The following is a 52,482-nucleotide window of genomic DNA, read 5'->3' as shown; positions in this document are numbered from 1 at the left end:
ACGTATCACCTCCGTCGGCGGCACCACCCGCCGGAACAACACCCACAACTCATCCGGCACAAGCCGCTCAACCAGATCCGTCATACACGGTTCAACGAACGATCACGCCATAAGAAACGACGTCTAAATACCCCGCCCCCCTCGCAATTCGCTACCACGCATACGCCTGACACCTCGCGTCGCCCGTGGGCGTCATCCACTCCGACTACGCACTCGCCGTCTGCCTCGACGCCCCGTCGCAGACCAGCGCAACAGGTCTCGGCGGCACCCCACAGCCTTGTACTCAAACACCCCAGCAGTAATGGGTGTCTCCATACCTGGTGCACCACCTCTGTCCCATGACGATGCCAAGCCGCGGCTTTACGGTTGGTAGGGCGCGACTGCGGCGAAAGCGTAGGAATGGCCAGCAGCTCGCCGAGTACGCAGCTCACGAGGTCGTTCATCCTGGGACGCTGACGCGGTTCGGGATGACCTGCAGCAGTACGTGGCTGAGTGGCTCGGCAGCCCGGAGGTGTCCTCGTCGTCGATGGCGTCGGCGTTTTGCAGAGGGCATGCATGGCCGGTGTGCAGCGGCGGTACGCCGGCGACGTGCTGCTGTGGTCAGACCATGGTCAAAGTCGCGTAGTCGAGCGTCCGAGGCCGCCCGGTACTGCGCGGCCGGGGACGCCCGCACCGCCTGCGCTCACAGGAGCCCGGCAATCTCGCGTCCGCGTCCCGGGCCGGGCGGCCCACGCCGATGAGGGTCGCGGAGGCCGGACCGGTCCAGTCGCCGTACCCAAGCAGAGGCAGCCGCGGCTCCCCGAGGGCGCGCGTGCCGTCGGTGGGGATGTGCCCCCGCGCGGGCCGCGCAGGTTCAGCGGGGCGAGATGGGCCAGGGCCGGGCGGAAGCCGGTGCACCAGATGACCGCGTCCGCGTCGGATTGGCGGCCGTCGGCCCACTGGACACCGTCGGCGCTGAGGACCGGCCGACCCCAGCACCACCGAGATGATCTCCGGCTACGAAATTCTTGCCAGAGCCCCTTGCTCAGTACGTCGACAGCTACGGCCGAGGGCTGCGTGCCCGGAAGAGTACCTGGGCCACGATCCGCGGATGTGCTATCGCGGCCGGGGAGGTGATCATGTGGAAGACGCGCAGAAACGTGTGCATGACCCGCGCATCTGGGGAGTGCACCACTAGGTACAGCAGACGCTGCTTGTACCAGGACGCCGCGCGTAGCCACAGCGGGAGGCGCTTGCTGTGCTTGGCGTGCGACCACACCAAGTCTTCCGAGACGGCCAGCATCCACGGGCCCCGGGCGCGCTGGGCGACATTGCGCTGCACCGTCTGCGCCAGCCCATTCAAGGACTGACGCCGTGCCAGTGCTACGCCCAGGCCGACAGCTTCGCAGACGGCTACCGTCATGCCCTGCCCGAAGACCGGGTTGAACGCGTGGGCTGAGTCGCCCAGCGCGACAAGCCGGTCCGGCCAGCGGTGCAGCGCGGCATACTCACGGCGTCGGTTGCAGGTCTCTTTGAACTGGTGCACCACCCCCGATACCAGCGTTCCGGCGTCCAGGAGCCGGTCCAGCCCGGGATTGCGCAACCCCGCGGCGAACGCGCGCCATCCGTCCTCATCCAGCAGCGGGTGGTGCCCTCCCGCGCCGAACAAGGTCACCATCCAGATGCCCCTGCCGATGTCGGTCGCGTAGACCCCGCCAGGTCGGGTGGGCGCCTGGTTCATCTGCTGGATCGCGTGCACGCCCCCCTCAGGGGGCTCGGCCTCGACCAGCGCCGTGGCGTAGGCGAGATCTGCGTCGATCACTGTCTCGTGCGGCCGGTCGTACCCGGCATCCTCCAGCCACTGCGGTAACCGGGAGAACCGGCCAGTCGCGTCCACCACCCATTCCGCGTCAGCGACCCGTTGCTGCTTGATCTCGTCCGCCCCGCGGAGTCGCACGCCGGTGACCCGCCCACCCACCTTGTCCACATGGAGCCCGTCGACTGGAGTGCCATCGAGGATGGTGACGTTCTCCAGCGACCGGACCCGGCGCCGCAGCGCCCCTTCCAAGGTGTCTCGGTGGAAGGTCTGCACCTCGATGCCGACGGCCCTCGGCGGCAGGGTCCCGGCCCATACTTGGGTGCGGGCTCCGCTGCCGTGGTCGAAGACAGGCGCCTCCGCGGTCTTCAACTCCGCTCGCAACTCAGGAAAGAGTCGCTCCAGGTGCCGTGCCCCGAGTGAGAGCAGACCGTGGACGTGTCGAGCCTGCGGAGTGCCGGACCGGTGCGTATCTTCCTCAGGAAGGGGGTCACGCTCCACCAGCACGACCTCGCGGAAGTGCTCGGAGAGCACGCGCGCCGTAGCCAGTCCGCAGATGCCACCGCCGATGACGACGGCACGGCCGTGCTGTTGATGAGGCATACTCATCACTAATCCTCATTCCTTCTTTGGTGATGACACCGGGCAAAGGCTGTGCCAAGCGAGCCGCGGACGGACTCCACCTGCTGGACCGGATCGCTCAGCCCACGCGGCGCGGCAGGCCGTGGCGAGGACGGCCATGCCGATCGTGATGGCGTTGCACATGCCCGCGAACGCGCCACCGGCGGGAAGTGGCATCAGCTGTTCCCTCCCTCTCCGGACAGGGCCGGGTGTGCGGTCGGTGGCAGCGGCCACTGCCACGTTCCCAGCGGTTGTCGTCGGCCGGAATGTCGCGCACAGCAGTTACCGCCGCACGTCACGGCGCTGCACCTGGGTGAGCAGGATGTCCCAGCCGCCGACCTGCTCGTCCAATGCGAGGCCGCCCTCGCACGTGCACCATGCCTCTGCGGCTCCTGCAGGCTTGGCGGTGGCGGGTAAACCTGTCGTGGCTCTCTGCCACCAGCGACACGTTGTTGCTGCCGTCGCCAGCCTGGGCCTCTTCGTCGGCGGAGACCAGGCCCTTGGTGGCGGTGCTGATCTCTGCCAGGTAGTCGAGGATCTCGGCGAACAGCGGCGCATGCCGAACCCTGCACCTCGAAGTTGCTCCGGTCATGTCGAAAATCGGGTACGCCCACTTGATCACCCGACTGCAGCAGAGTGCTGACCTGCCCGTGAACCCGGTGACCGATCTCGGCGGTCTACGCCGCGATGCACCCCTGCCAGTGCACCCTCGCCCGCTACGCCCACTGCGACGTGCAGCCCAGGCGGCAGCTGTGCCACCACTGGTCGGTGAAAGCGCGGACATTGGGCGGCGCGCCAGCGGGCACGGATGCGTCGACGACGGCCGCGAGCGCCTGGCAGAGTCGGCGGACAGATGCAGCCGTTCCGTAGACCTTTCGTCTTTCCTTGCCAGTGACCACCAGGCGTACTGGTCGGCCTTCAAGCGCGTGACGCCGACCAGGCCGAACGACTCCATCCAGGTGACGGCCCCCCATACACCTCCTCCGGGTGTGGGTTGACCACGAACTGGCCACGGACGGCCAAACTCGGCGGCTAGATGAGAGCGCGCATGCCACTCTCCCCGTTCGGCGAGCACCATGTCCCGGCTGTCGAACAACCGGCCAACACGTACACCCTGTGCTGCCGACATACCCGGCACAGCTCCCTTCCCAGCCGGAAGAGCCTCACGGCGTGCAATCCCTCTCCCCGCCTACTTACTGTCATACCGCAGTAGTCCGTCCGCGCATAGAAGAGCCGCACAAGGAGTGCGTGAATCACAAAGGGGCGACAGGTACCGCTGGTTCGCTGACGATCCCCCCCCGCTCGTGTGGATGCGTGCTGTTGTTCGGGCTCGGCGCATCGGTGCTTTCTGGCATTTGCCGGGGGAAGCGCAGAAAAAGCGCCGGGCTGCCGTCAAGCGGGCTCTGACAGGCAGCCTGGAGCTCCTGCGGCCTGGCGGCCGGTTCGTGGAACTGGGCAAGCAGGACATCTACGACCACAACACCCTGCCGCTGTGACCAGTCGCCGACAGCATCGCCCTCTTCGGCGTGGACCTCACCAAACTCGTCCACCGCCCCGAGGCGCTCCAGGAGCTCGCCGACGACGCCCTCGCCACCGGCGCCTGCGGCCCGTGCCGCACAGCGTGCACCCCGCGGCCCGCGTCGAGGAGGCCTTCGGCCGCCTCCAGCCCTCCCGGCACATCGGCAAGGTCGTCCTCGCCTTCGACCTGCTGGACGAAGCCCCCCTCGTGGAGCGCCGCCCGGCCCCCGCTGCGGCTCGACCCGGACGGCACCTACCTGGTCACCGGCGGCACCGGCGGCTTCAGTGCCGCGGCGGCCGTCGCCCCGCTGGCCCCGCCGCGGCCCGGACGCCCCCGCGCTGCACGCCGGCGGGGTCACCGCCGCCCCTGCCAGGCTCAGGCTGCTGGTGTGGCTGAGGACCGCGTGCTCGCACAGATGCCACCACACCCGGTGAACACTGCGGGTGGCGACCCGGGGCAGGTAGGACAGCGGAGCAAGGAGCGTTTCATCGCCGCCCTAGCCGTTGAGGTGGGCGCCGCTTCCCCGTTCCGCCAGTACCCGCAGGGTGTGGCGGAAGCGAGTCGCCGAGGCGGCGAACGAGGTGGGCTCTGCCAGCGCGAACTGCGAGCCGTGAAGGTCCTGGAAGATCCGCAGATAGCAGACGGGGCCCAGACCCAGGTGGTCCACCCCCGCAAGCAGCCCGACTGTGCGGCGGGGCCACCGTTCAACAGGGTTGTCCGCTGCCCGCGAACCCACGGTGACCAGCACGGTGGCGGCCGCCGGGCAGGCGCGGGCGGCCCTGGCCGCCCGCGCCGCCGAGTCCAGCCCGCCCGACAGGTGCACGCTCGCCACCGGCGGCGAGGCCTCCGGGCGGCGACCGCCCTGGCCAGCGCCTCTCGCAACCGCTCATCCCCGGCATCGAGCGGCAGAACGGGCTCGGGCGGTGACCAGGTACAGCCGCGGAGACAGCAGCAAGCCCTGAGGCCACGGCACGTACCGGGGCCAGAACCCCAACGGCTGGCCTCGCTCGCCGAGCTCGTCGTGCGCGAGCACGAGGCACCGTCAGCCATGGCGTGACGGTACTCTCCGGTGCGAGGTGGAACCCAAGGTGGATGGCGCCTGCGATCAACAACGGATGAGCCAGCTCGTAGTAAACTATGGGACATTTGCCGAGAGTTCGACTCGGGGCACTCCACGCCCCGTTCTCGCCAGCGACGGCGGGGACGACGCCATGGAACATCTCTGGCGAGCAGAACTTGAGGGTGACGTCGATGAGCAGAGAGACGTGAAACAGCCGTAGTGCTGCTCTGACTCCAGTCCGTGTGGACCGGCCCAGCCCGAAGCCGTAGTTGATCGACCCGCTGACTCCATAATTAGCCGCCATCGACGTGTCACGAACACGAAGGCATTCAACACTTTCACGCAGTGGGGGCCGATGAGAGGTTGCGGCATGACACCCCCTCAGCGCCTACTGAGAAGACTGCGGCACGGCTTCACGTGAAGCTCAGCCGATGCATGGGTACCCGAAAGAGCCCCTTCAGTTCGGAACCTGCCACGCCCACACACAGGCAGAGTCCTGCGCCTCAGAGGGAAGCAGTGCGCACTTTCTAAAAGAGTCGCTGCCCTGGAGCAAAGTGAGTTAAGTTTTTTGTGCAACGTCAGCAGTCCAACCAGCTTGTACGTCCATACTCGAGGCACTTACTGGCACTTCCGTTGTGGTCCATGACGTCAATGGTTGTTGGCCTTTCAGCCCGGCTGCATACAGGAGGGGTCCTCGGGTCATGTGCCGGAGCCGCATCGACACAAGGAGAACGCAATGACTGATCCGCGAATATTTAGGCTGCCGTATCCTGTTCGGCCCGCGAGCGTGCATACGGCCTGGGCGCGACAGGAGAGCTTCGAGTGGTTCACGAAGCAGGGGATGCTCACGAACGACGCGGACAAGGCTGCGTTTCAGAGCTGGGACTTGACCAGCTTGATGGGGATGAGCGCACGGGGAGCATCGGCGAACGGGGTGCTGATGGCCGCGAACTGTCTGAACTTCTGCGGTGTGGTGGATGATGTGTACGACGGTCCGAGGTGGAAGGACGCGACAGCCGCTCGGCGAGGAGCTGAGCGGCTGTGCGGAGTTTTCGAGGGCGAACAGGATGACTGGGTCCTGGCACGCGGATTCGCTGGTGTCTGGTCTCAGTTGAGCGCGGGGCGTTCACCGCAGTGGTGCGCACGGGCAGCGGAGCATTGGCGCTGGTATTTCGAATGCTTCGAAGCGGAGTCACTTCTGGGACAGCAGGAGTTGCAGATTTCGCAGCAGGATTACCTGGATCTTCGCTTGCGGTCGGGCTTCACATTGGCGATCTTCGACTGGTTGGAGGCGGCTTTCGACTTCGAGACGTCAGAACGCGTACAGCGGGTCCCTGAAGTGCGGCGGATGCTGGAGTTGGGGGCGCTGGTCGTGAGTGTCACCAATGACGTCCACTCCGTGGAGAAGGAAGCTATTCACGGCGGGACCCCGAACATGGTTCTTCTCATTGAGCGTGACGAAGAGTGCTCGCGTGAGGAGGCACTCGAGCGCACCTGCGCGTGGATGCGTCAGCAGTGTGCAGAGATCATAAAGTTGGATTCGCGGCTGGCAGACGCTTGTTTGGCAGCCGGCGTGCCACTGGTAGAGATCGAGGGAGCGGAACGGGTGGTCCGGGCGATGGAGGACCTGATTTCGGCCGGCGTGCCGTGGGGCGAAGCGACCGGGCGTTATCGGCGGCTGAACAAGTGGCAAGACCCGCTGCTGGATGGGGAATGACAGTCTTGCCGGGCGCTCATTTCCGGCGGACGGTGGGCGTATGGAGCCTGGGTTGTCCGGTGAGGGCCAGGTTGTGGATCCGGGTGTCGGCGTACACGTGAACGTGGCTCTGGCAAGAATTTCGTAGCCGGAAATCATCTCGGTGGTGCTGGGGTCGGCCGGTCCGCGTAGCGGCGGCGGAGGTGGGCGATCAGTATGACGCGGTGGCGGAGGAGCGGGACGCCTGCGCGGCCTGCCATCAGGCGTTTCTGGAGTTTGACGTCGGTAATGCGGCCTTCATTGGCGCCGGAGTTGTGGGTGGTGGTGATCCCCTGGACGACGGCGTGCCGGTCTTCGCGCCAGGCTCCGGCGGCACCGGCAAGCGGAGCGAGTCCCGCTGTCGGAGAGTTCGTCGAGCCAAGATGTCAGAGCGGTGACGTCGCGGTTGTCGAGCATGGCGGCCAACCGGCGGACCAGGTCGTGGGTGTGCCGCAGTTCCGGGCAGTGGCCGAGGAGCCGGTGCAGGCGGTCGGTGGCATGGAGGCTCGTCTGTCCGGGCCTGTCGTGATCCAGCGGGCGGTCTCGCGTGGGGACGGTGGTCGCTCGCGGGGCTGGTCCAGGGCAGCCCGCGCCGCAGGGGTGCGACGGCCATCTTCACACGCTGGTAGTGCCCCAGATAGCCCTTGCCGCGGAGTTCCTCGTGCAGGACCATCGCGTTGTGTTCGCCCTCGTCCCAGCGTCGTTGCAGGTAGTCGCGGTAGGGGTCCAGGGTGGAGGGCTTGCGGGGCGGGCGCCGTATCACTTCCTGCCAGGTGCGGGCGCGGGGGTACTTGCGCACCGTGCGGCGGTCCAGGCCGAGCTCCCGCGCCACGGCGTTGTAGCTGCGGCTGGTGTCGGCCAGGACGTGCACGGCCTCGAACAGCCTCCTGGCATGCCGCCCGGCCCGGGTGTCCGCGGCTATGTCCTCGGCGGTCTCCTCGGCCGGTGCCGGCTCGGCCTCTTCAGCCGGCGGGACGGCTTGGGACAGGCAGCCGCGGTGAGCGGCGGCGACGTCTTGGACGCGGCGGGGCAGGCCCTGCCACAGAGTACTGGTGGGCCGTCGGCGAGGTGCCTGCTGAGCAGGGTCCTTTTCCCACGGCCCCCAGCCAAAACGACGCATGCGAATTTCACCGCATGTCGCTTTCCAGTGACTACTCCGTGAGCGCCGGGACGGGCTTCTTGCCGTGGATGCCCGCATGACAAGTTCCGCAGACCACAAGGGCCTTGCGATGTTGTGAGGCCATGAGATCTGCCCACGGCGGCCGGGTTCCTGGTCGTCCGAGGTCGGCGAGCTTGGCGACGTGGTGGACTTCCACCTCGTCGGTTCGCCCGCATGCCTCGCACCGCCCGGCGAGGAGCCGGGTGACCAACTCCTTGCGTTTGGTATTGACCGGGGCCAGCCGACGGTCGTTGATGACCGTCTTCTTGTCTCGTCGCAGCGGGATCCCCCCGAACCGTCCGACCAGCGGTTTCCTGCCGGTGCGTTCGACGCGGGCCTCAAAACACTTGCGCACTCCGTGCGGTGTTTCGATGGTGGCCGCGTACGTGCGGGCCATCTTCGACACCGACGAGCGGTGCTTGTTGGCGAGCGTCTAACACGAACCTCAGGCAAAAGAAACGACGTCTTACACGCCGATGTCGCGGCCGTCCTTGCGGTACACGGCGACGACCGACGGGCGGACGATCTTCCCCGGCCCGTCCGGCCAGCTGGAGGCGGGCTTCTCGACGGACGCCCCGTCGACCTCCCCCGGGTGCTGTACGGCGACCAGGACGCGCCGCTCCTGGATGATCGGGCCGCAGGTCTCGGCGCCGGCCGGCACGGTCAGGAACTGCTTCAGCTCACCGCGCCGCTCGCCGTGGGTGGCGACGCCGAACAGGCCGTCGTGCGAGCCGAGCTGGTTGCCGTCCGTGGAGATCCACAGGTTCCCGTACGGGTCGAAGGCCACGTTGTCGGGGCAGGAGATGGGGCTGACCTTCTCCTTGGGGTAGCCCGCGAAGTACGTGGCCGGGTCGTCCGGGTCGCCCGCGACGAGGAACAGTCGCCAGGCGAAGCCGTCCGACGCCGGGTCGTCCCAGTGCTCGGCCAGCTCCAGGACCTGGCCGTGCTTGTTGTTGTTGCGCGGGTTGGCCTCGTCGGCGCCCGCCTTGCCGGCCGCGCCGCGGTCCTTGTTGTTGGTGAGGGCGACGTACACGCGGCCCGTGCGCGGGGACGGCTCCACGTCCTCGGGGCGGTCCATCTTCGTCGCGCCCACCTTGTCGGCGGCGAGGCGGGTGAAGACGTACACCTCGTCGGCGCTCATGCCGGGTACGTGGGAGACGTCGCCCGTGGCGAGCGGAATCCACTGGCCGCTGCCGTCGAACTCGCCGTCGCTGGGCAGCTTGCCGGTGCCGTCGATCTGGCCGGGGGAGTCGCCGGTCAGCTTGGCGACGTACAGCGTGCCCTCGTCCAGCAGCGTCAGGTTGTGCTCGCGGGCGGCGCGGCTGCCGCCCTTCTTCATCCGCTTGGACGACACGAACTTGTAGAAGTAGTCGAAGCGCTCGTCGTCGCCCATGTAGACGACCGGCCGTCCGTCCGCGGTCAGGCGCGGCTGGGCGGCCTCGTGCTTGAAGCGGCCGAGCGCGGTGCGCTTGCGGGGCGTGGAGTCCGGGTCGTACGGGTCCAGCTCCACCACCCAGCCGAAGCGGTGCGACTCGTTGGGCTCCTGCTTGACGTCGAAGCGCTTGTCGAACCGCTCCCACTTGCGCTCGGTGGCGCCGGAGCCGATGCCGTACCGCTTGTCGGTGGCGGAGGAGCCGTTGGCGAAGTACTGGTTGAAGTTCTCCTCGCCGTGGAGCGTGGTCCCCCAGGGCGTGGTGCCACCGGCGCAGTTGTTGAGCGTGCCGTACACCGTGCGGCCGGACGGGTCGGCGCTGGTGCGCAGCAGGGGGCTGCCGGCGGCCGGCCCCGTGAGCTCGAACTCGCTGGTGGCCGTCAGACGGCGGTTGAGGGGGTGGCGGGTGACCGGCGTCAGCCTGCCGGAGCGGTGCTCCTCCTGGACGACGACCACGGACAGGCCGTGTGCGGCCCAGGCGATCTCGGCCTGCTCGCGGGTCGGGTTCTCGGGGTCGTACCCCTTGAACATCAGCATCTCGTCCGTGTACTCGTGGTTCGCCACGAGGACCTGGCGGCCGCGCTCGCCCTTGAGGGGCAGCAGGGACAGGAAGTCGTTGTTGTAACCGAACTGCCCGGCCTGCGCCTTGGCGGTCTGCTTGTCGGGGTCGAACGCGGGCGCGCCGCGGAGTATGGGCTCGCCCCAGCGGATGACGACGCTCTGGGCGTAGCCCTCGGGGACGGTGACCTTGTCGTCCGTGTTGGGCGCGACGGGTGTGAAGCGGAGGCCGCGGGCTCCGCCGCCGCTCTTCGCGGGCGTACGGGGCGTGGCGGCGACCGCCTCCTGTGCGCCGCCCTGGGCGACGACGGCGCCGCCCGCGGTGGCGGCGACGGTCACGGCGGCGGCGGCCCGCATCATGGAGCGGCGCGACAGGGCGCCGGCGATGACGTCGCCGACGTACTCGTTGTCGCTGGTGTTCGGCACGGCGTGGAAGCAGGCGTCACCGCACCGGTAACGGCAGGTGAGGGCGGAACGGCCGCCTCCGTGCGGGTTGGTGCTCAGCAGCGGCAGCAGCTTGCGCACTTCGTCCTCCTCCGGCGCAGCCTGCGCCGACATCGTGTCGGGAATTGGTCCGGCGGCGACGTTAGGCGCGTAGAAGTGCAGGTCGGCGGCGTCAGAGTGAACGGTGGATGAATCCGGTGCATCAGAGGTGGGTTGACGCGAATGCCCCTTGCCTTTTGGCGCCACTCGGGGCGGCTAACCTTACGTGTCCGCCATGGCCAGGGATGATTCCCAGCAGTACGGACATACACGGCACCCAACATGCGAAAGGCCTCGCCCATGGGCATTCGGAGCTTGCTGCGCAAGGTGTTTGGACGCGACCGTGCGGAGCGCAACGAGACGGCAGCCGCCTCCGTGCCGCCCCAGACGGAACGCGCGGTGCCCCAGGAGGAGCCCACGGCGACGGAGTCGTCGGCGGCGCGGGAGCCGGCAACGGTGGAGTCGGCGGCGCGGGAGTCCGCGGCGGTGGAGTCGCAGCCCGCCGAGGCGGCGAAGGCCACGGCGACGGTTCCGTCCCCGGCGTCCCCCTCCCTGGCGGAGGAACTCGTGGCGGCGTCCTTCGACAACCCCCAGCCCCGCCGCGCCTCGGTCCCCGCGGCCCGGGACCCCCAGGCGGAGCCGCCGACCGGGCCGGTGGCTGCTACCTCGACGGACGAGCCCCCCGCAGAGGCCCCCGCCGAGCCGGAACCGGCCACCGAGCCCAAGGCCACCGACACCCCGCCGGAACCGACCCCGGAACCGACCCCGGAACCGACCCCCGAACCGACCGCCGACACCCCCGCCGAGCCCGAGCCCAAGTCGGATCCGGAGCCGGAGCCGGAGCCCCAGCCGGCAGCCACCGCCCCGGCGGAACCGGCTCCCACACCCACCGAACCCAAGGCCGACGCCCCAGCCGAGCCCCAGCCCGAGCCGGCAGCCCCCGCCCTGACCACCCCCACCGAAGCCCCCGCCGACGAGCCGATCGCCGACAAGCCGATCGCCGAGAAGCCCGCCGAGGAGCCCGCTCCCCAGTCGGCAGAGGAGCCAGAGGAGCCGGAGGAGCCCACCCCCACCGAACCGCAGGCCGCCACCCCCGCCCCCAAGCCCGCCCACTCCCTCGCCCGGGTCAAGGCGCGGGCGCCGCAGCTGGCCAAGGCGTACCAGGCGGCGGGAGCCGTGCTCAAGAAGCGCGAGCTCGTCGGGGCGCGGGCGACGGTGTACCTGGTGCTCGACCGGTCCGGGTCGATGCGCCCGTACTACAAGGACGGCAGCGCCCAGCAGCTCGCCGAGCAGGCCCTCGCGCTCGCCGCGCACCTGGACGAGGACGCGGCCGCGACGGTTCGCGTCGTGTTCTTCTCGACCGAGATCGACGGCACAGGGGAAGTGACCCTCGACGACGTCGACGGCAGGATCGATGCCCTGCACAGCAGCCTCGGCCGCATGGGCCGGACCAACTACGACCGGGCCGTCCAGGAAGTGCTGGCCCAGCACGAGAAGTCCGCCGACCCGGACGGCCCCGCGTTCGTCCTGTTCCAGACGGACGGCGCTCCGGAGTCCAAGACGGCCGCCACCCAGGCGCTCGCGGACGCCGCCGCGCGCCACAGCCGCATCCACTGGCAGTTCGTGGCGTTCGGCGAGAAGGACTCCAAGGCGTTCGACTACCTCCGCAAGCTCCAGGCGGAGAACGCGGGCTTCTTCCACGCGGGCCCGGCGCCCCGCGAGGTGCCGCACGCCACCTTCTACCGCGAGATCCTCGCGAACTGGTCGATCTGACCGGTCGATCCCACCAGCTAGGCGAGGACCGGGGCCTGGCCGTCGACGGCGTGCGGCAACCGCACCGTCACGACCAGGCCCCCGCCCGTACCCCCCGGCACCGCCGTCACCGCTCCCCCGTGCGCCACCGCGATCGACCGCACGATGGACAGGCCGAGCCCCGCCCCGGGCCCCATCCGGTCCCGCCCCTCCCCCCGCCGGAACGGCTCGAAGAGCCCCGGTACGTCCGCCTCCGCGACCACCGGCCCGGTATTGGCGACCGTCAGCACGCCCCCCGCCACGCACACGTCCACCGAGCCACCCGGCACGTTGTACGTGACGGCGTTCACGACCAGGTTCCGCACCAGCTGCGCGAGCAGCAGCCGGTTCCCGCGCACCACCCCACCCGCGCCCGAGACCTCCACCCCGTGCCGCGCGCACTCCTCCGCCACGACCTCCCCCAGCCGCACGTCCTCGCGCTCCTCAAGGCCCCGCTCGCTGCGCGCGAGGACCAGCAGGCCCTCGATGAGCCGCTCGCTGCGCCGGTTGCTGTCCAGCAGCACCTGCTTGACCTCGACCGAGTCGTCCAGGCCCACCTGAAGCGCGGTGCGCTGGGTGGCCAGCGGCGTACGCAGCTCGTGCGACGCGTTCGCGATGAACCGCCGCTGGCTCTCGAACGCCGACTCCAGCCGCCCGAGCAGCGCGTCGATCGTGTCGCCCAGCTCCTTGAGCTCGTCGTCGGGCCCGCTCACCGCCAACCGCTCGTGCAGGTTCCGCTCGGAGAGCCGCCGCGCCCGGGCGGTCATCTCGTGTACGGGGCGCAGTACGCGCCCCGCCGTCCACCACCCGACCACCACCGCGCACAGCGCCATGACCAGCAGCGCCCCGCCCGACCAGATCAGCAGCTGCTCGGACGCCGCCCGGCTGACCTCACCCGTGACCTGATGCACCCGGAAAGGGGCGTCGACCCCCGCCCGCGTGGCGATCTGCACCGCCTCGTCCCTCGTCCCCGCGCCGGAGAGCAGATTCACCACCCCGAGCAGGCAGCCGCCCAGCACCACGAAGACCGCCCCGTAGACCAGCGCGATCCGCGTCCGGATGGTCGAGCCCGGTCCGATCACAGCGCGTACCCCACGCCCTGCACCGTACGGATCAGCGCCGGCTCACCGAGCTTGCCGCGCAGCTTGCTCATGCACACCCGCACCGCCCCCGTGAACGGGTCGGCGTGCGCGTCCCACGCCCGCTCCAGCAACTCCTCCGCCGACACGACCGCGCCCTGCGCCTCCAGCAGGATCTGGAGCACGGCGAACTCCTTCGGCGACAGATCCAGCTCCCGCCCCTCCCGCTCCGCGACCCGGCGCACCGTGTCCAGCCGCAGCCCGTGCCGCTCCAGCAGCGGCGGTACGGGCCGGGCGCTGCGCCGCCGAAGGGCCCGTACACGCGACACGAGCTCGGGGAACTCGAACGGCTTGCCCAGGTAGTCGTCCGCCCCCAGGTCCAGCCCGGTCACCCGGTCCTCCATCCCCGAGGCGGCGGTCAGCATCAGGATCCGCGTCCGCGCCCCGTCCGCCACCAGCCGCCGCGCCACCTCGTCGCCGTGCACGCGGGGCAGGTCGCGGTCGAGGACGACGACGTCGTAGTCGTACAGGTCGAGGTACGCGACGGCCGCGTCGCCGCTGTAGACGGTGTCGACGGCGAACCCGGCCCGCCTCAGCCCGGTGGCGACGAGCTCGGCCAGGACCTGCTCATCCTCGGCAACCAATACGCGCATGCCCCCACTCTCCTCCCCCGACGTTTCGCAAACGTCTCCACGCCCCCTCACCCGCTCACCCCTCGCCCCTCCCCTCCCGGCCCGTGAAACGGAGGTGAGGGGATCTTCCGGGGCCGGATAGGATTTCGACCATGGCGGCCACTGGATCCGAGAAGCAGGGGACGAAGGCGTACTACGTCTCGACCCCCATTTACTACGTCAACGACGCTCCTCACCTGGGCCACGCCTATACGACCGTCGCAGGCGACGTGCTCACGCGCTGGCACCGTCAGCGCGGCGAGAAGGTGTGGTACCTCACCGGCACGGACGAGCACGGTCAGAAGATCATGCGCACTGCCGACGCGAACGGGGTCACCCCGCAGGAGTGGTGCGACAAGCTCGTCGAGGAGGCGTGGAAGCCCCTCTGGGAGCACCTGAACATCGCGAACGACGACTTCATCCGCACCACGGAGAAGCGGCACACGGACCGCGTCCAGGAATTCGTGCAGGATCTGTACGACAAGGGCGAGATCTACAAGGGCGGGTACGAGGGCCCGTACTGCGTGGGCTGTGAGGAGTACAAGCTCCCCGGCGACCTCATCGAGGCGGAGGACGGCACGAAGCTGTGCCCGATCCACAAGAAGCCGGTGGAGATCCTCAAGGAGGAGAACTACTTCTTCAAGCTGAGCGAGTACGGCCCGAAGCTGCTCGACTTCTACGAGAAGAACCCGGGCTTCATCCAGCCCGAATCAGCCCGCAACGAGGTCGTCAACTTCGTCCGGCAGGGCCTTCAGGACCTCTCGATCTCGCGCTCGACCTTCGACTGGGGCGTTCCGGTCCCGTGGGACGAGAAGCACGTCATCTACGTGTGGGTCGACGCGCTCCTGAATTACGCGACGGCCGTCGGCTACGGCTCCGACCAGGCGAAGTTCGAGTCGACGTTCCCCGCGAACGTCCACCTGGTCGGCAAGGACATCCTGCGCTTCCACGCGATCATCTGGCCGGCGATGCTGATGGCGCAGGGCCTGCCGGTGCCCGGCAAGGTCGCGGCCAACGGCTGGCTGATGGTCGGCGGCGAGAAGATGTCGAAGTCCAACCTGACGGGCATCAAGCCGCAGGACCTGACCTCGCACTTCGGCGTGGACGCCTACCGCTGGTACTTCCTGCGGGCCATCGCCTTCGGCCAGGACGGCTCGTTCTCGTGGGAGGACTTCACCGCCCGCTACACCTCCGAGCTCGCCAACGACTACGGCAACCTCGCCTCGCGCGTGGCGGCGATGGTCGGCAAGTACTTCGACGGCGCCCTCCCGGCCGCCACGGCCGCCGGCGAGGCCGAAGCGGCCGTCCAGGAAGGCCTGGCCAAGGCGGTCAGGGAGGCCGACCGGAAGATCGGCGAGGAGCTGGACTTCCAGGGCGGCATCCTGGCGATCTTCGACTTCGTGAAGCAGGTCAACGGCTACATCACCGAGCAGGAGCCGTGGAAGGTCGCCAAGGACACGTCCGAGGCCGGCCAGGCCCGCCTGGCGACGATCCTCTACACCGCCGCTGAGTCCCTGCGCGCGGTGGCCGTCCTCCTCAACCCCGTCATGCCGGAGACGTCCCAGAAGCTCTGGGACTCCCTGGGCGCCGAACCCACCCTCGGCCCCCTCTCCGCCCAGCCCATCCAGTCCGCCGCCACCTGGGGCCAACTCCCCACCGGCACCACGGTCACCAAGGGCGCGGTCCTCTTCCCCCGCCTGGAAGACCCGAACAAGCCCTGACCCTTACCCACTCCTGCTGGAAGGGCCCCGGAACCGCATGGTTCCGGGGCCCTTCACATGGGACCTACTTGTCGCCGACCGGCTTGCGGATCGCGATGTGCAGTTCCTTGAGGCGGGACTCGTCCAGTTCCGTCGGGGCGCCCATCATCAGGTCCTGGGCGTTGCCGTTGAGCGGGAAGGCGATCGTCTCGCGGATGTTGGGCTCGTCGGCGAGGAGCATGACGATGCGGTCGACGCCCGGGGCGATGCCGCCGTGCGGGGGGGCGCCGAAGCGGAAGGCGCGGAGCATGCCCGCGAACTCGTGCTCGACCGTGTCGCGGTCGTAGCCCGCGATCTCGAAGGCCTTGAGCATGATGTCGGGCTCGTGGTTGCGGATGGCGCCCGAGGACAGCTCGACGCCGTTGCAGACGATGTCGTACTGCCAGGCCAGGATGTCCAGCGGGTCCTTCTCCTCCAGGTCCTTCATGCCGCCTTGGGGCATGGAGAACGGGTTGTGGGAGAAGTCGATCTTGCCGGTCTCCTCGTCCTTCTCGTACATCGGGAAGTCGACGATCCAGCAGAAGCGGAAGACGTTCTCCTCGAAGTGGCCGGCGCGCTTGGCGGCCTCGACGCGGACCGCGCCCATGATCTTGGAGACCTCGTCGACCTCGCCGGCGCCGAAGAAGACCGCGTGGCCCGGGGCCAGGGACAGGCGCTCGGTGAGGGTCTTGACGTTCTCCTCGGTGAGGAACTTGGCGATCGGGCCGGTGAAGGACATGTCCTCGCCGACGCGGATCCACGCCAGGCCCTTCGCACCCTGCTCGACCGCGTAGTCGCCGAGCGAGTCGAAGAACCGGCGGGGCTGGTCCTGGACGGACGGCACCGGCAGGGCGCGGACGTGCTTGCCCGCGAACGCCTTGAACTCGGAGTCGGCGAACACGTCCGTGATGTCGACCAGCTCCAGCCGGGCGCGCAGGTCCGGCTTGTCGGAGCCGTACTTCAGCATCGCCTCGCGGAACGGGATCCGCGGGAAGGGAGAGGTGACGTGGCGGCCGCCGCCGAACTCCTCGAAGAGCTCGGTCATCAGCTTCTCGATCGGCTGGAAGACGTCCTCCTGCTCGACGAAGCTCATCTCGACGTCGAGCTGGTAGAACTCGCCGGGCGAGCGGTCGGCGCGCGCGTCCTCGTCGCGGAAGCAGGGCGCGATCTGGAAGTACCGGTCGAAGCCGGAGATCATCAGCAGCTGCTTGAACTGCTGCGGGGCCTGCGGCAGCGCGTAGAACTTGCCCGGGTGCAGGCGGGAGGGGACGACGAAGTCACGGGCGCCCTCGGGGGAGGTCGCGGTGAGGATCGGCGTCGCCATCTCGTTGAAGCCGAGGGCGACCATCTTGTGCCGGATGGCGGAGATGACCGCCGTACGCAGCATGATGTTGCGGTGCATGCGCTCGCGGCGCAGGTCGAGGAAGCGGTACTCCAGGCGCCGCTCCTCGTTGACGCCGTCGTCCGTGTTGATGGTGAACGGCAGCGGGTTCGACGCGCCCAGCACCTCGACCTCGGAGACCTCGACCTCGATCTCGCCGGTCGGCAGGTCGGCGTTGATGTTCTCGGCGCCGCGCGAGACGACCTTGCCGTCGACGCGGACGACCGACTCCTTGGTCTGCTTGTCGAGCGCCTCGTACGCGGCGGTGCCGGGTCGGGCGACGAGCTGCGTGATGCCGTAGTGGTCACGCAGATCGATGAAGAGGATGCCGCCCAGGTCGCGCCGATTGTGCAGCCAGCCGCTCAGCCGGACGTCGGTGCCGACGTCAGAGGCGCGGAGCTCGCCGCAGGTGTGGGACCTGTACCGATGCATCGTCGTTCATCCAGTCTTGGGGGAGGGGTATGGCTCGACGCGTCAAGGTTACCGGGCGTCCCGAGATCGCCGTCCGATGCGCCCACACGGTGGCGGCTCATCCGTTCATCTTCTTAAAGTAGGGCAATGCGCACCGAGGACGTCCTGGCCGCCATCGCGACCGGCCTGTGGCGCTGGGACAACGCGTCCGGGATCGTCACGCTCGACGCGGAGGCGGCCCGGCTGCTCGGCCTGCCCGCCGAGCCGGTCGAGCTGTCCGAGGCGGCCGTACGCTCCCGCTTCCACCCGGTCGACTGGAACGAGATCGACGGCATCGTGAACCTCGCCGTCGCCGAGGACACCCTCGCCGAGGCCCGGCTGCGGATCATGGACGAGAACGGGCGGGTGATCCGTACCGTACGCAGCCGCTCCAAGCCCACCCTGGAAGGCACCCACTACCAGTTGGTCGGCACCCTCCAGGAAGTCGCCGAGCCGCAGCCCGGCACCGCCGCCCGCTCGCCCGTCACCGGCGACTGGCGCCGCTCGCGCGAGGCGTTCCTGCTGGACGCGGGGCGGGCGCTGGCCGAGGCGCGGTCCACGGCCGAGGTGCTGCGGGTGGCGGCCTCGCTGTCGATGCCGGGGTTCTCGCCGGACGGGCTCGCCGTCTTCGGCGTCTCGGGCGACCGGCTGACGATCATCGGCCACCACGGGCACAACGCGGGCGACGACGGGCCCTTCACGGACATGCCGCTGGACACGGACTATCCGGCGGCGGAGGTGGTGCGCACCGGGCGGGCGATCTATCTGCCGACGCCGGAGGACTACCGGGTCCGCTTCCCGGCGACCTGGCCGCTGGCGCAGCGGTTCGGCAGGGAGTCGTGGGCGTTCCTGCCGCTGATCGTGGCGGGGCGCACGATGGGCGCCTGGATGGCGGCATTCAAGTACCGCGTGGTGTTCACGCCCGACGAGCGGTCCGTCCTGACGACGGTGGCCCGGATGCTGGCGCAGGCGCTGGCCCGCGCCGGGGTCGCCGAGTCGGAGCGGGAGCTGTCGCTGGGCCTCCAGCGCACGATGATGCCCGTCCTGGGCCCGGCCATCCCCGGCATGGAGGTGGCCGCGCGGTACGTGCCGACCGGCGGCGGGCTCCAGGTGGGCGGCGACTGGTACGACATGATCCAGCTCCCGGCCGGCCGCATCGCGTTCGTCATCGGTGACGTCCAGGGCCACGACGTGCGGGCGGCCGGGCTCATGGGCCAGCTGCGGATCGCCCTGCGCGCCTACGCCTCGGAGGGCCACCGCCCCGACGCGGTGCTCTCGCGCGCCTCCCGCTTCCTGTACGGCATCACCGACGCCGAGGGCGACCACGGGGCGGCGCGCTTCGCGACCTGCCTGTACCTGGAGGTCGACCCGGCGACCGGCACGCTGGACATCGCCCGGGCGGGCCACCCCGACCCGGCGGTCCGGATGGCGGACGGGACGGTGATGCTGCGGCCCACGGCGGGCGGGCTGCCGCTGGGGATCGTCCCGGACACGGACTATCCGACGACCCGGCTCACCCTGGAGCCCGGCGAGACGCTGATGATCTGCACGGACGGTCTCCTGGAGACCGGCGGCCACGACCTGGAGACCGGCTGGGGCCGTATCCGTACGCTGCTGGAGCGGTACGACACCGAGGCCGAGTCGCTGGAAGGGCTCGCCGACAGCCTGGTCCAGGCCGTGCACGGGCCCGGCTCGCACTACACCACCGGTCCGCTCGCCGACCGCCGCGAGGACGACATCGCGCTGCTGCTGCTGTCGCGGACCGGCGCGCCCCCGAAGGCCGCCGCCCGCCGCACGGCGATGACCGTCGCGCAGGCCGAGCCGGAGCGGATCGGGGCCGCCCGCCAGCACCTGCGGGAGCTGCTGTACGACTGGGCGGACCCCGAGCAGGTCGACTCGGCGGTCCTGATGCTCTCCGAGATGGTCACGAATGTGCTCGTCCACACCGATGGCGACGCCCTGCTGGTGGCGGAGGCGACCGGCGACCACGGCAAGCGGCGGCTGCGGGTGGAGGTCGCGGACGCCAGCGACGAGCTGCCGCACCGGCGGCGGCCGGGCGAGATGGCCTCGTCGGGGCGCGGGCTGGTCCTGATGGAGATGCTGGCGCACGCCTGGGGCGTGGACCCGCGCGGCGAGGGCAAATCCATCTGGTTCGAGCTCCACGAGGAGCGCGGGGAAGGCGGGGAGGGCGACCTCAGCCTGTGACCCGCGCCCCCGGGGAGCGGCGGCCTCAGCTTGCGACGGGGCTCGGCCTGTGGCGCGGCTCAGCCTGTACGGGGCTCACCCTGTGACGCGGCTCAGCCTGTGACGCGTGCCTCGGACCGGGTGACGCGCAGCTTGGACTGGCCGTGCGGCAGGCGCTCCCAGTCGTCCATGAAGTGGGCGGTCAGGCCGTGCTTCTGGGCCAGCCGCACCAGCGTCTCCGTACGGTAGTAGAAGTCCTCGCCCAGCACCTGGTGCTCGCGCCCCTCGGTGCGGTCGTAGGTGAAGTCGAAGAAGCCGCCCGGGGCCAGCACCCGTCCGACGTGGGCCAGGCACTCGTCGATGACCTCCAGCGGCGAGTGCGAGAACACGCTGTGCGCGTGCACCACCGTGAACCAGGAGTCGGGCAGGAAGTCCAGCTTCAGGTTGTCGACGGGGGTCAGGTACGGCACCTTCGCCTGGAGTCCGTAGCGCACGAGGGTCTTCTTGGCCTCGATGAGGATGTCGGGCGAGATGTCGATGCCGTAGTAGTGGCCGGGCTCCAGGTGCTCGATGAACCGCCATCCGGCCCGCAGGTTGCCGCAGCCGATCTCCAGCATCCGGTCCTCGGGCCGCAGGCCGTGCTCGACCAGGTAGTCGTACTGCATCTGCCCGATGGCCAGCCAGCGCGCGTGCGACGGCCGGCCGCCGACCGCGGCCTCGGGGCTGCGGGCGGTGTCGGACGCCATCACGGCCCGGTAGTACGCGACGTGGTTGCCGCGGTGCTTGAGGCGCAGCCAGGCGTTCCGGCCCGCCCGGCGCAGGTGGGTCGGCACGCGCGCGGGGTGGCGCAGCGCGTACCGCACCTTGTGCCCGAGACGGGACCGGTTCTTCATCAGGCGTGGGTCGGATGTCTGGTGCATGACGGCCTCCGTGCGTCCGGGACTGCCCCCCTGGTGCGTCCGGGCTGCCCCCCTGCCGCGGATGCTAGCCACGCGGGCCGCGCCGAAGGCGCCCTGAGCGGCCGGTGGCGCCCGCGCCTCCCCCGTCCGGCGGGGGGCGCGTCGGAGGACTAGGCGGCGCCCGCGTACCGTCCGCGCAACTCGCCGATGACCCCGAACGCGGCGGCCGTCAGCGGTACGGCGAGCAGCATCCCCAGGATTCCGGCGACGGAGGCGCCCGCGGTGATGGTCAGCATCACGACGGCCGGGTGCATCTGGACCGTACGGCTCTGGATCACCGGTTGCAGGACGTGGCCCTCGATGAGCTGGACGGCGAGGACGACGCCGACCGCCCAGAGCGCGATGACGACCCCCCGGTCGGCGAGCGCCACGAGGATCGACACGGCGCCGGAGATGAACGCGCCGAGGTACGGGATGTACGCGCCGACGAAGACCAGCGCGCCGAGTCCCACGGCGCCCGGCACGCGCAGCAAAAGCAGCCCGGCCGTGATGAGGAGGGCGTCGATGAGCGCGATGAACGTCGTACCGCGCATGAAGCCCTCGACGGCCTCGAAGGCGCGGCGGGCCATGGCCTCGACGTGGTCGCCGCTCTCGCGCGGCACGAGGGAGCGCATCGCGCCCACGGCCCGGCCCGAGTCGCGGAGGAAGAAGAAGACGAGGAGCAGGGCGAGCACGGCCATCGCGATCATCTGGCCGACGACGCTGAGCCCGCTGATCACGCCGGACGCCGCCGTCCCGCCGAACCGGCCGAGCAGTTCCCTGGCGTTCGCGGCGAGGTCGTCCAGGGACGTGCCCGCGGCGCCGAAGTGCTCGGCGAGGTCGTCGGCGGCCCGCCGGAGCGAGGTGATGATCTGGTCGCCGGTGTCGATGAGCGCGGCGACCACGATGTAGGTGGCGCCGCCGACGACGGCGATCACGGCCGCGCAGGTCAGGGCGGCGGCCACGGACCTGTTGACCCGCAGCGCGACGAGCCGCCGGTACAGCGGCCCGAGCAGCGCGGTCCCCAGCAGGGCGAGCAGGACGGGTGTGACGGCCGTCCGGAACGTCACGCACAGCCATACGCCGACCGCCGCCACGCCCGTGACGAGCAGGATGACCACGCACCAGGCGGCGAGGCGGCGGACGGGCTCGGGGAGGGTGTGCACCGCTCCACGGCACCACGCCCGCGCCGGGCCCGCTCGCGGACGGACCCGGCCGGGTGACGAACCGTCAAACAGCCCCGCCTCGAACGGTCAGAGGCGCTCGCCCATGCCGTGTACGGCGGGGACGCGGCCGAGGCGGCCGGCCTGGAAGTCCTCGAATGCCTTGCGCAGCTCGTCCTGGCTGTTCATGACGAACGGCCCGTAGTGCGCCATGGGCTCGCGGATCGGCCGCCCGCCGAGGAGGACGACCTCCAGGTCGGGGGTGTGGCCGTCCTGCTTGTCGTCCGCGCGGACGGTCAGTGAGTTTCCGTCGCCGAAGACCGCGGTCTGCCCCATGTGGACGGGCCGCCGCTCGCCGCCGACCGAGCCGCGCCCGGCCAGTACGTAGGCGAGTCCGTTGAAGTCCTCGCGCCAGGGCAGCGTGATCCCGGCGCCGGGCCGCAGGGTCGCGTGCACCATCGTGATGGGCGTGTGGGTGATGCCCGGGCCCTCGTGCCCGTCCAGCTCGCCGGCGATCACGCGCAGCAGGGCGCCGCCGTCCGGGGAGGCGAGGAGCTGGACCTGGCCGCCGCGGATGTCCTGGTAGCGGGGGTCCTTCATCTTGTCCTTGGCGGGCAGGTTCACCCACAACTGGAGGCCGTGGAAGAGGCCGCCCGACATGACGAGCTCCTCCGGCGGTGCCTCGATGTGCAGCAGCCCGGACCCGGCGGTCATCCACTGGGTGTCGCCGTTGGTGATGGTGCCGCCACCGCCGTTGGAGTCCTGGTGCACGAAGGTGCCGTCGATGATGTACGTGACGGTCTCGAAGCCGCGGTGCGGGTGCCACGGGGTGCCTTTGGGCTCGCCCGGCGCGTACTCCACCTCACCCATCTGGTCCATCATGATGAACGGGTCGAGGTAGCGGTAGTTGATCCCGGAGAACGCGCGGCGCACCGGGAAGCCCTCCCCCTCGAAGCCGCTGGGCGCGGTGGTCACGGCGAGCACCGGGCGCGGCACGGCACCGGCCGGCGCGCCGACGCGCGGGAGGGTGAGCGGGTTCTCGACGGTTACGGCAGGCATGGCGGGTCCTCCTCGGAGCGGCGTAACCCCACTTTAGTTGAACGCTGAACTTCCTGCCAGTGGAACGCCGCCCCCTGCCCCCGCATTCCCGCGTGTCGGACCCGGGCGCCGGCCACGGTGTCGGTGATGAGCTCCGGCAACGCCGGGCCCCGGTCGGCAGCAGCAGCTCGACCGTCGGCATGGACCGGCGCGGACCGGTTCAGCCGTACATCCGCCGCATGGCGAAGTCGACCATCTGCTCCACGGCCTTCGCGTCGAACACCATCCGGTGGTCGCCCTCCATGTCGAGGACGAAGCCGTACCCGGTCGGGAGCAGGTCGATCACCTCGGCGCCGGTGATCACGAAGTACTTGGACTCCTTGCCCGCGTACCGGCGCAGCTCCTTGAGCGAGGTGAACATCGGGATGACCGGCTGCTGGGTGTTGTGCAGCGCGAGGAAGCCGGGGTTGTCACCGCGCGGGCAGTAGACCTTCGAGGTCGCGAAGATCTGCTGGAAGTCCTCCGCCGACAGCGAACCGGTGGTGAACGCCCGCACGGCATCCGCGAGCGAGGGCGGCGACGGCTCGGGGTACAGCGGCTGCTGCGCGTACCCCTGCTGGGGCGGGGCGTACTGCTGCTGGGCGCCCGGGTTCTGGTCGTAGCCGTACATGCACGCAAGGGTACCGAGCCGCGACCGGCCGCGGTCCCGGACCGCCCACCCCGCCGAACCCCCGGCCCGCGCGCGTAACGCGTCACAGATCGCCTCATAGGGTTGCTCTTATTACCGGCGGGTAGCATCATCGTAGCTACTTGCTGGTACGTGTACGAGGATTCCGCCTCCCCGAGCCTTACGGAGCCGTCGCCATGGGGCACTACAAGTCGAATCTCCGCGACATCGAGTTCAACCTCTTCGAGGTCCTCGGGCGCGACAAGGTCTACGGCACCGGTCCGTTCGAGGAGATGGACGTCGAGACCGCGAAGAGCGTCCTGGAGGAGCTCTGCCGCCTCGCCGAGAACGAGTTCGCCGAGTCGTTCGCGGACGCCGACCGCAACCCGCCGGTCTTCGACCCGGAGACGAACACCGCGCCGGTTCCGGAGACGTTCAAGAAGTCCTACCAGGCGTTCATGGACTCCGAGTACTGGCGGCTCGGCCTGCCCGAGGAGATCGGTGGCACCACCTCGCCGCGCTCGCTGATCTGGGCGTACGCCGAGCTGATCCTGGGCTCGAACCCGGCCGTGTGGATGTACTCCTCCGGCCCGGCCTTCGCCGGCGTCCTCTTCGACGAGGGCAACGAGGCGCAGAAGAAGATCGCCGAGATAGCCGTCGAGAAGCAGTGGGGCTCGACGATGGTGCTGACCGAGCCCGACGCGGGCTCGGACGTCGGTGCCGGGCGCACCAAGGCGGTCCAGCAGGCAGACGGCTCCTGGCACATCGAGGGCGTGAAGCGCTTCATCACGTCCGGTGAGCACGACATGTCGGAGAACATCCTCCACTACGTGCTGGCCCGCCCCGAGGGCCACGGCCCCGGCACCAAGGGCCTGTCCCTCTTCCTCGTGCCGAAGTACCACTTCGACTGGGAGACCGGCGAGCTGGGCGAGCGCAACGGCGTGTACGCGACGAACGTCGAGCACAAGATGGGCCTCAAGGCGTCCAACACATGCGAGATGACCTTCGGCGACAAGCACCCCGCCAAGGGCTGGCTGATCGGCGACAAGCACGACGGCATCCGCCAGATGTTCCGCATCATCGAGTTCGCCCGGATGATGGTCGGTACGAAGGCGATCGCCACCCTGTCGACCGGCTACCTCAACGCGCTGGAGTACGCCAAGGAGCGCGTGCAGGGCCCCGACCTGGCGAACTTCATGGACAAGACCGCGCCGAAGGTCACCATCACGCACCACCCCGACGTGCGCCGCTCGCTGATGACGCAGAAGGCGTACGCCGAGGGCATGCGCGCCCTCGTCATGTACACCGCCGCGCTCCAGGACGAGATCCAGATCAAGGAAGCGGCCGGCGAGGACGCCAAGGCGCTGCACGGCCTGAACGACCTGCTCCTGCCGATCGTCAAGGGCTACGGCTCCGAGAAGTCCTACGAGCAGCTCGCCCAGTCGCTCCAGACCTTCGGCGGCTCCGGGTACCTCCAGGAGTACCCGGTCGAGCAGTACATCCGTGACGCCAAGATCGACACCCTCTACGAGGGCACGACCGCGATCCAGGGCCAGGACTTCTTCTTCCGGAAGATCGTCCGTGACCAGGGCGCCGCGCTGAACACCCTCGCCGAGGAGATCAAGAAGTTCCTCGCGGTCGGCACCGGCGGCGAGGAGCTGGCCCCGGCCCGCGACGCGCTCGCCAAGGCGGCCGTGGACCTGGAGGCGATCGTCGGCACGATGCTGACCGACCTGACCGCCACCGGCGAGGACGTCAAGAACATCTACAAGGTGGGGCTCAACACCACCCGCCTCCTCATGGCCTCCGGTGACGTGGTCGTCGGTTACCTGCTGCTGCGCGGTGCCGCCGTCGCGGCCGAGAAGCTGGAGACGGCCTCCGCGAAGGACCGCGCCTTCTACCAGGGCAAGATCGCGGCCGCGAAGTTCTTCGCCGCCAACGTCCTGCCCGGCGTCTCGACCGAGCGCGCCATCGCCGAGGGCGTCGACAACTCGCTCATGGAGCTGGACGAGGCCGCGTTCTAGTACGCCGCCGATGCGCGCGCGGCCCGCTCCCCGAGGTTCCCCGGGGGGCGGGCCGCCGCCTTTCACCGGGCCGTGCACACCGAGAAGTGGCTCACCCGGCACGTGTCCGCCGGCGCCGCCCCGCGCAGATTGACGGCCGTGCCGTCCCCCGCCACGTACCACCGCCGGCCGGGCGGGACGCTCGCGATCGGGCGCTCGCCCGGCTCCAGCGCCACCCAGCGGCCGTTCACCGTGCGGTGCCAGCCGGCCCGGGCGCCGCACAAGCGACAGGTCATCAGCGCACCGGTGCCGGCCCGCGCGGCGCGGGTATCGAGGCGCGCAGCGTCGCGGCGGTGACGGGCAGGATGTCGCCGAGGCGCACGGGGTCCCGGTCCGGGGTCCCCGTGGCCGCGGTCGTGCAGGCGGCGCACAGGGGCATCCCGAGGGGGGCGCTCCACGTGGCCCCGGGTGCTTCACATGCGGCACAGGCGGGCGCGATCGTCGTTGTCATCGGTGCACCTCCAGGCGCGGTCCGCGGACTGGTCTTCGGTACTCGTTCCACTGCTCGCTTCGCTACTCGTCAGATAGTCGCAGCCACCACTGACAACGGGCCCGGCCACAGCGGTTCACCTGTCCTGACCCGACCGTAAAGTGAGGGCATGAGCAGCAATCCCCCCCGCTTCGACCGCGGCCACACCGATGACCTCATGACCTTCCTGGCTCAGTCGCCCTCGCCGTACCACGCCGTGGCGAACGCCGGGGAACGGCTGGAGAAGGCGGGCTTCCAGCAGCTGGACGAGACCGCCGCCTGGGACGGTACGAGCGGCGGGAAGTACGTCATCCGGGGCGGCGCGATCATCGCCTGGTACGTACCGGAAGGCGCCGGTGCGCACACCCCGTTCCGGATCATCGGCGCCCACACCGACTCCCCCAACCTGCGGGTGAAGCCGCAGCCCGACATGGGGGCGCACGGCTGGCGGCAGGTCGCCGTCGAGACGTACGGCGGGACGCTCCTCAACACCTGGCTCGACCGTGACCTGGGCCTGTCCGGCCGGCTGACGCTGCGCGACGGCAGCCACCGGCTGGTGAGCGCCGACCGGCCGCTGCTGCGCGTGCCGCAGCTCGCGATCCACCTCGACCGGCAGGCCAACGAGGGCCTCAAGCTGGACCGGCAGCGGCACATGCAGCCCATCTGGGGCCTGGGCGACGACGTCCACGAGGGCGACCTGATCCGGTTCGTCGCGGCCGAGGCGGAGCTGGACGCCCAGGACGTGGCCGGCTGGGACCTGATGGTCCACTCCATCGAAGCGCCCGCCTACCTGGGCCGCGACCGCGACCTGCTGGCCGCTCCGCGTATGGACAACCTGCTGTCGGTGCACGCGGGCGTGGCGGCCCTCGCCGCCGTATCGACCACGGGCGCACCCGAGTTCATCCCCGTACTGGCCGCCTTCGACCACGAGGAGAACGGCTCGGAGTCCGACACCGGCGCCCAGGGCCCCCTCCTCGGCACCGTGCTGGAGCGGTCCGTGTTCGCGCGCGGCGGCGGCTACGAGGACCGCGCCCGCGCCTTCGCCGGGACCATCTGCCTCTCCTCGGACACCGGCCACGCCGTGCACCCCAACTACCCGGAGCGCCACGACCCCACGCACCACCCGCGCGCGGGCGGCGGCCCGATCCTCAAGGTGAACGTCAACCAGCGGTACGCCACCGACGGCAGCGGCCGCGCCGTCTTCGCCGCGGCGTGCGAGGAGGCGGGCGTGCCGTGGCAGGCGTTCGTGTCCAACAACGACATGCCGTGCGGCACGACGATCGGCCCGATCACCGCCGCCCGGCACGGCATCCGCACCGTGGACGTCGGCGTGGCCATCCTGTCGATGCACAGCGCCCGCGAACTGTGCGGCGCCGACGACCCGTACCTGCTCGCCAACGCGCTCGCCGCGTTCCTGAAGTAGCCCGCCCCGCGTAGGTGTTGCGGGGCGGGGTACCCGCAACACCTACGCAGACGAGGAGGCGGGAATCATGGGCCTGGGTGGCTGCATCATTCTCATAGCGGTCGGGGCGATCCTCACCTTCGCGACCGACTGGGAAGCACAGGGCATCAATCTCGACCTGGTGGGGCTGATCCTGATGGCGGTCGGCATCATCGGTGTCGCGACGTTCACGAGTATCGCCAGGCGTCGCCGGGCGGTCGTACCGCCGGTGGCCCCCACGGTGGTGGACCCCACGGACGAACGGCGCTACTGAGCCGGTTTTCGCCCGAAACATCGGCGAAAGGCGGTGCCTGACACCGTGTCGGCATGGTTCTGCTCGGACAACAGACGGCTCTCGTACGCCACCGGGGGCCGAGGCGGCGGACGTTGCTCACCGCCGGGGCCGCCGCCGCGGCCATCTGCCTGACCGTCGCCGGGTACGTCATCGACACCTACAGCGAACGGCCCCCGTGGGGCACGGACATCGCGTACGAGGCGGGCTTCCTCCAGGGCCACCGCATCCGCCGCCACGACATGGACGGGGCGCGGGTGCGGGAGCTGCTGGAGGGCGGCTGCGCCCGGATGGAGGCCGAGGGGCTGGGCGGCCAGAAGGCCACCCACAACCCGGCGGAGTGGGTGGCCGGCTGCGTCGACGGGGCGGCCGGCCGGCCGCCCCGCCATCAGGGCCTGGCCTACTGACCCCCGCGAACTGGCCCGGCGCACCGACTTCGCGTACGGGCTCGCGTACGGGCTTCACATGCCGGCTCGCGTGCGGACTCGCGTGCTGGCTTCATGGTGCCGGCCTGCTTACTGGCTAGGCGTCAGGTCCCGCCAGGATGAGGGGAAGGCGCGCGGCCCCCTCGGGAGTGACCTTCACCGGAACGCCCCAGTCCTGCTGGTGGACGTGACAGGCCGGGTACTCGTTCGACGGGTCGTCGTCGCAGGACGCGGCCATCGCCGAGACGTGCAGCACGCCCTCGGTGACGTCCGGATTGAGCGTCAGCTCCCGGGACAGGTCCGTGCCGGTGCCCTCGCCGGAGGCGAGCAGTTCGGGCGGCGTGGCGGAGACCAGGAGCCGGGTGGAGGGGCCGTAGCGATCGTCCAGCTTCTGGCCGGTCGGGGCCTGGAACACCACGTCGAGCGTGAGCATGCCGGGCGCGATCTCGGTCGCCTCGCGCCGCGTACGGTGCGCCACGGCGTCCACCCGGACCGCTTCCTCGGGCAGCCGCAGCCGGGTCAGGCGGTGGCGGGCGGACTCGACCACCACGATGTCGTCGCCGACGAGCACGGCGTCGCTCGGCTCGCGCAGGTCGGTGGCGAGGGTGGTGACCTCACCGGTGGCGGGGTCGTAGCGGCGCAGGGCGTGGTTGTACGTGTCCGATACGGCGACCGACCCATCGGGCAGGGCGGTGACGCCCAGCGGGTGCTGGAGCAGCGCCTGACCGGCCTCGCCGTCGCGGTGGCCGAAGTCGAACAGCCCGGTGCCGACAGCGGTGTGGACGGCGCCCTCGGGGTCGATCCAGCGCAGGGCGCTCGTCTCGGAGTCGGCGACCCACAGGCGGTCGGGGGTGGCGGCGAGCCCGGACGGCTGGGCGAACCAGGCCTCGTCGGCGGGCCCGTCGACCAGCCCCTCGTTGGTGGTCCCGGCCGCCACCCGCACGGTGCCCTTCTCCGGATCGTACGCCCACAGCTGGTGGACGCCCGCCATGGCGACCCACACCTCGCCCCGCCACCAGGCGGCGTCCCACGGCGACGACAGCGCCACCTCGCGGGCGGGCCCCGCGGTGGGGGAGCCCTGCCACCACTGCTTGCCGGTCCCGGCGAGCGTGCCGACCTCCCCCGTGCTCAGGTCGAGCACCCGCAGCGCGTGATTCACCGTGTCGGCGACCACGATCCTCCCGTCCGGGAGGCCGCACAGCCCCTGCGGCTCGTTGAACCGCGCCTCGTCGCCCTTCCCGTCGACGAACCCGCGCTCGCCGCTCCCGTACCGCCGTACGACGCTCTCGCCGTCCGGGCCGAGCTCCACCACCTGGTGGCGGGTGGTGTCCGTGACCAGGAAGGTGCCGCTGTCCAGCCGGATCGCCTTGCCGGGGAAGCGCAGGTGCGTGGCGACCGGCTCCGGCGGTACGTAGGGCCCGTCGCCGCGCCGCAGGGTGCCCTTCGCCCCGTGCTCGGCCTCCAGCTCCTCGACCAGCGTCGCGAGGGCGTTGGCGTGCCCCTCGCCCGCGTGCTGGGCGACGACGTACCCCTCGGGGTCGATGACCACGAGCGTGGGCCAGGCCCGTACGGCGTACTGCTTCCAGGTGGCGAGCTCCGGGTCGTCCAGGACGGGGTGGTGGACCTCGTACCGCTCGACGGCGTCGATGACGGCCTGGTGCTCGGCCTCGTGCACGAACTTCGGCGAGTGGACACCGATGATCACGACGGTGTCCCGGTGCTCCTCCTCCAGCTCACGCAGCTCATCGAGGACGTGCAGGCAGTTGATGCAGCAGAAGGTCCAGAAATCGAGAATGACGATGCGTCCGCGCAGGTCGGCGAGGGTGAGGTCTTTTCCGCCCGTGTTCAGCCAGCCGCCTTTGCCGAGGAGCTCGGGGGCACGGACACGGGCGCGGCGGGGCGCGGAAGCGGCATCGTTCATGTTTCAAGGGTGCCATCCCGGGCTCACCGCGCCGATCAGGGCCCGGGCGGGTACGCATGCCTCATGAGATACCTGGTACGCGACAAGATCTTCGCCATCGGCGACGACTACTGGATCGAGGACGAGCACGGCCGCCACGCCTTCCTCGTCGACGGCAAGGCGCTGCGGCTGCGCGACACGCTGGAGCTGAAGGACCCGGCCGGGCGGGTGCTGGTCACGCTGCGGGCGAAGGTGCTCAGCCTGCGTGGCGCGATGACGATCGAGCGGGACGGTCACACGCTCGCCACCGTCAGCCGCAAGCGGCTGTCGCTGCTGCGCAACCACTACCGCGTGTCCCTGGCGGACGGGTCCGTCCTGGACGTCAGCGGGCGCATCCTGGACCGGGAGTTCGCCGTCGAACGGGACGGCGAGCTGCTGGCGCGCATCTCGCGGAAGTGGCTGCGGGTGCGTGACACGTACGCCGTCGATGTCGTACGGGACGACGCCGACGCCGCGCTGCTGATCGCGGTGGCGGTGTGCGTGATCCGGATGTCGGAGAAGGAGTGACGGCCGCCCCGCGCGCGGGGCCGGCGCACGGCCGGACGGTGACCGGGGGCGCCGGGTGGCCGGTGGCGCCGGGTGGCCGGTGGCGCCGGGTGGCCGCGCCGGGTGGCCGGTGGCGCCGGGTCAGGGCCTGGACATCCCCGGGGCGCGGTCCTTCAGCATCCGGACGTGCCGAGGACGCGGTCCTTCAGGGCCGGGAACTGGTCGCGGGTGGTGGTGACGCGGGCCGGGTCCAGGTCCACCGTCAGGACCTCCTCCGCCTCGCCCGCCTCCGCGAGGACCTCGCCCCACGGGTCGACGACCAGGCTGTGGCCCGCCTGGGCGATGCCCGCGTGGGTGCCGGCCGTGCCGCAGGCGAGGACGTACGCCTGGTTCTCGACCGCGCGGGCGCGGGCCAGCAGGGTCCAGTGCGCGCCGCGGCGCGCGGGCCAGCCGGCCGGGATGGCGAAGGCCAGGGCCCCGGCGTCGACCAGGCCGCGGAAGAGTTCGGGGAAGCGCAGGTCGTAGCAGGTGGCGAGGCCCAGCGGGAGGCCGGGCACCGGGACGGTCACCAGGTCGTCGCCCGCCGCCATGAGCACGGCCTCGCCCTTGTCGAAGCCGAAGCGGTGGATCTTGCGGTACGTGGCGGCGAGGTCGCCGGACGGGGAGAAGACCAGTGAGGTGTTGTAGAGCCGCCCGTCGGGGGCCCGTTCGACGATCGACCCGGCGTGGAGCCAGACGCCCGCGTCCGCCGCCGCCTTGGACATCGCCGCGTGCGTGGGGCCGGACAACTCCTCGGCCTCCGGCGCGAACGACTCGTACGCGAAGGCTCCCACCGGCCACAGCTCGGGGAGGACCACGAGGTCGGCGTCCCGCTGCTCGGCCACCAGGGAAGCGGCCCGCGCGCGGCGCGCGTCGACCGGTTCGTCCCCGTCTACTGCGATCTGGATCAACGAGGCGCGCACACTACCACCGTCCTGGCATCCGAGCCGTCAATACGGGCCTACGATCGTCACACGAAAGCACTGCCGGGGTGCCCGCGTGCAGCGTAACTTAGCTGCCACAGCACCCAGCCCGCGTACGAACCGCCCGAGGGGTCCCGTGACCGTCCATCCCAGCCTCCAGCCCTACGCCGACGCCTGGACCCACTCCATCGAAGCGATATCCGAGCTGGTGCAGCCGCTCGTCGAGGGGGAGTGGAACCGCCCCACGCCGTGCCCCGGCTGGTCGGTGCGTGACATCGTGTCGCATGTCATCGGCATGGAGTGCGAGATGCTCGGCGACCCGCGCCCGATCCACTCGCTGCCGCGCGATCTCTACCACGTACGCAGTGATTTCGCGCGCTACATGGAAGTACCGGTCGATGTGCGCCGGCACCACACCGGGCCGGAGATGACCGCCGAGCTGGAGTACGTCCTCATCCGCCGCGCCCGCCGGCTGCGCAACGAGAACCGCTCCCCCGACACGCTGATCCGCGCACCGCTCGGTGCCGAGCAGTCGCTCGAACTGGCCTACCGGATGCGGGCCTTCGACGTGTGGGTGCATGAGCAGGACCTGCGCTCGGCGCTGGGCAGGCCGGGAAACCTGGACTCACCCGGCGCGTACGTCGCCCGCGACAACTTCCTCGCCGTGCTGCCGAAGGTGGTCGCCAAGGACGCGGGCGCCCCGCCGAACACCGCGGTCGTCTTCGACATCCACGGTCCGGTGGAGTTCCTGCGTACGGTGCGGGTCGACGCCGAGGGCCGCGGCACGGTCGACGGCGCGCCCTCGCTCGGCCCGGCCGTGACGATCGCCATGGACTGGGAGACGTATGTGCGCCTCGCGTGCGGGCGGGTGAGGCCGGCGGCCGTCGCGGACCGGGTCAAGCTGGAGGGTGACGAGGAGCTGGCCGCGGCGATCCTCGCCGCCTTCGCCGTCACTCCCTGAGCCGTGACGCCCTGGCCCGTAAGGCCATCGCCCGTAACGCCATGGCCCCGACGCCCTGCCCCTTACGCGGGGACGTGGACGGCTTCCACCCGGCTCGCCACCAGCCGGTCGCGCTCGCGCCGGGCCGTGCGGGCCCGTAGCCGCAGGATCTGGGCGGTGCCCAGCGCCTGGAGGACGAAGACGGACGAGAACGCGATCCGGTAGTCGTCGCCGGTCGCGTCCAGCAGGACGCCGATCGCCAGCAGGGTCGTCATGGAGGCGGTGAACCCGCCCATGTTGACGATCCCGGAGGCGGTGCCCTGCCGCCGCGGCGGGTTCGCGGGCCGGGCGAAGTCGAAGCCGATCATCGAGGCCGGGCCGCACGCCCCGAGGACCAGGCACAGTGTGGCCAGCATCCATATCGGGGCCCGGTCGCCCGGGTACGCGACGGTGCCCGCCCATACGATCGCCGTGGCCGCGACCGTACCGAGCGCGAGCGGCACGCGCGCCCCATGGTGCCGGGCAATGATCTGGCCGTACGTCAGGCCCACGACCATGTTGGACAGCACGACGAGCGTCAGCAGGTCACCGGCCGTGGACCGGGACAGCCCCTGCGCCTCCACGAGGAACGGCAGGCCCCACAGCAGCAGGAACACCATCGCCGGGAACTGGGTGGTGAAGTGCACCCACATACCGAGCCGGGTGCCGGGCTCCCGCCATGACTCCGCGATCTGGCGGCGGACGAACGCCACGCCCGCGTGGTGCGCGGGCTCCGGTTCGTACCCCTCGGGGTGGTCCTTCAGGAACAGGACCAGCAGCACGAGGACGACCGCCCCGGCCACCGCGCTCCCCGCGAACGTCGCCGTCCACCCCAGCCCGTCCAGCAGCCGCGCGATGACGACGGTCGAGATGAGGTTGCCGATCACTCCGAAGAGTCCCGCGACCTGGGCTATCTGCGGTCCGCGCCGCGCCGGGAACCAGCGTGTGCCCAGCCGGAGCACGGAGATGAACGTCATCGCGTCGCCGCAGCCCAGCAGCGCGCGGGAGGCCAGTGCCATGCCGTACGAGGGGGAGAGCGCGAAGCCCAGCTGCCCGAGGGTGAACAGCACCACGCCGAGGGTGAGGACCTTCTTCGTACCGAGCCGGTCGACCATCAGGCCGACGGGTATCTGCATGCCGGCGTAGACCAGCAGCTGGAGTATGGAGAACGTGGACAGGGCGGAGGCGTTGATGCCGAAGCGGTCGGCGGCGTCGAGGCCGGCCACTCCCAGCGACGTACGGAAGATGACGGCGACGAGGTAGACGCAGACGCCGACGCCCCAGACGAGGGCGGCGCGCCTGCCGCCGGGGGGATCAGTGGGCAGGCCGAGGGGGGAAGAACTCACCGGTCCGCACCCCGGACCAGGACCTTCACCCGGCTGATGTGGCGTTGGACACACTGGGCCGCGCTCTCGGTGTCCCCGGTGCGCAGGGCGTCGAGGATCTCGGCGTGCTCGGCGATGTTCTTGGCGACGCGGTCGGGGTGGGCCTCCATCACGGCGACGCCCATGCGGAGTTGGCGGTCCCGCATCTGGTCGTAGAGCCGGGAGAGGATCTCGTTGCCGGCGTTGCGCACGATCTCGGCGTGGAAGCAGCGGTCGGCGGCCGCGACGGCCGCCAGGTCGCCCTCGTCGGCGTGCCCGCGCTGTTCGTCCAGCAGCTCCTCCAGGCGCTGGACGAGCCGCGCGGGGGCGGGGACGGCCTTGCGTACGGCGAACTCCTCGACCAGCAGCCGGGTCTCCACCACGTCCGCGATCTCCTGCGCGGAGACGGCGATGACCAGGGCGCCCTTCTTGGGATAGAGCTTGAGCAGCCCTTCCATCTCCAGCTTGAGCAGCGCTTCCCGTACCGGGGTGCGCGAAACGCCGACCGCCTCGGCGAGCTCCCCCTCGGTGAGGAGGGTTCCGCCCTCATAACGGCGGTCGAGGACCGCCTGCTTGACATGGGTGTAGACACGGTCGGCTGCGGGAGGGGCGGAAGGCATGCGCACAGGATAGATACAAGACGGGTGCATCAGGGGCCGTATCCACCCTGCGGACGGGTGTGCAATCGGTCACACCGGGCGATCTCATAGGCGCTTGGCGTACATCCCTTCGGGGTGCTGGTGAGTCTTGAGAACGGCACTCGCTTGCCAGCAGGTCCGGTTGAAGCGTTTTTCCCGCATGTCCACGCATTCGTGAACTCGGAGCGTTCCTTTTGATATCCATCAACACGGCCGTCCGCCGCACCGCCACGGTCGCCCTCACGGGCGGTCTGCTGCTGACCGCCTCCCCGCTCGCGGCGCCCGCGCAGGCGGCGACGCCCGTCCCCACCATCAGCGCCAAGGGCGGCTTCATGGTGGACCAGGCGACGGGCAAGGCCCTCTACGGCAAGGCCAACACCACGCGCCGCCAGATGGCCAGCACGACGAAGGTCACCACCGCCATCGTGGTCCTCACCACACCGGGCGTCGACCTCAACCGCAAGGTCACCATCAAGCAGGCGTACCGCGACTACGTCACCAGGACCGGCGCCAGTACCGCCGACCTGAAGACCGGTGACAAGCTGACCGTCCGCCAGCTGCTCTCGGCGCTGATGCTGCCGTCCGGCTGCGACGCCGCGTACGCCCTGGCCGACACCTTCGGCACCGGTACGACCACGGCCGCCCGCACCAAGTCGTTCATCGCCAAGATGAACGCCAAGGCCAAGCAGCTGGGTCTGACGAACACCAACTACGACTCCTTCGACGGCATCTCGGCGACCGGGGCGAACTACACGACCCCGCCCGAGCTCGCCAAGATGGCCCGGCACGCCTTCAGCAGCGCCACGTTCCGCGACGTCGTCAAGGCGACCTCGTACCGGACCACCGCCACCACCAGCACGGGCGCCACGCGCACGTACACCTGGTACAACACCAACAAGCTGCTCGGCTCCTACAGCGGCGCGGTCGGCATCAAGACCGGTACGGGCACCACGGCCGGCCCCTGCCTGGTCTTCGCGGCCACCCGCGGCACCCAGACCTACGTGGGCGTCGTCCTCAACGCCCCGGACCGCTGGAACGACGCGGCCAAGCTGCTGGACTACGGCTTCGGCTCCACGACGGCGAGCACCATGGAGCTGCGCTCCCTGCCGACGGGCGCCCAGCGGGACTGATCCCGGCACGGTGACGCGTGAAGGGCCCGGACGCGCGATACGCGTCCGGGCCCTTTCCGATGTACGAGGGCTCAGGCCCAGGTGATCAGCCGCTTGGGCTGCTCCAGGATCGCGGCGACGTCCGCCAGGACCTTGGAGCCCAGCTCGCCGTCGACCAGCCGGTGGTCGAACGACAGGGCCAGCGTGGTCACCTGACGGGGCTTCACCTTGCCCTTGTGCACCCACGGCTGGAGCTTGATCGCCCCGATCGCGAGGATCGCCGACTCGCCCGGGTTGAGGATGGGCGTACCGGTGTCGACGCCGAAGACACCGACGTTGGTGATGGTCACCGTGCCGCCCTGCATGGCCGCCGGGGTCGTCTTGCCCTCACGGGCCGTGGACACCAGGTCGGACAGGGCCCGCGACAGCTCGGGCAGGGTCATGTCCTGCGCGTCCTTGATGTTCGGCACGATCAGGCCGCGCGGCGTGGCGGCGGCGATGCCCAGGTTCACGTAGTGCTTGACCACGATCTCCTGGGCGGCCTCGTCCCAGGAGGCGTTGATCCCCGGGTTGCGCCTGATCGCCACCAGCAGCGCCTTGGCGATGAGCAGCAGCGGGTTCACCCGGAGCCCCGCCATGTCCTTGTCGGACTTGAGCTCCTCGACCAGCTTCATCGTGCGCGTGACGTCGACCGTGACGAACTCGGTGACGTGCGGCGCCGTGAAGGCCGAGCCGACCATCGCCTGGGCGGTGGCCTTGCGTACGCCCTTGATGGGGATGCGGGTCTCGCGCCGGGCGCCCACGGCGGGCTGCGGCTCCGGCTGTTCCTGTGCCGGTTGTCCGGGTACGGAGGCGGGGGCGGCCACCGAGGCGGGGGCGCCCACCGAGGCGGCGGCGAGCGAGACGGCCGCGTGGACGTCCTCGCGGGTGATGATCCCGTCCGGCCCGGTCGGCGTCACGGTCGCGAGGTCCACGCCCAGGTCCTTGGCGAGCTTCCGCACGGGCGGCTTGGCGAGCGGGCGGGGAGCGGCGGGCGCTTCGGGGGCGGCGGCGGGTGCCGTGGCCTCGGCGTGGCCGTTCAGCTCGCCCTGGACGGCGGCCCGCGCGGCTTCCTGGGGCGCCGCCGGGGTCTTGCGCGGGCGGCGCTTGGTGGACGACTCGGCGACCCCGTACCCGACCAGGACCGGCTGACGGCCGGACGGCTGGGCGGCGGCCTCACCGGCGCCGGCCTCACCGGCGGCGGCCTGACCGGCGGCGGGCTGACCGGCGGCGGGCTCCACGACGGGCTCGGCGACCGGCTCCGGCTCCGGGGCGGACCCCGGCGCGACGTCCACCGAGATGATCACCTGGCCGACGTCGACCGTCGTGCCCTCGGGGTAGCGCAGCTCGTGCACCACCCCGTCGTACGGGATCGGCAGCTCGACGGCCGCCTTCGCGGTCTCCACCTCGCAGACGACCTGCCCGTCCGTGACCGTGTCACCGGGCTGGACGTACCACTTGAGGATCTCGGCCTCGGTCAGGCCCTCACCCACGTCGGGCATCTTGAACTCGCGGTAGCGAGAGGACGCGGTAGTCATGGTCACGGCACTCCTCTAGTACGCGAGCGAGCGGTCGACGGCGTCGAGCACCCGGTCCAGGCCCGGCAGGTATTCCTCTTCCAGCCGTGCCGGCGGATACGGCGCGTGGTAGCCGCCCACCCGCAGGACCGGCGCCTCCAGGTGGTAGAAGCACCGCTCCGTGATGCGCGCGGCGATCTCGGCGCCGGAGCCGTAGAAGACCGGCGCCTCGTGCACGACGACCAGCCGCCGGGTCTTCTCGACCGACGCCTGGATGGTGTCGAAGTCGATCGGCGACATCGAGCGCAGGTCGACGACCTCCACCGACCGGCCCTCCTCGGCGGCGACCGCGGCGGCCTCCAGGCAGAGCTTCACCATCGGGCCGTACGCCGCGAGGGTCAGGTCCGAGCCCTCGCGCACCGTACGGGCCTTGTGCAGCTCGCCCGGGATGGCCTCGGTGTCGACCTCGCCCTTGTCCCAGTAGCGGCGCTTGGGCTCGAAGAAGATCACCGGGTCGTCGCTCTGGATGGCCTGCTGGAGCATCCAGTACGCGTCCGACGAGGTCGAGGGCGAGACCACCTTCAGGCCCGCCACGTGCGCGAACAGCGCCTCGGGCGACTCGCTGTGGTGCTCGACGGCGCCGATGCCGCCGCCGTACGGAATGCGGATGACGACCGGCAGCTTGACCGTGCCGAGCGCGCGGGCGTGCATCTTGGCGAGCTGCGTGACGATCTGGTCGTACGCGGGGAAGACGAAGCCGTCGAACTGGATCTCCACGACCGGGCGGTAGCCGCGCAGCGCGAGCCCGATCGCCGTACCGACGATGCCCGACTCGGCGAGCGGGGTGTCGATGACCCGGTCCTCGCCGAAGTCCTTCTGCAGCCCGTCCGTCACGCGGAACACGCCGCCGAGCTTTCCGACGTCCTCACCCATGATGAGGACCTTGGGGTCGGTCTCCAGGGCCTTGCGCAGCGACTCGTTGAGCGCCTTGGCGAGCGGGAGTTTCCGTACAGCCATGGTTACTTGACCTCCCCGTCCGCGAACGACGCCTGGTACGCGGCGAACTGCGCGCGCTCCTCGTCGACGAGCGCGTGCCCGTCTGCGTACACATGGTCGAACATGGCCATGTGGTCCGGGTCGGGCATGGCTCGCACGGCCTCGCGCACGCGCTTGCCGAGCGCCTCCGACTCCGCTTCCAGCTGCTCGAAGTACGCGGCGTCCGCGTGCCCCTGCTTCTCCAGGTACGTACGCAGCCGCAGGATCGGGTCCTTGGCCTCCCACGCCGCGCGCTCGTCGTCCAGGCGGTAGCGGGTGGGGTCGTCGGAGGTGGTGTGGGCGCCCATGCGGTAGGTGAACGCCTCGACCAGGGTGGGGCCTTCACCGCGCCGGGCCCGCTCCAGGGCGGCCCTGGTCACGGCCAGGCAGGCCAGCACGTCATTGCCGTCGACGCGGACGCCGGGGAAGCCGAAGCCCTGCGCGCGCTGGTAGAGCGGGACGCGGGTCTGCTTCTCGGTCGGCTCGCTGATGGCCCACTGGTTGTTCTGGCAGAAGAAGACGACCGGAGCGTTGTAGACGGCGGAGAAGGTGAACGATTCAGCGACATCGCCCTGGCTGGAGGCGCCGTCGCCGAAGTACGCGATGACCGCGCTGTCGGCGCCGTCCTTGGCGACGCCCATCGCGTAGCCGGTGGCGTGCAGGGTCTGCGAGCCGATGACGATCGTGTACAGGTGGAAATTGTTGCTGTTGGGGTCCCAGCCGCCGTGGTTCACGCCCCGGAACATTCCGAGCAGGTTCGCCGGGTCGACCCCGCGGCACCAGGCGACGCCGTGCTCGCGGTAGGTCGGGAAGACGTAGTCGTCGTCGCGCAGGGCACGGCCGGAGCCGATCTGGGCGGCTTCCTGGCCGAGGAGCGAGGCCCACAGGCCCAGCTCGCCCTGGCGCTGGAGGGAGGTGGCCTCGGCGTCGAAGCGACGGGTCAGCACCATGTCGCGGTACAGGCCGCGCAGCTCTTCGGGGCTGAGGTCGAGGTCGTACTCCGGGTGCTGGACGCGCTCACCCTCGGGCGTCAGCAGCTGTACGAGCTGGGGCTCAAGCGTGGGCTCGGTGCCCGGCGCGCCGGGTGCCTTGTTCGCGCTCGCGCTGGTGCGCTTACTGCTGCGTCGCGGCTTGCGCGCGGCAGTGCCTTCCACGGTCACGTGCGTGCTCCTCCGTCTGTCCGGCCCCCGGGGTCCGCCGGGAAGCTGGGGGTCCCCCTGCTCCTTCAGAGCGAGGGGGAGCGGCTCGCCTGTCTCCGTACGGGTGCACGGGGGTGGGTGCCCTCGGCCGGGAACAGGCGTGACAGGTGCCCCGGCGAGCCCCCTGTCATAGGCACGTTACCCAGTGCACCGCATTGCTGCGAAACCCCCTTTGACCAGCGATTTTGCTTGGATTTCCAAGTAAATCGAGAAAGGGGGGACAAATGACTGGTCACAGCCTTGTGAGCCGCCGGAACACGGGCACGTTATCCCGGGGACCCCGGACACGGGAAGAGTGAGTATCCGGGGGGACGGGACCGGTCGGACCGCGGCCGGCGACCGTGCGCTGTCCGGCCTGTTCCGCCGAGCGAGCTTCCCGACACGCTGCGTGATCTAACATTTGGTGAGTGCCGCGCTCATCTGCAACCGCCGTCCCACCCGTGAGTGCGCTCCTGCGCCGCTACGCCAACGCGGGCGAGCCCCTCTCATGCGTCCCCGTCACCCAGGGCCTGCTCAACCGCGGCTACCGCCTCGCCACCACCCACGGCGCGTACTTCCTCAAACAGCACCTCGACGCCCCCACCGCCGACCGCGACACCATCGTCCGCCAGCACCGCGCCACCCAGCGGCTGCACGACCTCGGCGTCCCGGTGGCCCCGCCCCTGGCCGACGCCGACGGCCGTACGGTCGCGGTGATCGGCGGCCACTGCTACGCCCTGCACCCCTGGGTCGAGGGCCGGCACCGGGGCGGCGCGCAGCTCACCACGGCCGGGTCACGGCGCCTGGGCGCGCTGCTCGGGCTCGTCCACACCTGCCTGGAGCAGGTCATGGAGCCCCACGGCGACCCTCGCGGCGATCAGCACGGCGACCCCTACGGCGACCCCCGCGGCGATCAGCATGGTGCCCCCGGCAGCGGCCGGCAGCACCGCAGCGCCGACCCGGACGAGACCTTCCGGCTCATCGACGAACTGCTCGCCCTCACCCGGCGCCGCCGCCCCCGGGACTCCTTCGACGAGCTCGCCGAGCACCGGCTGCTGGAGCGGCGCCGGCTGCTGGCCGAGCACACGCACCGCCGCCCGCCGCCCGCGTCGGCCGGTGGCTGGGTGCACGGGGACTTCCACCCGCTGAACCTGCTCTACCGGGGCGCGGAACCGGCGGCGATCATCGACTGGGACCGGCTGGGCGTGCAGCCGCGGGCGGAGGAGGCGGTACGGGCCGCGGCGATCTTCTTCGTACAGCCGGCCGGGGGCCTGGAGCTGGCGAAGGTCCGGGCGTACGCGCGCGCGTACCGGCGGGCGGCCGGGGCCGACTCCGCCGAACTGGCGGCGGCGGTGCACCGCGTGTGGTGGGAGCGGCTCAACGACTTCTGGATACTGCGCTGGCGCTACCAGCTGCACGACCGAAGGGCCGACCCGCAGTTCCCTGCGGCGTCGGCCCTGGCGGTGTGGTGGACACGGGAGTACGAGGCGGTCTGCGACGCCTTCACGGGCTGAGCGCGGCCGGCCGGTGATGCGGGCGGCGGGGCGGGCGGCGGGGCGGGCGGCGGGGCGAGTGGGGCTCAGCCGGTGGTGTCGCCGGGCTCAGCCGGTGGTGCCGCCCTGAGTCGTGGTGCCCTGGTCGGTACCGCCGCCCTGCGTCGTGCCGCCCTGGGTCGTCCCACCGCCCTGCGTCGTACCGCCGTCGGAGGTGCCGCCGTCCGTCGTACCGCCGTCGGAGGTGCCGCCGTCCGTCGTACCGCCCTGGGTCGTCCCGCCGTCCGTCGTACCGCCCTCGGTGGTGCCGCCCTGGGTCGTACCGCCCTCGGTGGTGCCGTCCGTCGTACCGCCCTCGGTGGTGCCGGGCGTCGACGGCGTACCGCCGCTGGGCGTCGGGTCGTCGGTCCGGGGCTGCGACGGGGTCTGGTGCGTGGGCGGGTACCAGTTGTCGTTGCCGCCGCCGGTCGAGCCGCTGGGCGGATCGGCCTCCTCCGTCTTCTCCTGGCTGGGCGACGGGCTGGCGCTGCCGGGCGTGGACGGAGAGGTGGTGGCGGGCTGCTTCCGGTTCTGTTCCTCACCTTTCGAGGTGGTCGCCTGGTCGATCGCGTACGTGACTCCCGCCACGATGGCGATCAGCGCGAGGGCGACGAACAGCCACAGCTTGCCGCGGCCACCGCCCTTGCCGCCGTTCCCGCCGCGCCCGCCGTCGTACGCGTACGCGCCGTCTTCCGGGTTCGGCGGCGGCAGGATCGGGCCCTGGGAGGTGTCGCCGTGCGTCGGGTGGCCCATCACGGCGGTCGCCGCGACGCCGCCGGCCGGGGTGCGGAGACCGTCGTGCGACGCGTCGACCGGGCCGGTGTTCCAGGTGCCGGTGTGGCCACCCTGCTGCTGGAGCATTTGCAGCCCGTACTGGACCAGACCACGCATTTCCTCGGCGCTCTGGAACCGGTCGTCCGGATCCTTGGCCAGGGCGCGCATGGCCAGGCCGTCGAGCTCCGGCGGGGCGACGTCGGAGACCTCGGACGGCGGGACCGGGATGTCCTGGACGTGCTGGTAGACGACCGACAACGGTGTCTCGCCGGTGAAGGGCGGGCGCAGCGCGAGCAGCTCGTACAGCAGGCAGCCGGTGGCGTACAGGTCCGAGCGGTGGTCGACGGCCTTGCCGAGCGCCTGCTCGGGGGAGAGGTACTGCGGGGTGCCCATGACCATGCCGGTCTGGGTCATCGTCGACTGCGCGCCGTGCAGGGCGCGCGCGATGCCGAAGTCCATCACCTTGACGGCGCCGCTGTGCGTGATGATCACGTTCGCGGGCTTGATGTCGCGGTGCACGATGCCGTGCTGGTGCGAGTAGGCGAGGGCCTCCAGCACACCGGAGACGATGATCAGCGCCTGCTCCGGCGGCGGGGCCTCGGCGTTGAGCAGCAGGTCACGGATGGTGCGGCCCTCGACCAGCTCCATCACGATGTACGGGACGGACTGGCCGTTGACGACATCCTCGCCGGAGTCGTACACCGCCACGATCGCATGGTGGTTCAGGCCGGCGACCGACTGTGCCTCGCGGGTGAAGCGGGCCTTGGAGACCGGGTCCTCGGCGAGGTCCGCGCGCAGCAGCTTCACGGCCACGGTGCGGCCCAGCCGTACGTCCTCAGCCGCGAACACCTCGGCCATGCCGCCGCGGCCGAGGCGGTGGGTCAGCCGGTAGCGGCCGTCTCCGACGAGCCCGCCGGCGCCCCACTCGGCGGCATCCGACGCTCCGCCGCCGCCTGCCTCGGATTCGGATGCCATCAGTCCTCGCCGTCGTATCTGTCCGCCCGCTCGCTCTGCGCGTGCGGTGTGCCGCCGTGTCCAAAGGGGTACTACGTCACGTCACGCTACAGCCTTCCCGCGCCGCGCCGGTTCGAGATGGACCGGCCATCCAACCGGTTCCCTGTACGCCTGTGCAAATTCCATGCCGCTCCCATGCCGGTCGGGCGCGGAGATCGGTACGGGTCCGGTGCAGAGATCGGTACGGGGCCGGTACGCGGGGCCGGTCAGCGTCGGGTAACGCTTCCGAGACGCTTGTTGCGCGTACGGTCACGGAACGGGCACCCGGCTTGACGTGTCACCGCCCTCGGGCAGACTTGGCCCGTAAAAACGGGATCACCGCGGCCACGCACGGGGGAGCAAGAAATGAGCCAGGACGGCGCACAGGGCCGCTATGCGGGCGGCTCGGTGGCGGGCGGCCGGTACCAGCTCCGCGACCTGCTCGGCGAAGGCGGCATGGCGTCCGTATACCTGGCGTACGACAGCGCGCTGGACCGTCAGGTCGCCATCAAGACGCTCCACACGGAGCTGGGTCGCGAGCAGTCGTTCCGCGAGCGGTTCCGGCGCGAGGCGCAGGCCGTCGCCAAGCTCCAGCACACCAACATCGTCTCGGTGTTCGACACCGGCGAGGACGAGCTGGGCGGCTCGCTCATGCCGTACATCGTCATGGAGTACGTGGAGGGGCAGCCGCTCGGGTCCGTGCTCCAGGCGGACATCCGGCAGTACGGCGCGATGCCGGCCGACAAGGCGCTGAGGGTGACCGCCGATGTGCTGGCCGCGCTGGAGACCAGCCACGAGATGGGCCTGGTCCACCGCGACATCAAGCCGGGCAACGTGATGATGACCAAGCGCGGGGTCGTCAAGGTGATGGACTTCGGCATCGCGCGCGCCATGCAGTCGGGCGTCACCTCCATGACGCAGACCGGCATGGTGGTCGGCACCCCGCAGTACCTGTCGCCCGAGCAGGCGCTCGGGCGCGGCGTGGACGCCCGGTCCGACCTGTACTCGGTCGGCATCATGCTGTTCCAGCTCCTGACCGGGCGCATTCCGTTCGACGCGGACTCGCCGCTGGCCATCGCGTACGCCCATGTGCAGGAGGAGCCCGTCGCTCCGTCCTCCATCAACAGGTCCGTCACACCGGCGATGGACGCGCTGGTGGCGCGGGCGCTGAAGAAGAACCCGAACGAGCGCTTCCCCAGCGCGGCGGCGATGCGGGACGAGTGCCTGCGGCTGCTGTCGGCCGGCCAGACGGGCGCGCCGGTGATCGTGCAGGGCGCGCCGGTGTCCAACAGCGGCGCGGGGGTCGGTTCCGCCGTCTTCCCGCCGGTCGACCACACGGCCCCGGCGCCCGGCCCGCACAGCGTCCAGACGCCGTACCAGCCGGGTCCGTACGGGACTCCGGCTCCGGCCCCCTCGTACGGGTACCCGCAGCAGCAGCCTGCCCCCGCGTACCGGACGCCCGCGCCTCCGCCGTACACGATCTCCCCGCAGGCCTCGTCCCCGGCGCCTTCGAACGGTGGCGGCCGGGGCAGCATGCCGGTCATCGTGGGTGCGATCGCGGCCGCCGTCCTCGCCATCGGCGGCCTGGTCACGGTGCTCGTCCTCAACGGCGAGGACGACCCGGGAACCCCGGAGGCGGGCGGCAGCACGGCGACGGATTCGGCCCAGGCCGGGCACAGGCCGCCGGAGCGCCACCGGACGATGGAGACCACCGAGTGCACGGACGCCTCGGAGGACAGCGACGACCCGGCCAAGGTCCAGGCGCCGAGCTTCACGTACAAGGACGTCATCTCGGTCAAGAGCTGTATCCAGGCGGCGGGCTGGAAGGTCAACGTCAAGGAAGTGGACGACCCGCAGTTCGCCGAGGACCAGGTGATCTCGCAGTTCCCGACGGAGGGGACGGCCGTGGTGCCCGGAAACCAGACGTTCGAGCTCACCGTCGCCACGGGTGACCCGGGTACCTGACGCCTCGGGGGGTACCTCCTGTGGGTGGCCGTGGGGGCGCCCGGGATGCCGGCGCGCATGCGGCGTGTGACGCTGAGTCCGTTGTCAGTCCGTCGTCCACGGCTCCTCAGCGGCTCGCACGGGAGGGGGTCACCCGGTGGCTCCAAGGCTCGGCCCACGGTGCGCGATGACCCTCGCGTCCTTGCTACTGGCCACGTCCTCGCTCGGGGTCGCGCCGGCCTCGTCCGCGGCGGGGAGCGGGCCCGCCTCCGAGCCGCCGGGCGCCGGGGACGTCCGCATCGGTGCCGGTGACGTCACCCGGCCGAACGGGGCCCGTCCTGCCTCGCGTCCTTCCTCCGCTCCCGCTTCCGCTCCTTCGTCCCCTCCTTCATCCGCGCCTTGGTCCACTCCTTGGTCCGCTCCTTCGTCCGCTTCGGCCCCCGGCTCGGGCTCGGGTTCCTCGGATTCCGGTTCATGGGACACCGGTTCCGGTTCCGGTCCCGGCCCCGGCGCCGGTGCTGTCCTCGGGCCGACGCGGCACGCCGCCCCGGTGAGCCCGTCGCTCGCCGGGCGGCCGGCCGGGGAGGGGCGGAAGCGGCCGGGGCGGCCGAGTTCGCCGTCCGTGAGCCCGGCCCCCTCGGCGCCGGACGCCTCATCGTCCGGCTCGGCCGACTCCTCACGTACCAAAACGGCAACAGCGCCGGAGGGGCCGTGGGGTGAGGAAACGGGAGAGGAAGCGGTACCTGAGTCGGAGTCCCCGGCGGCCGCCGACCCGCCGCTCTCGCCGCCCGCCGCCGCGTACGAGCGGGCCGCGCGAGCCTCCGAAACGGTCGTTGACCGGCAGATTCCTGTCCTGACGCTCGGCGTCGGGCTGGCCACGATGGGCCTCGGGCTCGGTTTCCTCGGGCTGCGGATGAGGCGCCGCTGAGCGTCCCCGTCCTCCTTCGGACGGACGTGCCAGATCCTTCCGCAGTCGCTTGTCGGCGCCGACATACTCGGTATACATACTGAGTATGTCCATCCGCCACGGGCTCCTCGCCCTCCTCGAACGCGGCCCTCGCTACGGCTCCCAGCTCCGTACGGAGTTCGAGTCGCGCACCGGCTCCACCTGGCCGCTCAACGTCGGGCAGGTCTACACGACCCTCAACCGACTGGAGCGGGACGGCCTTGTCGCGCAGGGCGGCGAGGACGAGGCCGGTCACGCGCTCTACGCGATCACGGAAGCGGGCCGTGAGGAGCTTCGGGCCTGGTACGACAAGCCCGTCGACCGCACCAGCCCCGCCCGTGACGAACTGGCCATCAAGCTGGCCATGGCGGTCGGGGCGCCAGGCGTCGACATCCGCAACGTCATCCAGTCGCAGCGCCGCCACACCGTCGAGGCCATGCAGGACTACACGCGCCTCAAGGCCCAGGCGATCACGGCCCTGGAGAGCGGGGCCTCACAGGAACGTGATGACGTGGCATGGCTGCTGGTGCTGGAGCAGCTGATCTTCCAGACGGAGGCCGAGGCGCGCTGGCTCGACCACTGCGAAGCCCGGCTCATCCGGCTCTCCGCCGCCGCGCGGGCGTCCGGCACCGCTCAGGACGCTCCCCCGCGCGTCCCGGACCCGGGCCGCCGCGCGCCGGCCGGGGACGCGATCGGCCTCAGCCACGCGCCGGGCGGGGATGCGACCGGCCTCAGCCGCACGTCACGGAGCTGACCACTCCGTACGTATCCGAACCATCCGCCTCATTCGCTTCATTCGCCCTCCTTCCGTCTTGTTCGTCTTGCTCGGCTTGTTCGTTTTATTTGACTTGTTCGGCTTGTTCGACTCGTCCGCTTTGTCTCGCTTTATTCGCTCCGTACGCCTGTTGACGCACGCGTACGTCCAAGGGGGGACCCCTCTCCATGTCACGACCCACGTCACAGCAGCCCGTGTTGCAACTCCAGCAACTGACCCGGGTGCACGGCACCGGCGCCACCGAGGTACACGCCCTGCGCGGTATCGACCTCGACGTCTTCCCCGGCGAACTGGTCGCCGTCATGGGCCCGTCTGGCTCCGGCAAGTCCACGCTGCTCACCATCGCGGGCGGCCTCGACACCCCCAGCTCCGGCCAGGTGATCGTCGAGAACACCGACATCACCGCCGCGGACCGCAAGACGCTGGCCGCGCTGCGCCGCCGCAGCATCGGGTACGTCTTCCAGGACTACAACCTCATCCCCGCTCTGACCGCCGCCGAGAACGTCGCCCTCCCCCGCGAGCTGGACGGCGTCTCCGCGCGCAGAGCGCGTGCCGAGGCCCTCGCCGCGCTGGCGGAGATGGGCCTGGGCCACCTCGCCGACCGGTTCCCCGACGAGATGTCCGGCGGCCAGCAGCAGCGCGTGGCGATAGCCCGCGCCCTGGTCGGCGACCGGCGGCTGGTCCTCGCCGACGAACCGACCGGCGCCCTGGACTCCGAGACCGGTGAGTCCGTGCTCGCCCTGCTGCGCAACCGGTGCGACGCGGGCGCGGCGGGTGTCCTGGTCACCCATGAGCCGCGGTTCGCCGCCTGGGCCGACCGGGTGGTCTTCCTGCGTGACGGCGCGGTCGTCGACCAGACCCTCCGCAGCGACGCCGACTCCCTGCTGTCGGGGCAGGCGGCCGAACGGTGAACAACTGGTTCCACTCGTGGCGCGCCGCGGTGCGTATCGCCCGTCGTGACGCCTGGCGCTACAAGGGCCGCAGCTTCCTCGTCCTGTCGATGATCGCGCTGCCGATCCTCGGAGTGAGCGCCGCCGATCTCACGCTGCGCAGCTCGGAGTTGTCCACCGAGGAGAGGCTGGCCCGGTCGATCGGTGCCGCCGACGCCCGGATCTCCGACTCCGGCTACGGCGGTGCGCCGATCCACCAGCACCCGGTGCAGGAAGACTCCATGCCGGTGGGCGACTTCGAGAACAAGCCGTGGCCCAGCGGCACGACGGACCTCACCAAGGCCTTCCCCCCGAACTCCACGGTTCTGGAGGACTCGCAGGGGTTCGGAAAGCTGCGCACCGAACACGGCCTGCTCCAGACCGATATCCGGGAGCTCCAGGCGGCCCACCCGATGGCCAGGGGCATCATGACCCTCCAGGACGGCCGGTTCCCCGAGAAGGCCGACGAGGTAGCCGCGACCACCCACTTCCTGGAGTCCAGTGGGCTGAGGATCGGCTCGACGCTGACCGCGCGCGGTCTCGACCGCGAGTACCGGATCGTCGGCTCCTATGAGCTGCCCGACTCCCTCAAGACCGACCAGGTCAACGCGCTGCCAGGGGCCTTCCTGGAGCCGCTCGGCAAGGCGCTCGAAGCGGAAGGCCTGGCCGACGCGAAGGAGAGCACCACGTATCTGCTGAAGCTGCCTCGTTCGGCGGCCGGGGCGGATGGTTTCACGTGGAACATGGTCAAGGAGGCCAACGCCAAGGGCGTCATGGTGATGTCGCGGGCGGTCGTGCTCAACCCGCCGGCCGACTCCGACGTACCGCTGTTCCAGATGGAGGGCTGGGGTAACTACGGCGACAGCACGGCCGCCAAGGCCGCCGCGCTCGCGGCCGCCGGTACGGTGGTCGGCCTGGCGATGCTGGAGATCTGCCTGCTGGCAGGTCCCGCCTTCGCCGTCGGCGCCCGCCGCTCGCGGCGCCAGCTCGGGCTGGTCGGGGCCAACGGCGGCGACCGCCGCCACATCCGGGCGATCGTCCTGGCCGGCGGCCTGGTGATCGGCATCGCCGCGGCGGTCGTCGGCACGGTACTCGGGCTGATCCTGACGTTCCTCCTCCAGCCGGTGCTGGAGGACTACATGGGCCAGCGATTCGGCGCCTTCGACGTCCGTCCGCTGGAGCTGCTCGGCATCGGGCTGCTCGCCGTGCTCACCGGCCTGCTCGCCGCGGTCGTACCGGCCGTCACCGCCTCCCGTCAGACCGTCCTCGCCTCGCTCACCGGCCGCCGCGGGGTGCGCCGCAGCAGCCGGGTGCTGCCCGTCCTGGGCCTCGTAGCCGTCGTGCTGGGCGCCGCGATCGCGCTGTACGGGTCGGTGTTCTCCGACCAGTTCATCATCGTCGCGGGCGGCAGCGCGATCGCCGAGCTGGGCGTCGTCGCGATCACCCCCGCCCTGGTGGGCCTGTTCGGGCGCACCGGCCGCTGGCTGCCGCTTTCGCCGCGCCTGGCGCTGCGGGACGCGGTACGCAACCGGGGGCGTACGGCGCCGGCGGTCGCCGCCGTGCTGGCGGCGGTCGCGGGCACGGTGGCCGTGGCTACGTACCAGGCGAGCAGCGACGCCCAGCAGCGGGCGGCGTACGAGGCGCGGCTGCCGTACGGCGCGGTCTCCGTCCTGGTTCGGGAGGGCGGCGGCCGGGACGTCCCGGCGGTGCGCGACGCGGTGCAGAAGAACGTGCCCGTCGAGGTGCGGGCCGATGTGGACCGGATCGCGGTCGGCAGGGCCGGCTGCGAGATGTACGGGCAGGGTGAGGGCTGCGGCCGTCATGAGGTCGTCATCCCCAAGGCCAACGAGTGCCCGATGTGGGCCTCGTCGCTCGACGGCTCGGACCCTGCGGAGAAGTTCACCAAGGCGGAGCGCCGCAAGCTCGCCGAGGACTGGCGCTGCAAGGAGGCGCCGGAGATGGCGTACACCGAGAGCGGGCTGGTCGTCGCCGACGCCACGCTGCTGAAGGTGCTCGGGATCAAGGACCCTGCGGCTGAGAGGGCACTGGCCGCGGGCAGGATCGTGTCCTTCTCCCGTTCCCTGATCGACGCCGAGGGCAAGGTCGGTATCAAGCTGATCACCGACTCCGCGAAGGCCGAGCAGGCCATGGCCCAGGGCAAGGAGGCGCCGGGCCAGGTCACGTCGTTCGACGCGTACCAGCTCGCCCGGGGAACCGAGTCCTACGGCCTGGCGGGCATCGTGCCGCCGGCCGCGGCCAAGGCGGCGGGCCTCACGACGGTGCCGTTCGGCGCGTACTTCTCGACCGACAGGCTGCCGAGCACGGAGCAGCGCCAGCGGCTGGACGACGAACTCGCCAAGACGGGCGCCGGCGTCGAGCTCCATGTGGAGGAGGGCTTCGTCAGCCAGAACAGCATCGTGTTGCTGGCGCTGACCGTCTTCGCCGGGCTGATCACCATCGGCGCGGCCGGTATCGCCACCGGTCTCGCCCAGGCGGACGCGGAGGCCGACCTGAAGACACTGGCCGCGGTCGGTGCGCCGCCGCGCGTACGGCGGACGCTGAGCGGCTTCCAGTGCGGGGTGGTCGCCGTGATGGGCGTGCTGCTCGGTTCGGCGGCGGGTGTCCTGCCGGCGATCGGGCTGCGGCTGACCGAGCGGCGCCAGCAGACGGCCTGGTACCAGGAGGCACTGGACCAGGGCGGCGGCGGCTCGATAGGCCTGCCGCACGTACCGATCGTCGTCCCGTGGGAGACGCTGGCGGCCCTGCTGGTCGCCGTCCCGCTGGGCGCCGCCCTCCTCGCGGCCCTCGTCACCCGCTCGCGCGGGGCGATGGCCCGCCGCGCGGCGACGTGATCGGCGGCTCCGCTTCTTCGGGCCGGCTGTGCGCCGTGGCCTGACTGTGCCCCCGTGCGAGGGTGGATCACTCTCGTACGGGGGCACACCGTGTGGTGACGCACCTGTGCGAGAGAATGGGCGGCATGGAGATGCCGAGGAATGAACGGTCGCATGAGAGCAGCCCCCACGTCCTCGTAGTGGGACAGGACGGAATGGCACTCGGCGGCGGTGACGGTGACGACGAGTCGCGCGAGGTCCCGGTGACGGAGATGGTTGAACAGCCTGCGAAGGTCATGCGCATCGGCAGCATGATCAAGCAGCTTCTGGAAGAAGTCCGCGCGGCTCCTCTCGACGAGGCCAGCCGGGTGCGTCTGAAAGAGATTCACGCCAGCTCCGTGAAGGAGCTGGAGGACGGCCTGGCGCCCGAGCTCGTCGAGGAACTCGAGCGCCTTTCGCTCCCCTTCACGGACGAGGCCATCCCCTCCGAGGCGGAACTGCGGATCGCGCAGGCGCAGTTGGTGGGCTGGCTGGAGGGCCTGTTCCACGGCATCCAGACGGCGCTGTTCGCCCAGCAGATGGCGGCCCGCGCCCAGTTGGAGCAGATGCGCCGCGCGCTGCCCTCCGGCGCTTCGCACGATGACGACGACAATCACGGCCATGGCCACGGCGCGATCCGCTCGGGTCCCTACCTGTAAGGCACCTGCCCGGCAACGCCCGCGGTCCGGCAACCCGGTTCAGGCCCGGCACACGTGGAGTGTGCCGGGCCTTGGCGTACCGTCAGGCGTGCCGGTCATCAGACGTACCGTCAGCGGTGCCGGCCATCAGGCGTGCCGGCCGTCAGGCGGGGGTCACCAGCAGGACCTTGCCGACGTGGGCGCCGGACTCCAGCGTCCGGTGGGCCTCCGGCGCTTCCGGCATGGGGTACGTGCGGTCCACCACGGGGCGGATCGTGCCCGCCGCGATCAGCGGCCACACGTGCTCGCGTACGGCAGCGACGATCGCCGCCTTCTCCTCCAGTGGCCGCATGCGCAGCGACGTCGCCGTCACCGCCGCGCGCTTCGCGAGCAGCGCGCCCAGGTTCAGCTCGCCCTTCACGCCGCCCTGGAGCCCGATCACCGCGAGCCGCCCGTTCACGGCGAGGGCCTTGATGTTCCGGTCCAGGTACTTGGCGCCGACGATGTCGAGGATGACGTCCGCGCCCGCCCCGTCCGTCGCCTTGCGCAGTTCCTCGACGAAGTCCTGCTCGCGGTAGTCGATCAGGATGTCCGCGCCCAGCTCGGCGCAGCGCGCCAGCTTCTCCGCGCTGCCCGCCGTCACCGCGACCCGTGCGCCCACCGCCTTGGCGAGCTGGATGGCCATCGTGCCGATGCCGCTCGCACCGCCGTGCACGAGCAGTGTCTCGCCCGGCCGCAGGTGGGCGATCATGAACACGTTCGACCACACCGTGGCGGTCACCTCGGGCAGCGCCGCGGCCGTCACCAGGTCCACCCCGTTCGGCACCGGCAGCAGCTGCCCGACCGGCACGGCGACCTTCTCGGCGTATCCGCCGCCCGCGAGCAGCGCGCACACCTCGTCGCCGACGGCCCACCCGGAGACCCCGGTGCCCAGCGCGGCGACGCGTCCGGAGCATTCGAGCCCGGGGTACGGGGACGAGCCGGGCGGCGGGTCGTAGAAACCCTGTCGTTGCAGCAGATCGGCGCGGTTGACGGCGCTCGCCGCCACCTCGACGAGGACCTCGCCCTCGCCGGGCACGGGATCGGGGACCTCGGCCCACACGAGCGCCTCTGGACCACCGGGTTCGGGAATCGTGATGGCATGCATGGCCGCGAGGCTACTCCGGCGGCGTACTCAACCGAGGCGGCGCACTGCTCGCCCGTACGATGGTGATCACCCGGTCCGTCAGCTGCAAGGGGCTGGCGGCCGGATCGTCGTAACCGAGCAGCCGGTGTCCGCGCAGGACGCTGATCACCAGATCGTCCGTCTCGCGTACGTTCTTGCCCACCTCGGCCTTTATCACCGGCCGTTCGACCAGGTCGAGTCCGCTGCCCTGCTGGATCAGGTCCTCCATCACCGCGCCCGCGCTGGGGCTCAACACCGACAGGCCCAGCAGCCGGCCCGCGGCGCTCGCGCTCGTGATGACGGCGTCCGCCCCGGACTGGCGCAGCAAGGGCGCGTTCTCCTCCTCCCGTACCGCCGCGACGATCTTCGCGCCGCGGTTGAGCTGGCGAGCCGTCAGCGCGACGAGTACGGCCGTGTCGTCGCGCTGGGTCGCGATGACGATCTGCCGGGCACGCTGCAGTTCGGCACGGAGCAGCACATCGCTGCGGGTGGCGTC

General features: G+C 70.8%; 41 protein-coding genes and 1 pseudogene (1 of these 42 cut by a window edge). 18 read left to right on the top strand and 24 right to left on the bottom strand.

Annotated elements, in window-relative coordinates:
* Nucleotides 1-708: 708 nt before the first annotated feature.
* Both QWM81_RS08965 and QWM81_RS08960 read right to left on the bottom strand, forming a co-directional pair.
* Nucleotides 709-959: pseudogene (locus QWM81_RS08965) on the bottom strand (pyridine nucleotide-disulfide oxidoreductase); the annotation flags it as partial.
* An 80-nt stretch (nt 960-1,039) separates the two neighbouring features.
* The gene (locus QWM81_RS08960) at nt 1,040-2,398 is read right to left on the bottom strand and encodes an FAD-dependent oxidoreductase (protein ID WP_290111196.1); all 1,359 of its coding nucleotides are present in this window, start codon (nt 2,396-2,398) and stop codon (nt 1,040-1,042) included.
* Between the two features lie 1,328 nt (nt 2,399-3,726).
* Between QWM81_RS08960 and QWM81_RS08955 the strand changes: the two genes are divergently transcribed.
* Complete coding sequence (locus QWM81_RS08955) at nt 3,727-3,912, top strand: hypothetical protein (protein ID WP_290111195.1); 186 nt, start codon at nt 3,727-3,729, stop codon at nt 3,910-3,912.
* A gap of 519 nt (nt 3,913-4,431) precedes the next feature.
* On the opposite strand, the gene QWM81_RS08950 is transcribed toward QWM81_RS08955, so the two are convergent.
* The gene (locus QWM81_RS08950; protein ID WP_290111194.1) at nt 4,432-4,767 is read right to left on the bottom strand and encodes a hypothetical protein; all 336 of its coding nucleotides are present in this window, start codon (nt 4,765-4,767) and stop codon (nt 4,432-4,434) included.
* 964 nt (nt 4,768-5,731) lie between these two features.
* Here QWM81_RS08950 and QWM81_RS08945 point away from each other — a divergent pair.
* Nucleotides 5,732-6,712, top strand: a complete 981-nt coding sequence (locus QWM81_RS08945) for a terpene synthase family protein (protein ID WP_290111193.1) — start codon at nt 5,732-5,734, stop codon at nt 6,710-6,712.
* Between the two features lie 1,169 nt (nt 6,713-7,881).
* Here QWM81_RS08945 and QWM81_RS08940 read toward each other — a convergent pair.
* Complete coding sequence (locus QWM81_RS08940; RefSeq protein WP_290111192.1) at nt 7,882-8,286, bottom strand: HNH endonuclease; 405 nt, start codon at nt 8,284-8,286, stop codon at nt 7,882-7,884.
* A 69-nt stretch (nt 8,287-8,355) separates the two neighbouring features.
* Nucleotides 8,356-10,404, bottom strand: coding sequence for a PhoX family protein (locus tag QWM81_RS08935; protein ID WP_290111191.1), 2,049 nt, complete (start codon nt 10,402-10,404; stop codon nt 8,356-8,358).
* A gap of 258 nt (nt 10,405-10,662) precedes the next feature.
* On the opposite strand from QWM81_RS08935, the gene QWM81_RS08930 reads away from it, so the two are divergent.
* Complete coding sequence (locus QWM81_RS08930; protein WP_290111190.1) at nt 10,663-12,135, top strand: VWA domain-containing protein; 1,473 nt, start codon at nt 10,663-10,665, stop codon at nt 12,133-12,135.
* Nucleotides 12,136-12,152: 17 nt separating this feature from the next.
* Here the strand turns inward: QWM81_RS08930 and QWM81_RS08925 are convergent, their stop codons facing one another.
* Both QWM81_RS08925 and QWM81_RS08920 read right to left on the bottom strand, forming a co-directional pair.
* A complete protein-coding gene (locus QWM81_RS08925; RefSeq protein ID WP_290111189.1) occupies nt 12,153-13,235 on the bottom strand; it encodes a sensor histidine kinase in 1,083 nt (360 codons plus the stop codon).
* Nucleotides 13,232-13,885, bottom strand: a complete 654-nt coding sequence (locus QWM81_RS08920; RefSeq protein WP_290111187.1) for a response regulator transcription factor — start codon at nt 13,883-13,885, stop codon at nt 13,232-13,234. Before QWM81_RS08920 ends, QWM81_RS08925 begins: the two co-directional genes overlap by 4 nt.
* Nucleotides 13,886-14,016: 131 nt before the next feature.
* On the opposite strand from QWM81_RS08920, the gene metG reads away from it, so the two are divergent.
* Nucleotides 14,017-15,624 (top strand): methionine--tRNA ligase, encoded by a 1,608-nt coding sequence (gene metG / locus QWM81_RS08915; protein WP_290111186.1) that lies wholly within the window; start codon nt 14,017-14,019, stop codon nt 15,622-15,624.
* Between the two features lie 64 nt (nt 15,625-15,688).
* Here metG and aspS read toward each other — a convergent pair whose 3' ends face one another.
* On the bottom strand, nt 15,689-17,455 hold the full coding sequence (gene aspS, locus QWM81_RS08910) for an aspartate--tRNA ligase (protein ID WP_290111185.1): 1,767 nt from the start codon (nt 17,453-17,455) through the stop codon (nt 15,689-15,691).
* A gap of 126 nt (nt 17,456-17,581) precedes the next feature.
* On the opposite strand from aspS, the gene QWM81_RS08905 reads away from it, so the two are divergent.
* Nucleotides 17,582-19,678, top strand: a complete 2,097-nt coding sequence (locus QWM81_RS08905) for an ATP-binding SpoIIE family protein phosphatase (RefSeq protein ID WP_290111184.1) — start codon at nt 17,582-17,584, stop codon at nt 19,676-19,678.
* Nucleotides 19,679-19,770: 92 nt separating this feature from the next.
* Here QWM81_RS08905 and QWM81_RS08900 read toward each other — a convergent pair whose 3' ends face one another.
* From QWM81_RS08900 to QWM81_RS08885, 4 genes are all read right to left on the bottom strand, one after another.
* Entirely contained in the window at nt 19,771-20,577 is an 807-nt protein-coding gene (locus tag QWM81_RS08900) for a class I SAM-dependent methyltransferase (protein ID WP_290111183.1), read from the bottom strand.
* 149 nt (nt 20,578-20,726) lie between these two features.
* Nucleotides 20,727-21,761, bottom strand: coding sequence for an AI-2E family transporter (locus QWM81_RS08895; RefSeq protein WP_290111181.1), 1,035 nt, complete (start codon nt 21,759-21,761; stop codon nt 20,727-20,729).
* 87 nt (nt 21,762-21,848) lie between these two features.
* A complete protein-coding gene (locus QWM81_RS08890; protein ID WP_290111179.1) occupies nt 21,849-22,817 on the bottom strand; it encodes a pirin family protein in 969 nt (322 codons plus the stop codon).
* Nucleotides 22,818-23,016: 199 nt separating this feature from the next.
* Nucleotides 23,017-23,466 (bottom strand): SseB family protein, encoded by a 450-nt coding sequence (locus tag QWM81_RS08885; protein ID WP_290111178.1) that lies wholly within the window; start codon nt 23,464-23,466, stop codon nt 23,017-23,019.
* 194 nt (nt 23,467-23,660) lie between these two features.
* Between QWM81_RS08885 and QWM81_RS08880 the strand changes: the two genes are divergently transcribed.
* A complete protein-coding gene (locus QWM81_RS08880) occupies nt 23,661-25,487 on the top strand; it encodes an acyl-CoA dehydrogenase (RefSeq protein ID WP_290111177.1) in 1,827 nt (608 codons plus the stop codon).
* A 62-nt stretch (nt 25,488-25,549) separates the two neighbouring features.
* Here QWM81_RS08880 and QWM81_RS08875 read toward each other — a convergent pair whose 3' ends face one another.
* Both QWM81_RS08875 and QWM81_RS08870 read right to left on the bottom strand, forming a co-directional pair.
* A complete protein-coding gene (locus QWM81_RS08875; protein ID WP_290111175.1) occupies nt 25,550-25,762 on the bottom strand; it encodes a DUF6083 domain-containing protein in 213 nt (70 codons plus the stop codon).
* Nucleotides 25,762-25,977, bottom strand: coding sequence for a hypothetical protein (locus tag QWM81_RS08870; protein ID WP_290111173.1), 216 nt, complete (start codon nt 25,975-25,977; stop codon nt 25,762-25,764). The genes QWM81_RS08875 and QWM81_RS08870 overlap by 1 nt, the downstream gene beginning before the upstream one ends.
* Before the next feature lie 148 nt (nt 25,978-26,125).
* Here QWM81_RS08870 and QWM81_RS08865 point away from each other — a divergent pair, with 148 nt between their 5' ends.
* The 3 genes from QWM81_RS08865 to QWM81_RS08855 all read left to right on the top strand — a co-directional run bounded on the left by QWM81_RS08865 (nt 26,126) and on the right by QWM81_RS08855 (nt 28,135).
* Nucleotides 26,126-27,418, top strand: coding sequence for a M18 family aminopeptidase (locus QWM81_RS08865; protein ID WP_290111172.1), 1,293 nt, complete (start codon nt 26,126-26,128; stop codon nt 27,416-27,418).
* Nucleotides 27,419-27,485: 67 nt separating this feature from the next.
* On the top strand, nt 27,486-27,710 hold the full coding sequence (locus tag QWM81_RS08860; RefSeq protein ID WP_290111171.1) for a DUF6458 family protein: 225 nt from the start codon (nt 27,486-27,488) through the stop codon (nt 27,708-27,710).
* 53 nt (nt 27,711-27,763) lie between these two features.
* A complete protein-coding gene (locus QWM81_RS08855) occupies nt 27,764-28,135 on the top strand; it encodes a hypothetical protein (protein ID WP_290111169.1) in 372 nt (123 codons plus the stop codon).
* A 115-nt stretch (nt 28,136-28,250) separates the two neighbouring features.
* On the opposite strand, the gene QWM81_RS08850 is transcribed toward QWM81_RS08855, so the two are convergent.
* On the bottom strand, nt 28,251-30,074 hold the full coding sequence (locus tag QWM81_RS08850) for an NHL domain-containing thioredoxin family protein (protein ID WP_290111168.1): 1,824 nt from the start codon (nt 30,072-30,074) through the stop codon (nt 28,251-28,253).
* Nucleotides 30,075-30,137: 63 nt separating this feature from the next.
* On the opposite strand from QWM81_RS08850, the gene QWM81_RS08845 reads away from it, so the two are divergent.
* Nucleotides 30,138-30,620: an LURP-one-related/scramblase family protein gene (locus QWM81_RS08845; protein ID WP_290111167.1), complete on the top strand. Its 483-nt coding sequence runs from the start codon at nt 30,138-30,140 to the stop codon at nt 30,618-30,620.
* Between the two features lie 152 nt (nt 30,621-30,772).
* Here QWM81_RS08845 and QWM81_RS08840 read toward each other — a convergent pair whose 3' ends face one another.
* Nucleotides 30,773-31,561, bottom strand: a complete 789-nt coding sequence (locus QWM81_RS08840; RefSeq protein ID WP_290111166.1) for a carbon-nitrogen family hydrolase — start codon at nt 31,559-31,561, stop codon at nt 30,773-30,775.
* A gap of 136 nt (nt 31,562-31,697) precedes the next feature.
* Between QWM81_RS08840 and QWM81_RS08835 the strand changes: the two genes are divergently transcribed.
* Nucleotides 31,698-32,522 carry a maleylpyruvate isomerase family mycothiol-dependent enzyme gene (locus QWM81_RS08835; RefSeq protein ID WP_290111163.1) on the top strand — a complete coding sequence of 275 codons (825 nt, stop codon included), beginning with the start codon at nt 31,698-31,700 and terminating at the stop codon, nt 32,520-32,522.
* A gap of 62 nt (nt 32,523-32,584) precedes the next feature.
* Here QWM81_RS08835 and QWM81_RS08830 read toward each other — a convergent pair whose 3' ends face one another.
* Together QWM81_RS08830 and QWM81_RS08825 are read right to left on the bottom strand one after the other, a co-directional pair.
* Nucleotides 32,585-33,886 (bottom strand): MFS transporter, encoded by a 1,302-nt coding sequence (locus QWM81_RS08830; protein ID WP_290111162.1) that lies wholly within the window; start codon nt 33,884-33,886, stop codon nt 32,585-32,587.
* Nucleotides 33,883-34,524: a GntR family transcriptional regulator gene (locus tag QWM81_RS08825; protein ID WP_290111161.1), complete on the bottom strand. Its 642-nt coding sequence runs from the start codon at nt 34,522-34,524 to the stop codon at nt 33,883-33,885. The genes QWM81_RS08830 and QWM81_RS08825 overlap by 4 nt, the downstream gene beginning before the upstream one ends.
* Nucleotides 34,525-34,739: 215 nt before the next feature.
* On the opposite strand from QWM81_RS08825, the gene QWM81_RS08820 reads away from it, so the two are divergent.
* Entirely contained in the window at nt 34,740-35,672 is a 933-nt protein-coding gene (locus tag QWM81_RS08820; RefSeq protein WP_290111209.1) for a D-alanyl-D-alanine carboxypeptidase family protein, read from the top strand.
* A 71-nt stretch (nt 35,673-35,743) separates the two neighbouring features.
* Here the strand turns inward: QWM81_RS08820 and QWM81_RS08815 are convergent, their stop codons facing one another.
* From QWM81_RS08815 to pdhA, 3 genes are read right to left on the bottom strand one after another with little or no spacing between them, the layout of a single operon-like run.
* Entirely contained in the window at nt 35,744-37,228 is a 1,485-nt protein-coding gene (locus QWM81_RS08815; protein ID WP_290111159.1) for a dihydrolipoamide acetyltransferase family protein, read from the bottom strand.
* Nucleotides 37,229-37,243: 15 nt separating this feature from the next.
* Nucleotides 37,244-38,224 carry an alpha-ketoacid dehydrogenase subunit beta gene (locus QWM81_RS08810; RefSeq protein ID WP_290111158.1) on the bottom strand — a complete coding sequence of 327 codons (981 nt, stop codon included), beginning with the start codon at nt 38,222-38,224 and terminating at the stop codon, nt 37,244-37,246.
* A 2-nt stretch (nt 38,225-38,226) separates the two neighbouring features.
* Complete coding sequence (gene pdhA, locus QWM81_RS08805) at nt 38,227-39,402, bottom strand: pyruvate dehydrogenase (acetyl-transferring) E1 component subunit alpha (RefSeq protein WP_290111157.1); 1,176 nt, start codon at nt 39,400-39,402, stop codon at nt 38,227-38,229.
* 446 nt (nt 39,403-39,848) lie between these two features.
* Between pdhA and QWM81_RS08800 the strand changes: the two genes are divergently transcribed.
* On the top strand, nt 39,849-40,934 hold the full coding sequence (locus QWM81_RS08800) for a phosphotransferase (protein WP_290111156.1): 1,086 nt from the start codon (nt 39,849-39,851) through the stop codon (nt 40,932-40,934).
* 87 nt (nt 40,935-41,021) lie between these two features.
* Here the strand turns inward: QWM81_RS08800 and QWM81_RS08795 are convergent, their stop codons facing one another.
* Entirely contained in the window at nt 41,022-42,701 is a 1,680-nt protein-coding gene (locus tag QWM81_RS08795; RefSeq protein ID WP_290111155.1) for a protein kinase domain-containing protein, read from the bottom strand.
* A gap of 384 nt (nt 42,702-43,085) precedes the next feature.
* Here QWM81_RS08795 and QWM81_RS08790 point away from each other — a divergent pair, with 384 nt between their 5' ends.
* From QWM81_RS08790 to QWM81_RS08770, 5 genes are all read left to right on the top strand, one after another.
* Complete coding sequence (locus QWM81_RS08790) at nt 43,086-44,684, top strand: protein kinase domain-containing protein (protein ID WP_290111153.1); 1,599 nt, start codon at nt 43,086-43,088, stop codon at nt 44,682-44,684.
* Between the two features lie 992 nt (nt 44,685-45,676).
* A complete protein-coding gene (locus QWM81_RS08785) occupies nt 45,677-46,363 on the top strand; it encodes a PadR family transcriptional regulator (RefSeq protein ID WP_290111152.1) in 687 nt (228 codons plus the stop codon).
* Nucleotides 46,364-46,551: 188 nt separating this feature from the next.
* Nucleotides 46,552-47,295 carry an ABC transporter ATP-binding protein gene (locus QWM81_RS08780; RefSeq protein ID WP_290111150.1) on the top strand — a complete coding sequence of 248 codons (744 nt, stop codon included), beginning with the start codon at nt 46,552-46,554 and terminating at the stop codon, nt 47,293-47,295.
* Nucleotides 47,292-50,165 (top strand): ABC transporter permease, encoded by a 2,874-nt coding sequence (locus tag QWM81_RS08775; protein WP_290111148.1) that lies wholly within the window; start codon nt 47,292-47,294, stop codon nt 50,163-50,165. Before QWM81_RS08780 ends, QWM81_RS08775 begins: the two co-directional genes overlap by 4 nt.
* Nucleotides 50,166-50,290: 125 nt before the next feature.
* Nucleotides 50,291-50,842 carry a bacterial proteasome activator family protein gene (locus tag QWM81_RS08770; RefSeq protein WP_290111146.1) on the top strand — a complete coding sequence of 184 codons (552 nt, stop codon included), beginning with the start codon at nt 50,291-50,293 and terminating at the stop codon, nt 50,840-50,842.
* A gap of 142 nt (nt 50,843-50,984) precedes the next feature.
* Here the strand turns inward: QWM81_RS08770 and QWM81_RS08765 are convergent, their stop codons facing one another.
* A complete protein-coding gene (locus tag QWM81_RS08765) occupies nt 50,985-51,968 on the bottom strand; it encodes an NAD(P)H-quinone oxidoreductase (protein WP_290111145.1) in 984 nt (327 codons plus the stop codon).
* 10 nt (nt 51,969-51,978) lie between these two features.
* Nucleotides 51,979-52,482: the 3' portion of a potassium channel family protein gene (locus QWM81_RS08760; RefSeq protein WP_290111144.1), read on the bottom strand. Its footprint extends 558 nt past the window's final position; only the last 504 of its 1,062 coding nucleotides appear in the window; its start codon lies off the right edge, out of view; it ends in the stop codon at nt 51,979-51,981.

The organism is Streptomyces ficellus (assembly GCF_030406405.1).
In the GTDB taxonomy this organism is placed as follows: Bacteria; Actinomycetota; Actinomycetes; order Streptomycetales; family Streptomycetaceae; genus Streptomyces; species Streptomyces ficellus_B.
Note: the sequence above shows the minus strand (reverse complement) of the source record. Positions and strands in the feature narration are given on the sequence as shown.

What these genes read in the sequence shown, in the direction of transcription:
- QWM81_RS08790 (WP_290111153.1), top strand. Translation starts at nt 43,086, where the DNA reads ATGAGCCAGGACGGCGCACAGGGCCGCTATGCGGGCGGCTCGGTGGCG.
- QWM81_RS08785 (WP_290111152.1), top strand. Translation starts at nt 45,677, where the DNA reads ATGTCCATCCGCCACGGGCTCCTCGCCCTCCTCGAACGCGGCCCTCGC.
- QWM81_RS08890 (WP_290111179.1), bottom strand. Translation starts at nt 22,817, where the DNA reads ATGCCTGCCGTAACCGTCGAGAACCCGCTCACCCTCCCGCGCGTCGGC.
- QWM81_RS08905 (WP_290111184.1), top strand. Translation starts at nt 17,582, where the DNA reads ATGCGCACCGAGGACGTCCTGGCCGCCATCGCGACCGGCCTGTGGCGC.
- QWM81_RS08780 (WP_290111150.1), top strand. Translation starts at nt 46,552, where the DNA reads ATGTCACGACCCACGTCACAGCAGCCCGTGTTGCAACTCCAGCAACTG.
- QWM81_RS08930 (WP_290111190.1), top strand. Translation starts at nt 10,663, where the DNA reads ATGGGCATTCGGAGCTTGCTGCGCAAGGTGTTTGGACGCGACCGTGCG.
- QWM81_RS08850 (WP_290111168.1), bottom strand. Translation starts at nt 30,074, where the DNA reads ATGAACGATGCCGCTTCCGCGCCCCGCCGCGCCCGTGTCCGTGCCCCC.
- QWM81_RS08770 (WP_290111146.1), top strand. Translation starts at nt 50,291, where the DNA reads ATGGAGATGCCGAGGAATGAACGGTCGCATGAGAGCAGCCCCCACGTC.
- QWM81_RS08945 (WP_290111193.1), top strand. Translation starts at nt 5,732, where the DNA reads ATGACTGATCCGCGAATATTTAGGCTGCCGTATCCTGTTCGGCCCGCG.
- QWM81_RS08860 (WP_290111171.1), top strand. Translation starts at nt 27,486, where the DNA reads ATGGGCCTGGGTGGCTGCATCATTCTCATAGCGGTCGGGGCGATCCTC.
- QWM81_RS08870 (WP_290111173.1), bottom strand. Translation starts at nt 25,977, where the DNA reads ATGACAACGACGATCGCGCCCGCCTGTGCCGCATGTGAAGCACCCGGG.
- QWM81_RS08960 (WP_290111196.1), bottom strand. Translation starts at nt 2,398, where the DNA reads ATGCCTCATCAACAGCACGGCCGTGCCGTCGTCATCGGCGGTGGCATC.
- QWM81_RS08955 (WP_290111195.1), top strand. Translation starts at nt 3,727, where the DNA reads ATGCGTGCTGTTGTTCGGGCTCGGCGCATCGGTGCTTTCTGGCATTTG.
- aspS (WP_290111185.1), bottom strand. Translation starts at nt 17,455, where the DNA reads ATGCATCGGTACAGGTCCCACACCTGCGGCGAGCTCCGCGCCTCTGAC.
- QWM81_RS08875 (WP_290111175.1), bottom strand. Translation starts at nt 25,762, where the DNA reads ATGACCTGTCGCTTGTGCGGCGCCCGGGCCGGCTGGCACCGCACGGTG.
- QWM81_RS08795 (WP_290111155.1), bottom strand. Translation starts at nt 42,701, where the DNA reads ATGGCATCCGAATCCGAGGCAGGCGGCGGCGGAGCGTCGGATGCCGCC.
- QWM81_RS08815 (WP_290111159.1), bottom strand. Translation starts at nt 37,228, where the DNA reads ATGACTACCGCGTCCTCTCGCTACCGCGAGTTCAAGATGCCCGACGTG.
- QWM81_RS08855 (WP_290111169.1), top strand. Translation starts at nt 27,764, where the DNA reads ATGGTTCTGCTCGGACAACAGACGGCTCTCGTACGCCACCGGGGGCCG.
- QWM81_RS08765 (WP_290111145.1), bottom strand. Translation starts at nt 51,968, where the DNA reads ATGCATGCCATCACGATTCCCGAACCCGGTGGTCCAGAGGCGCTCGTG.
- metG (WP_290111186.1), top strand. Translation starts at nt 14,017, where the DNA reads ATGGCGGCCACTGGATCCGAGAAGCAGGGGACGAAGGCGTACTACGTC.
- QWM81_RS08920 (WP_290111187.1), bottom strand. Translation starts at nt 13,885, where the DNA reads ATGCGCGTATTGGTTGCCGAGGATGAGCAGGTCCTGGCCGAGCTCGTC.
- QWM81_RS08900 (WP_290111183.1), bottom strand. Translation starts at nt 20,577, where the DNA reads ATGCACCAGACATCCGACCCACGCCTGATGAAGAACCGGTCCCGTCTC.
- QWM81_RS08825 (WP_290111161.1), bottom strand. Translation starts at nt 34,524, where the DNA reads ATGCCTTCCGCCCCTCCCGCAGCCGACCGTGTCTACACCCATGTCAAG.
- QWM81_RS08845 (WP_290111167.1), top strand. Translation starts at nt 30,138, where the DNA reads ATGAGATACCTGGTACGCGACAAGATCTTCGCCATCGGCGACGACTAC.
- QWM81_RS08885 (WP_290111178.1), bottom strand. Translation starts at nt 23,466, where the DNA reads ATGTACGGCTACGACCAGAACCCGGGCGCCCAGCAGCAGTACGCCCCG.
- QWM81_RS08880 (WP_290111177.1), top strand. Translation starts at nt 23,661, where the DNA reads ATGGGGCACTACAAGTCGAATCTCCGCGACATCGAGTTCAACCTCTTC.
- QWM81_RS08865 (WP_290111172.1), top strand. Translation starts at nt 26,126, where the DNA reads ATGAGCAGCAATCCCCCCCGCTTCGACCGCGGCCACACCGATGACCTC.
- QWM81_RS08810 (WP_290111158.1), bottom strand. Translation starts at nt 38,224, where the DNA reads ATGGCTGTACGGAAACTCCCGCTCGCCAAGGCGCTCAACGAGTCGCTG.
- QWM81_RS08940 (WP_290111192.1), bottom strand. Translation starts at nt 8,286, where the DNA reads ATGGCCCGCACGTACGCGGCCACCATCGAAACACCGCACGGAGTGCGC.